General features: G+C 42.5%; 45 protein-coding genes (1 of these 45 only partly in view). 38 read left to right on the top strand and 7 right to left on the bottom strand.

Features of this window, described 5'->3' with window-relative positions:
• The first annotated feature begins 145 nt into the window (after positions 1–145).
• Genes prmA through thiI form a run of 4 tightly spaced genes read left to right on the top strand, consistent with a single transcriptional unit; the run spans position 146 to position 4,266 of the window.
• Positions 146–1,102 carry a 50S ribosomal protein L11 methyltransferase gene (gene prmA / locus LKD48_RS02160; protein ID WP_066563060.1) on the top strand — a complete coding sequence of 319 codons (957 nt, stop codon included), beginning with the start codon at positions 146–148 and terminating at the stop codon, positions 1,100–1,102.
• A 4-nt stretch (positions 1,103–1,106) separates the two neighbouring features.
• Entirely contained in the window at positions 1,107–1,841 is a 735-nt protein-coding gene (locus LKD48_RS02155) for a 16S rRNA (uracil(1498)-N(3))-methyltransferase (protein ID WP_308731032.1), read from the top strand.
• A 3-nt stretch (positions 1,842–1,844) separates the two neighbouring features.
• Entirely contained in the window at positions 1,845–3,023 is a 1,179-nt protein-coding gene (locus tag LKD48_RS02150) for a cysteine desulfurase family protein (RefSeq protein ID WP_308731031.1), read from the top strand.
• Positions 3,024–3,078: 55 nt separating this feature from the next.
• On the top strand, positions 3,079–4,266 hold the full coding sequence (thiI, locus tag LKD48_RS02145) for a tRNA uracil 4-sulfurtransferase ThiI (protein ID WP_308731030.1): 1,188 nt from the start codon (positions 3,079–3,081) through the stop codon (positions 4,264–4,266).
• 74 nt (positions 4,267–4,340) lie between these two features.
• On the opposite strand, the gene LKD48_RS02140 is transcribed toward thiI, so the two are convergent.
• Positions 4,341–4,574 carry an HPr family phosphocarrier protein gene (locus LKD48_RS02140; RefSeq protein WP_066563071.1) on the bottom strand — a complete coding sequence of 78 codons (234 nt, stop codon included), beginning with the start codon at positions 4,572–4,574 and terminating at the stop codon, positions 4,341–4,343.
• Between the two features lie 172 nt (positions 4,575–4,746).
• On the opposite strand from LKD48_RS02140, the gene mtaB reads away from it, so the two are divergent.
• The 26 genes from mtaB to LKD48_RS02010 all read left to right on the top strand — a co-directional run bounded on the left by mtaB (position 4,747) and on the right by LKD48_RS02010 (position 33,746).
• The gene (gene mtaB / locus LKD48_RS02135) at positions 4,747–6,054 is read left to right on the top strand and encodes a tRNA (N(6)-L-threonylcarbamoyladenosine(37)-C(2))-methylthiotransferase MtaB (RefSeq protein WP_227100316.1); all 1,308 of its coding nucleotides are present in this window, start codon (positions 4,747–4,749) and stop codon (positions 6,052–6,054) included.
• A 113-nt stretch (positions 6,055–6,167) separates the two neighbouring features.
• Complete coding sequence (locus LKD48_RS02130) at positions 6,168–6,449, top strand: IreB family regulatory phosphoprotein (protein WP_066563075.1); 282 nt, start codon at positions 6,168–6,170, stop codon at positions 6,447–6,449.
• The gene (ruvX, locus tag LKD48_RS02125) at positions 6,446–6,952 is read left to right on the top strand and encodes a Holliday junction resolvase RuvX (protein ID WP_118613451.1); all 507 of its coding nucleotides are present in this window, start codon (positions 6,446–6,448) and stop codon (positions 6,950–6,952) included. The genes LKD48_RS02130 and ruvX overlap by 4 nt, the downstream gene beginning before the upstream one ends.
• A gap of 26 nt (positions 6,953–6,978) precedes the next feature.
• Complete coding sequence (locus LKD48_RS02120) at positions 6,979–7,242, top strand: DUF1292 domain-containing protein (protein WP_227100317.1); 264 nt, start codon at positions 6,979–6,981, stop codon at positions 7,240–7,242.
• A 138-nt stretch (positions 7,243–7,380) separates the two neighbouring features.
• Positions 7,381–9,045 carry a ribonuclease J gene (locus LKD48_RS02115; protein WP_227100318.1) on the top strand — a complete coding sequence of 555 codons (1,665 nt, stop codon included), beginning with the start codon at positions 7,381–7,383 and terminating at the stop codon, positions 9,043–9,045.
• A 4-nt stretch (positions 9,046–9,049) separates the two neighbouring features.
• A complete protein-coding gene (locus LKD48_RS02110; RefSeq protein ID WP_262536703.1) occupies positions 9,050–9,706 on the top strand; it encodes an O-methyltransferase in 657 nt (218 codons plus the stop codon).
• Between the two features lies 1 nt (position 9,707).
• Entirely contained in the window at positions 9,708–10,955 is a 1,248-nt protein-coding gene (locus LKD48_RS02105; RefSeq protein WP_308731029.1) for a peptidase U32 family protein, read from the top strand.
• A 15-nt stretch (positions 10,956–10,970) separates the two neighbouring features.
• Positions 10,971–13,874, top strand: coding sequence for an insulinase family protein (locus tag LKD48_RS02100; protein ID WP_308731028.1), 2,904 nt, complete (start codon positions 10,971–10,973; stop codon positions 13,872–13,874).
• 27 nt (positions 13,875–13,901) lie between these two features.
• Entirely contained in the window at positions 13,902–14,807 is a 906-nt protein-coding gene (era, locus tag LKD48_RS02095; RefSeq protein ID WP_066563085.1) for a GTPase Era, read from the top strand.
• A 20-nt stretch (positions 14,808–14,827) separates the two neighbouring features.
• Positions 14,828–15,601 carry a DNA repair protein RecO gene (gene recO, locus LKD48_RS02090; protein WP_308731027.1) on the top strand — a complete coding sequence of 258 codons (774 nt, stop codon included), beginning with the start codon at positions 14,828–14,830 and terminating at the stop codon, positions 15,599–15,601.
• Between the two features lie 168 nt (positions 15,602–15,769).
• Entirely contained in the window at positions 15,770–16,453 is a 684-nt protein-coding gene (locus LKD48_RS02085) for a hypothetical protein (RefSeq protein WP_227100323.1), read from the top strand.
• A gap of 74 nt (positions 16,454–16,527) precedes the next feature.
• Positions 16,528–17,916 (top strand): glycine--tRNA ligase, encoded by a 1,389-nt coding sequence (locus tag LKD48_RS02080; protein ID WP_308731026.1) that lies wholly within the window; start codon positions 16,528–16,530, stop codon positions 17,914–17,916.
• A gap of 397 nt (positions 17,917–18,313) precedes the next feature.
• Positions 18,314–19,648 carry an NADP-specific glutamate dehydrogenase gene (gene gdhA / locus LKD48_RS02075; RefSeq protein ID WP_227100325.1) on the top strand — a complete coding sequence of 445 codons (1,335 nt, stop codon included), beginning with the start codon at positions 18,314–18,316 and terminating at the stop codon, positions 19,646–19,648.
• Positions 19,649–19,795: 147 nt separating this feature from the next.
• Positions 19,796–20,887: a heat-inducible transcriptional repressor HrcA gene (gene hrcA, locus LKD48_RS02070; protein ID WP_262536716.1), complete on the top strand. Its 1,092-nt coding sequence runs from the start codon at positions 19,796–19,798 to the stop codon at positions 20,885–20,887.
• A 62-nt stretch (positions 20,888–20,949) separates the two neighbouring features.
• Positions 20,950–21,561, top strand: coding sequence for a nucleotide exchange factor GrpE (gene grpE, locus LKD48_RS02065; protein ID WP_308731037.1), 612 nt, complete (start codon positions 20,950–20,952; stop codon positions 21,559–21,561).
• Positions 21,562–21,655: 94 nt separating this feature from the next.
• Complete coding sequence (dnaK, locus tag LKD48_RS02060; protein WP_066563096.1) at positions 21,656–23,521, top strand: molecular chaperone DnaK; 1,866 nt, start codon at positions 21,656–21,658, stop codon at positions 23,519–23,521.
• 195 nt (positions 23,522–23,716) lie between these two features.
• Positions 23,717–24,871: a molecular chaperone DnaJ gene (gene dnaJ, locus LKD48_RS02055; RefSeq protein ID WP_308731025.1), complete on the top strand. Its 1,155-nt coding sequence runs from the start codon at positions 23,717–23,719 to the stop codon at positions 24,869–24,871.
• A gap of 106 nt (positions 24,872–24,977) precedes the next feature.
• Positions 24,978–25,472 carry an N-acetyltransferase gene (locus tag LKD48_RS02050; RefSeq protein WP_118613435.1) on the top strand — a complete coding sequence of 165 codons (495 nt, stop codon included), beginning with the start codon at positions 24,978–24,980 and terminating at the stop codon, positions 25,470–25,472.
• 39 nt (positions 25,473–25,511) lie between these two features.
• Positions 25,512–26,195 (top strand): response regulator transcription factor, encoded by a 684-nt coding sequence (locus tag LKD48_RS02045; protein ID WP_308731024.1) that lies wholly within the window; start codon positions 25,512–25,514, stop codon positions 26,193–26,195.
• A 16-nt stretch (positions 26,196–26,211) separates the two neighbouring features.
• Positions 26,212–27,210, top strand: a complete 999-nt coding sequence (locus LKD48_RS02040; RefSeq protein WP_308731023.1) for a sensor histidine kinase — start codon at positions 26,212–26,214, stop codon at positions 27,208–27,210.
• A gap of 291 nt (positions 27,211–27,501) precedes the next feature.
• Positions 27,502–28,182, top strand: coding sequence for an ABC transporter ATP-binding protein (locus LKD48_RS02035; protein ID WP_308731022.1), 681 nt, complete (start codon positions 27,502–27,504; stop codon positions 28,180–28,182).
• Positions 28,182–30,941, top strand: a complete 2,760-nt coding sequence (locus LKD48_RS02030) for an ABC transporter permease (protein WP_308731021.1) — start codon at positions 28,182–28,184, stop codon at positions 30,939–30,941. Before LKD48_RS02035 ends, LKD48_RS02030 begins: the two co-directional genes overlap by 1 nt.
• A 28-nt stretch (positions 30,942–30,969) precedes the next feature.
• Positions 30,970–31,152 (top strand): hypothetical protein, encoded by a 183-nt coding sequence (locus LKD48_RS02025; RefSeq protein WP_308731020.1) that lies wholly within the window; start codon positions 30,970–30,972, stop codon positions 31,150–31,152.
• Positions 31,153–31,188: 36 nt separating this feature from the next.
• A complete protein-coding gene (locus LKD48_RS02020; protein ID WP_308731019.1) occupies positions 31,189–32,034 on the top strand; it encodes a hypothetical protein in 846 nt (281 codons plus the stop codon).
• Entirely contained in the window at positions 32,012–32,872 is an 861-nt protein-coding gene (locus LKD48_RS02015; RefSeq protein ID WP_308731018.1) for a hypothetical protein, read from the top strand. Before LKD48_RS02020 ends, LKD48_RS02015 begins: the two co-directional genes overlap by 23 nt.
• Positions 32,859–33,746 (top strand): hypothetical protein, encoded by an 888-nt coding sequence (locus LKD48_RS02010; RefSeq protein ID WP_308731017.1) that lies wholly within the window; start codon positions 32,859–32,861, stop codon positions 33,744–33,746. The genes LKD48_RS02015 and LKD48_RS02010 overlap by 14 nt, the downstream gene beginning before the upstream one ends.
• A 173-nt stretch (positions 33,747–33,919) precedes the next feature.
• Here LKD48_RS02010 and LKD48_RS02005 read toward each other — a convergent pair whose 3' ends face one another.
• The 5 genes from LKD48_RS02005 to LKD48_RS01985 form a co-directional block, all read right to left on the bottom strand.
• Positions 33,920–34,375, bottom strand: coding sequence for a lipoprotein (locus LKD48_RS02005; RefSeq protein ID WP_308731016.1), 456 nt, complete (start codon positions 34,373–34,375; stop codon positions 33,920–33,922).
• Positions 34,376–34,390: 15 nt separating this feature from the next.
• Positions 34,391–34,522 (bottom strand): hypothetical protein, encoded by a 132-nt coding sequence (locus tag LKD48_RS02000; RefSeq protein ID WP_308731015.1) that lies wholly within the window; start codon positions 34,520–34,522, stop codon positions 34,391–34,393.
• Between the two features lie 303 nt (positions 34,523–34,825).
• Positions 34,826–35,590, bottom strand: coding sequence for an ABC transporter permease (locus LKD48_RS01995; RefSeq protein WP_308731036.1), 765 nt, complete (start codon positions 35,588–35,590; stop codon positions 34,826–34,828).
• 40 nt (positions 35,591–35,630) lie between these two features.
• A complete protein-coding gene (locus LKD48_RS01990) occupies positions 35,631–36,356 on the bottom strand; it encodes an ABC transporter permease (RefSeq protein ID WP_227100336.1) in 726 nt (241 codons plus the stop codon).
• Positions 36,353–37,153 (bottom strand): ABC transporter ATP-binding protein, encoded by an 801-nt coding sequence (locus LKD48_RS01985; RefSeq protein ID WP_066563112.1) that lies wholly within the window; start codon positions 37,151–37,153, stop codon positions 36,353–36,355. Before LKD48_RS01985 ends, LKD48_RS01990 begins: the two co-directional genes overlap by 4 nt.
• Before the next feature lie 281 nt (positions 37,154–37,434).
• On the opposite strand from LKD48_RS01985, the gene LKD48_RS01980 reads away from it, so the two are divergent.
• From LKD48_RS01980 to glpK, 7 genes are all read left to right on the top strand, one after another.
• The gene (locus LKD48_RS01980) at positions 37,435–38,136 is read left to right on the top strand and encodes a response regulator transcription factor (protein ID WP_308731035.1); all 702 of its coding nucleotides are present in this window, start codon (positions 37,435–37,437) and stop codon (positions 38,134–38,136) included.
• An 11-nt stretch (positions 38,137–38,147) separates the two neighbouring features.
• Positions 38,148–39,518, top strand: coding sequence for a sensor histidine kinase (locus tag LKD48_RS01975; RefSeq protein WP_308731014.1), 1,371 nt, complete (start codon positions 38,148–38,150; stop codon positions 39,516–39,518).
• A gap of 121 nt (positions 39,519–39,639) precedes the next feature.
• Complete coding sequence (locus LKD48_RS01970) at positions 39,640–41,130, top strand: AAA family ATPase (protein WP_308731013.1); 1,491 nt, start codon at positions 39,640–39,642, stop codon at positions 41,128–41,130.
• 87 nt (positions 41,131–41,217) lie between these two features.
• Positions 41,218–42,327 carry a stage V sporulation protein AD gene (gene spoVAD / locus LKD48_RS01965; protein ID WP_308731012.1) on the top strand — a complete coding sequence of 370 codons (1,110 nt, stop codon included), beginning with the start codon at positions 41,218–41,220 and terminating at the stop codon, positions 42,325–42,327.
• Complete coding sequence (spoVAE, locus tag LKD48_RS01960; protein ID WP_227100342.1) at positions 42,312–42,671, top strand: stage V sporulation protein AE; 360 nt, start codon at positions 42,312–42,314, stop codon at positions 42,669–42,671. The genes spoVAD and spoVAE overlap by 16 nt, the downstream gene beginning before the upstream one ends.
• A gap of 185 nt (positions 42,672–42,856) precedes the next feature.
• A complete protein-coding gene (locus LKD48_RS01955; protein ID WP_227100343.1) occupies positions 42,857–43,798 on the top strand; it encodes an Rpn family recombination-promoting nuclease/putative transposase in 942 nt (313 codons plus the stop codon).
• Between the two features lie 45 nt (positions 43,799–43,843).
• Entirely contained in the window at positions 43,844–45,346 is a 1,503-nt protein-coding gene (gene glpK / locus LKD48_RS01950) for a glycerol kinase GlpK (protein WP_308731034.1), read from the top strand.
• A 46-nt stretch (positions 45,347–45,392) separates the two neighbouring features.
• Here glpK and LKD48_RS01945 read toward each other — a convergent pair whose 3' ends face one another.
• Complete coding sequence (locus LKD48_RS01945) at positions 45,393–47,015, bottom strand: CTP synthase (RefSeq protein ID WP_308731011.1); 1,623 nt, start codon at positions 47,013–47,015, stop codon at positions 45,393–45,395.
• A 277-nt stretch (positions 47,016–47,292) separates the two neighbouring features.
• On the opposite strand from LKD48_RS01945, the gene ftsH reads away from it, so the two are divergent.
• A protein-coding gene (gene ftsH, locus LKD48_RS01940; protein ID WP_308731010.1) for an ATP-dependent zinc metalloprotease FtsH crosses the window boundary here: on the top strand, position 47,293 shows a 1-nt sliver of it. 1,889 nt of this gene lie beyond the right edge of the window; just 1 of its 1,890 coding nucleotides falls inside the window; only part of the start codon is in view: it crosses the right edge, with 1 base visible at position 47,293; its stop codon lies beyond the right edge, outside the window.

Here is a 47,293-nt window from a genome sequence, read left to right as displayed (position 1 = left end):
TTAAAGGAAAATCAGCGAATCCGAATGTTTTTAGAATTGCGAAAGTTGCATAGCAACGGAGCAATTCGTGGATATCAGTTGGGGCAAAATACCTTTTGCCCCCAGCATCATATTAATAGAACATTAATAGAAGAGGAATAACGTTATGAAGTGGAAGAAATTTACGATTCAGACAACAACAGCAGCAGAGGATTTCATCAGTGAGAAGCTAAGTGAGATTGGCATTGAGGGAATCGAGATTGAAGATAAGGTTGAGCTGACAGCAAATGATACAAAGGGCATGTTTATTGATGTACTACCAGATTTAGGACCAGATGACGGAGAGGCGCTTGTAAGCTTTTATCTTGATGATACGTATGATGTGCCTAAGACGCTTGCTGCCGTAAAGATGGCACTTGAGGAGGTTGCCTCTTTTGTAAATGCAGGATCATGCGAGATCACGGCATCTGAGACAGAGGACAAGGATTGGATGAATAACTGGAAGCAGTATTTTAAGCCATTCGTTGTTGATGACCTTTTGATTAAGCCAACATGGGAAGAAATTCCTGAGGGAATGGAAGGAAAGAAGCTGATTCAGATTGATCCTGGTATGGCATTTGGTACAGGAAAGCACGAGACTACTCAGCTTTGTATTGCAGGAATCCGCAAATATGTAAAGCCGGGTGATAATGTTCTTGATGTTGGAACAGGAAGCGGTATTTTGTCAATTTGTGCGCTGTTAAGCGGTGCCAGTCATGTAGTGGGAACAGATCTTGATGAGAATGCTATTGATGCTGCACATGAGAATGCACAGGTTAATGGCATTACGTCAGAGCAGTATAAGGTTCTGATTGGAAACTTAATTGATGATCAGGCAATCAAGGATGAGGTTGGCTATGAAGCATATGATGTTGTCGTTGCCAATATTCTGGCAGATGTTATTATCGCGCTGCAGGAAGTTGTCGCAGTTCATGTAAAGCATGGCGGTATCTTTATCACATCTGGAATCATTGATATGAAGGAGCAGGCCGTTATGGATGCATTTGCAAAAAATCCAGAGTTTGAAGTGATTGATGTGCTGCATCAGGGCGAGTGGGTTTCAATTGTAACTAGAAGGAAGTAAATATATGTATCATTTTTTTATAAAGCCAGAGCAGGTAGCTGCACACGAGGTAGCAATCATTGGAAGTGATGTAAATCACATCAAAAATGTGCTTAGAATGAAGGTTGGTGAACAGATTTGTGTTAACGATGGCAGTCATGAATATCTTTGCAGCATTGCACAGCTTGATGCAGAAGAAGTGACAGCAAAAATCGAGCAGGTCAGTGAAACTACAAGTGAGCTGCCTTCAAGAATAGTATTGTTTCAGGGATTGCCAAAGGCCGATAAGATGGAGACAATTATTCAAAAGTGTGTGGAGCTTGGCGTGCATGAGATTGTTCCGGTACAGATGAAGCGCTGTGTAGTCAAGCTTGATTGCAAAAAGGAAGAAGCAAAGAGAAAACGCTGGCAGGCGATTTCAGAGAGTGCAGCAAAACAGGCTGGACGCGGACTTATTCCTGATATCCATCCTCTTATGACATATAAAGAGGCGCTTTTGTATGCTTCTGATAAGGAACATATTCTTGTCCCATTTGAGCATGCAGAAAATATGCAGGCAACGCGCGATGCGCTTAGTGCAGTAAAACCGGGCGAGCAGGTAGCAATCTTTATAGGACCAGAGGGCGGCTTTGAGGACGAGGAGATTGCACAGGCAGAAAATTGCGGTGCACAGGCAATTACACTTGGAAGAAGAATTTTGAGGACGGAAACAGCTGGAATGGCAGTGCTTGCCATGCTTGGATACGTATTGGAGGAATAAAAAATGGAAGCATATCTGGATAATTCAGCAACGACCCGTGTGGATGCACAGGTGCAGGAGCTGATGAAAAAATTGATGGATGTCGATTTTGGAAATCCATCATCACGTCATCAAAAGGGTGTTGTGGCAGAGGGATATATCAAGGAAGCAAGACAGAAAATTGCTGCTACTTTAAAGGTTGATCCAAAGGAGCTTATCATTACCTCTGGCGGTACGGAGTCCAACAATATGGCACTTATTGGAACGGCACTTGCTGCAAAGAGAAAGGGAAACCATATCATTACAACAGCAGTCGAGCATCCAAGTGTCAAGGCAACGGCTTCTTTTTTGGAGGAGCAGGGCTTTCGCATCACATTTCTTTCAGTTGACAGCAGAGGACAGATCTCTTTAGAAGATTTAAAGGAAGCACTTACACCTGATACCATTCTTGTATCAATCATGTATGTAAATAATGAGATTGGAACAATTCAGCCTGTAGAGGAAGCTGCAAAGCTGGTTCATGCGACTGTTCCAGGTGCTGTATTTCATGTGGATGCCATTCAGGCATATGGCAAGGTGATGATTCGTCCAAAGCAGCAGGGAATTGATCTTTTGTCTGTCAGCTCACATAAATTCCATGGTCCAAAGGGAGCAGGCTTTTTATATTGCAGCAGCAAGGTTAATCTTCATCCAATCATATTTGGAGGCGGTCAGCAGTCTGGTATGCGTTCAGGAACTGAAAATGTACCTGGTGCAGCAGGTATGGGACTGGCAGCGCAGCTTGCCTACCAGAACTTTGAGCAGAAGAAAGCACATTTAAATGAGCTTCGCCGCTATTTTTTGGAGGGCATTCATAAGCTGGATGACGTTTCAATAAACGGTTGGGATGAGACGGCAGATGGTGAGGAATGTATAGAAAGACGAGCACCGCATATTGTAAGCGTAAGCTTCACAGGTGTAAGAAGCGAGGTGCTTTTAAATGCACTCAGCGACCGCGGCATTTATGTGTCATCTGGAAGTGCATGCTCATCTAACCATCCGGCACTTTCAAGTACTCTGCAGGCAATTGGGCTAGATAAAAAGCTTATTGAGGGAACGCTTCGTTTTTCCTTCTGTGAGAATACGACAAAGGAAGAGCTTGATCAGGCACTGAAGGCATTGCAGGAACTTCTTCCGATGCTTCGCCGCTACACAAGACGATAGAATGATACCAGGGTATCATTTCACATAAACATTAGATAGAATTGTGAGGAACAACATGAAATATCATGCATTTTTGATAAAGTATGCCGAGATTGGCATTAAGGGAAAAAACCGTTATTTGTTTGAGGATGCGCTTGTAAAGCATATCCGTCTTGCAATGGAGCGTGTTGAGGGTGAGTTTGAAGTAAAGAAGGAGTCTGGACGTATTTACGTGCAGGCACTTAGCGATTATGATTATGATGAGGCAGTAGATGCGTTAAAGCATGTATTTGGAATCGTGTGGATCTGTCCTGTTGTACAGCTTAAAGATGAAGGATATGATAAATTGGCAGAGCAGGTTGTGGAATATATGGGAAATGTATATCCGCAGGGTGATTATACATTTAAGGTACACAGCCGCCGTGCAAGAAAGAATTATCCAAAGGATTCTCAGCAATTAAATGCAGATCTTGGCGAGGCTATCTTAAACGCATACGAAAACGCGCGTGTAGATGTTCACAATCCGCAGGTTTTATTGTCTGTTGAGGTTCGTGACACTTGCATCAACGTATATTCTGTATCTATTCCGGGTGCAGGCGGAATGCCTGTTGGAACAGCTGGAAAGGCAATGCTTTTGTTGTCAGGCGGAATTGATTCACCAGTTGCAGGCTATATGATTGCAAAAAGAGGCGTTACGATTGAGGCTGTTTATTTCCATGCACCGCCGTATACTAGTGAGCGTGCAAAGCAAAAGGTTGTAGATCTGGCAAAGCTTGTGTCTAAATATGCAACACCGATCAAGCTTCATGTCATCAATTTTACTGATATTCAGCTTTATATTTACGATGCCTGCCCGCATGACGAGCTTACTATTATCATGCGCCGTTATATGATGCGTATCGCTGAGCGCATTGCCATAAAAGATGGATGCCATGGCTTAATTACTGGAGAGAGCATTGGTCAGGTAGCATCACAGACTATGCAAAGTTTAATGTCAACAAATGAGGTGTGCACACTTCCTGTATATCGTCCGGTAATCGGTTTTGACAAGCAGGAGATTGTTGATGTAGCAGAAAAGATTGATACCTTTGAAACATCTATTCAGCCGTATGAGGACTGCTGTACAATTTTTGTTGCAAAGCATCCTGTTACAAAGCCAAATGTAAAGGTAATCAGAAATTCCGAAAAGAAGCTTGAGGAAAAGATTGATGCGATGGTAGAAGAGGCAGTTAATAGCGCAGAGATTATCTGGTGTAAGGCTTAAAAAAAATAGGGCATCACGAATGTGATGCCCCGATTGGTCAGATAAAACGATCTCTGAAAGTTAAGTTAAAAAAATTACTGGATGATGTATGGTTCCAGAACCTTCATAACAGTATCAAGATTCTTTTCTTCATGAATGTTTAAATCGATTGGCTTGGAAAGATCCAGAGAAAAGATACCCATAATGGACTTTGCGTCGATAACGTATCTTCCGGAAACCAGGTCAAAATCAGAATCAAACTTGGTCAGGTCATTTACAAAAGACTTAACCTTATCGATAGAATTTAAAGAAATTTTTACTGTAACCATGATAATACCCTCCTGCGAATATGATGTTTGTGAGTTTTTATGTTTGCTTCTTGCGGAATTATCTGTTCTTTAATTTTAGATATACCGAAAAAACGAACATTCATCTTTAAGTTTATAGTACTTGTTTTGAGTAGAAAAGTCAAGGGAAAGTTAGAGAAAGGAAAATGAAAACATGGGAAGACGGGCAGCATTTCACACATTAGGCTGCAAGGTTAATGCATATGAAACGGAAGCAATGGAGGAGCTTTTGCAGACGGCAGGCTACGATATTGTTCCATTTACAGAGCAGGCAGATGTTTATGTTGTTAATACCTGCTCAGTTACAAATATGGCGGAGCGAAAATCAAGACAGATGCTGCACCGCGCAAAAAAATTAAATCCAGAGGCTGTTGTGGTGGCGACAGGCTGCTATGTGCAGGTAAGTGAAGAAGAAGCCAGAGCAGATGCTGCTGTTGATCTTGTTCTTGGAAATAATCAGAAGCGTCAGATTGTTACGGCACTAGATGCTTATTTTGAAGGAAGAACATTTGATGATGTGCTGGCAGATGTAGAGAAGGAGCAGTATGAGGAGCTTGAAGTCAGCACAGTATTAGAGCACACAAGAGCATTTGTAAAGGTTCAGGATGGATGTAATCAGTTCTGCAGTTACTGTATTATTCCATATGCCAGAGGACGTGTGCGAAGCCGTCGTATGGAAAACGTTATAGCTGAGATTAAAAGACTTGCAGAAGCCGGTATCCAGGAGGTTGTGCTGACTGGTATTCATCTAAGCTCTTATGGAAGGGAAATTGATGGGGAAAGTCATTTAATCGAGCTTATTGAAGCCATTCATCCAATTGATGGCATAAGCAGAATACGTCTTGGTTCACTTGAACCGCGTATTATTACAGAGGAATTTGTCGGCCGCTTAAAAAAGCTGCATAAAGTATGTCCTCATTTTCATTTGTCTCTGCAAAGCGGATGTGAGGAAACATTAAAGCGTATGAATAGACATTACACGCCAGAAGAATACTATGAAAAGTGTAAACTTCTTCGAGCTGCTTTTGAAAATCCAGCAATCACAACAGATGTGATTGTAGGATTTCCGGGAGAGACGGATGAAGAATTTGATAAGACACGTCAGTTTCTTGAGAAAGTGCATTTTTATGAGATGCATATTTTCCGCTATTCCAGAAGAAAAGGAACAAGAGCTGACAAGATGGAAAATCAGATCCCAGAAGAGACAAAGGCACAGCGAAGCGGTATACTTTCGTCACTTGAGTCACAGATGACAAAAGAGTTTAGAACAAAGTGGACAGGAGCGTGCGTCAAAGTTTTATTGGAGGAGCGTCAGGAAATTAATGGTGTCTCCTACATGGTCGGCCATACGCCAGAGTACATAAAATGTGCGGTAGAGACGGATGCGCCAGACAATACGATCATCGACGCAATAATCGAAGGTGAATTGACTGCGGATGTGATGAAGGCAAGACAGGGGTGAATGACAGTTCAGGGGACGCCTGAACTGGCAAAAAAAATACTTGCCGAATTAGACGAAATGTATTACAATATTATTGTTTAGCAGGTTTTGGACTGTAGGAAGGGCGTGAATCAATGGCAGATTTAAAAAATACTCAATTTATTGACATCAACCAGACGAAGCGAATTTCTGTATCAGAAGTAATTCTGAGAGTATATCAGGCGCTCGTAGAGAGGGGATACAATCCGGTCAACCAGATTGTCGGATATATTATGTCCGGTGATCCGACCTATATCACAAGCCACAATAATGCCAGAAGCCTCATCATGAAGGTTGAGCGAGATGAAATTCTCGAAGAACTGATGAGAAACTACGTAGAAACATGCATTGAAAGAAAAGGCAGAGAGAAAAAGTGAGATTATTAGGACTCGACTATGGTTCCAAGACAGTGGGAGTGGCGGTTACTGATCCGTTGGGTTACACTGCTCAGCCGTTAGAAACCATTACAAGAAAAGAGGAGAATAAATTGCGGCGTACACTTGCGCGCATTGAACAGCTGGTAGGAGAATACCAGATCGAAAAGATCGTTTTGGGTTATCCAGTCAATATGGACGGATCAGCAGGAGAGCGTGCAGAGCTTGCGCTTGCGTTTAAAGCAATGCTAGAGCGTAGAACCAAACTTGAGGTGATTATGCAGGATGAGAGGCTGACAACAGTGGCAGCTGATGAAATTCTGCAGGAGTGCGGTATGCCTAGGGAAAAACGAAAAACCGTGATCGATCAGGTAGCAGCAGGGCTTATTTTGCAGGACTTTATGGAAAACACAAAGAAGGGCAGTAAACTTGCTGATAGCGAATCGGACACAGAAGAAAAAAATAATAATAAAAACCTGGAAGTTATGAATAGCACAGCAGACTAGGAAAAAGAAAAGACTGGAGAAGGCGAATGGAAGATAAGATCATTTTGACAGCAGATGATGGAACAGATGTAACGTTTTATGTGATTGAGGAAACAAGACTCGGTGCAAGCAATTATCTGCTGGTGGCAGATTCGGATGATGAGGATGCAGAGTGTCTGATTTTAAAGGACACATCACGTGATGAGGATCCGGAGGCCGTGTATGAGCTCGTTGAAGATGAGACCGAGCTTGACGCTGTTTCGAAAGTATTTGAAGAACTCCTTTCTGATGAGGATATTACCATTGAGTGATGCACAGAAAATGTAAGTGCGCTATGGTAATAAAGTGAATGAAGACTCCAATCAGTTAATTGGATGAAACATTGGACAGAGAAGTTACGACAGAAAAAAGAGCTGTTTCATAAATGAACAGGAAAAAGGAGGTAAGATTTGAGTACAGTTGAAACAAGTGTCAAGGTCATACCATTAGGAGGTCTTGAGCAAATCGGAATGAATATGACGGTGTTTGAGTATGGAGAAAGCATCATCGTTGTAGACTGCGGTATGTCATTCCCGGGGGATGAGATGCTCGGTATTGATATGGTCATTCCAGATATCACGTATCTAAAACAAAACATTCACAAGGTAAAGGGCGTATTTATTACGCATGGTCATGAGGATCATATCGGTGCATTGCCGTTTTTCTTTAAAGAAATCAATGTTCCGCTTTACGGAACAAAGCTGACTCTTGGAATTATCGAGGGAAAGCTTGAGGAGCACGGCATTACAAAGAGTGTAAAGAGAAAGGTAGTAAAGTATGGCCAGACAATCTCAGCAGGTGATTTTAAAGTAGAGTTTATCCGCACAAATCACAGTATTGTTGATGCAGCAGCACTTGCCATTACTTCTCCGGCAGGAACCATTATTCATACTGGAGACTTTAAGATCGACTATACACCTGTATTTGGTGATATGGCAGACTTACAGCGCTTTGCAGAGCTTGGAAAGAAGGGCGTACTGGCACTTCTTTGCGATAGTACTAATGCACTGCGACCGGGCTTTACAGCGTCTGAGCGTACAGTTGGCCATACATTCGATACAATTTTCTCTGAGCACAGAAACCAGAGAATCATCGTTGCAACATTCGCATCTAATGTAGACCGTGTGCAGCAGATCATCAATACTGCCTACAAATATGACCGCAAGGTTGTTGTAGAAGGACGAAGCATGGTTAACATCATTGGAAAGGCAAGCGAGCTTGGCTATATTAATATTCCAGAGGGCACTTTAATTGATATTGAGCTGCTTCGCAATTACCCACCGGAGAAGACCGTTATTATCACAACAGGAAGCCAGGGCGAGTCTATGGCAGCACTGTCTCGTATGGCAGCAGCCATTCACAGAAAGGTCAGCATCTGCCCAGGTGATCTTGTCGTATTTTCCTCAAATCCGATTCCTGGAAATGAGAAATCTGTATCAAAGGTAATCAATGAATTATGCGTTTTAGGCGCAGAGGTTATTTATCAGGATACGCACGTATCTGGTCACGCATGTCAGGAAGAGATCAAGCTGATGTACTCACTTGTTCGCCCGAAGTATTCAATTCCTGTTCATGGTGAGTTCCGCCATAGAAAGGCACAGGCTGAGATAGCAGAATCTCTTGGAATTCCGAAGGATAATATCTTTATGATTCAGTCCGGCGATGTGCTTGAGTTAAGTGAAGAAAGTGCACTTGTTACCGGACAGGTAACGCACGGCGGTATTCTTGTGGATGGACTTGGTGTTGGTGACGTTGGAAACATAGTTCTTCGTGATCGTCAGAATTTGTCTCAGGATGGTATTATTATTGTTGTTCTGACATTGGAGCGTTACACCAACAACCTGCTTGCAGGTCCAGACATTGTATCAAGAGGATTTGTTTATATCCGTGAGTCTGAGAATCTGATGATTGAGGCACAGCAGGTCGTAGAGGATGCTGTATTTGATTGTCTTGATCACAAGATTTCTGATTGGTCAAAGATCAAAAATGAGATTCGCGACAGCTTAAGCAACTACCTGTGGAAGAAGATGAAGCGCAGTCCGATGATTCTTCCGATCATCATGGAAGTGGAGTAAGTGAATGTTTGATTTTGAGCGGGCAACCGATTATATTCGCTCCCTGGAATTACCAGGGAGCGCTCTGAGTGAAGAAATTCAAAAAGATGCGCTGGCAGGAGACGTGCCGATTATTCGGCCGGAGACTGCCAGTTTTCTGCTGTTTTTAATTAGTTTGAAAAAGCCGCTTTCTATTCTTGAAGTTGGGACAGCAGTGGGCTATTCGGCGATTCGCATGAGCGAGGTGATGCCAGCTGGTGCAACGATTACAACGATTGAGAAATATCCGCCGCGAATTGAGGAGGCAAAAAGAAATTTTGCAAGAGCACCGCGAGGCTGCGATATCACGCTTCTTGAGGGAGATGCAGCTGATATATTAAAGACGCTGGACAAACCGTATGACCTGATTTTTATGGATGCGGCGAAGGGACAGTATATTCATTTCCTTCCGGACGTACTAAGACTTTTAGCTCCGGACGGACTTTTATTTTCAGATAATGTACTTCAGGACGGAGATGTTTTGGAGTCAAGATTCGCGGTGACGAGACGCAACCGCACGATTCACAGCAGAATGCGAGAATACCTGACGATGCTGACACATACGCCAGAGCTTACCACATCGGTTATTCCGATTGGAGACGGCGTCTCACTGACAATGAAGAAAAACACGGAGGAAATGTAATATGGCAGCGAGAAAAAAGCCAGAGCTTTTGATCCCGGCAAGCAGTCTTGACGTATTAAAGACTGCCGTTACCTATGGAGCAGATGCAGTGTATATCGGCGGTGAGGCATTTGGTCTTAGGGCAAAGGCAAAAAATTTCAGCAAAGAGGATATGGCAGAGGGAATCGTCTTTGCGCATGCACATGGTGTAAAGGTTTATGTGACAGCTAATATTTTAGCTCATAATGATGACCTTGACGGTGTGCGCACTTATTTTCGCGAATTAAAGACTATTGGACCAGATGCACTTATCATTTCTGATCCGGGCGTTTTTATGATTGCAAAGAGTGAGCTTCCAGAAATGGAGCTTCATATCAGTACCCAGGCTAACAATTGCAATTATGGAACATTTAATTTCTGGCATCAGCTTGGCGCAAAGCGTGTCGTTTCCGCAAGAGAGCTTTCACTTTATGAATTAAAGCAGATTCGTGCGCATATCTCAGACGATCTTGAGATCGAGACGTTTGTTCATGGCGCAATGTGTATTTCTTACTCAGGACGCTGTCTTTTAAGCAACTATATGGTAGGACGCGATGCCAATCAGGGTGCATGCACACATCCGTGCCGCTGGAAATATTCCATCGTAGAGGAGACACGTCCGGGTGAATATTATCCTGTTTACGAGAATGAGAGAGGAACATACATCTTTAATTCAAAGGATCTTTGCATGATCGAACACATTCCGGATTTGGCAGAAAGCGGTATCGACAGCTTAAAGGTAGAGGGACGCATGAAGACAGCTCTTTATGTGGCAACTGTAGCGCGCACTTATCGAAAAGCACTTGACGATTATTTTGAGGATCCGAAAAAATATGAAGCAAACATGGAATGGTACAAGGAAGAAATTGGAAAGTGCACATACCGTGAGTTCACAACAGGATTTTTCTATGGAAAGCCTTCTAGTGATGCGCAGATTTACAACAGCAATACCTATGTTAAGAATTACACATATCTGGGAACAGTAGAGTCTATTGACGAGAATGGACGAAGTGTATTTGAACAGAAGAATAAATTTACTGTTGGCGAGACGATTGAGCGCATGAAGCCAGACGGAACTAATGTTTCTCTTAAGGTAATCGGAATTTTTGATGAGGATGGAAATGCGCAGGAGAGCGCACCTCATCCAAAGCAGATGCTTCATGTTGTATTTGATGGCGAGACAGAGCCGCAGGATATTCTGCGAAGACAAGAGCCAGACGAAAAACAGTGATGGAAGGGCATAAAAATGGATATAACGAAAATACCGCAGTATGAGCTGCTTGAACATCATTATGTCAGGGAGCTTGAAAGTGAGGGATATCTGATGCGCCACAAAAAGACAGGCGCACGTGTCTTTATACTGGAAAATGATGACAACAATAAAGTATTTAACATTGCATTTAGAACTGTTCCGACAGATAGCACAGGTGTGGCTCATATTATTGAGCACACTGTGCTTTGCGGATCTGACCGCTACCCGGTCAAGGATCCGTTTGTTGAGCTGGCAAAGGGATCTTTAAATACATTTTTAAATGCAATGACATATTCAGATAAGACAATGTATCCTCTTGCAAGCACAAATGATAAGGATTTCTTTAATTTGATGTCTGTCTATATGGACGGTGTCTTTCATCCAAATATCACAAAAGAGAGAAAGATTTTCGAGCAGGAGGGCTGGCACTATGAGATGGACAGTCCGGATGGTGAGCTGACATACAACGGTGTTGTGTATAATGAGATGAAGGGCGCCTTCTCAAGTGCAGACGAGATTCTTGGCCGTCAGGTGAAGGCTGCACTTTATCCTGACACGACATATGCATATGAGTCAGGCGGAGATCCAGAATTTATCACAGATCTGACATATGAGTCATATCTGGAGTTTTATCATACTTATTATCATCCTTCAAACAGCTATATTTATTTGTATGGTGATCTTGATATGGAAAAAGCACTCAATTGGATGGATCATGAGTACTTAAGTCATTACGAGAAAAAAGAGATTGACTCAGCAGTTACACTTCAAAAGCCGTTCAACAAGATGAAGGAGATTTCGCTGTGTTATGCAGCTTCTGAGGATGACGATGAGGGTACTTATTTTACATGGTCAAAGGTTGTGTCAAATGCACTTGATCTTGAAAAGTATCTTGCATTTCAGGTTTTAGAGTATGTTCTTCTTGATGCACCTGGTGCGCCTCTTAAACAGGCACTTCTTGATGCTGGAATCGGTGTAGATATTTATGGAGGCTTCGAGGATGGTATTTTGCAGCCATCATTTGAGGTTACTACAAAAGGTGCCAGACAAGAGCAAAGAGAAGTCTTTGTGGAGACAATTGAGGCAACGTTAAGAAAGCTTGCAGAGGAAGGCTTACAGAAGCGTTCACTTCTTGCTGGTTTAAACAGCTTACAGTTTCGCTTAAAAGAAGGCGATTTTGGCCGTTGGCCGAAAGGTCTTATGTATGGACTGGATCTTTTTGACAGCTGGCTTTATGATGACAATGCTGCATTTTTGCTTTTAGAGACGCAGGATGCGATGGATGAACTCTACAAAAAGGCAGAGGGAAGCTATTTTGAGCAGCTGATAAAAGAGTGTCTGATTGACAATTCATTTGGTGTTGTGGCAATGGCTGTGCCAAAGGTTGGTCTTGATGCTGAAAATGAAGAAAAGACAGCAGAGAAGCTTCGTGTTTATAAAGATTCTCTCTCAAAAGAAGAGATTGAAGAAATTGTGCGTCACACAAAGGAGTTAAAGGAATATCAGGAAACTCCAAGCACGAAAGAAGAACTTGAGACTATTCCTATGCTGACACGCGCAGATATTAAGCGTGATGTGCTGCCGCTTTATAATGAAGAGCGAAGCATGGATGGAGTGAAGGTATTATTTCACGAGATGTCAACAAAAAAGATCGGCTATTTGGAGCTTGTATTTGATGCTGATTTTGCAGATCTTTCAGAGCTTCCATATCTGTCTTTATTAAAACAGATTTTAGGTGTTGTAGCAGCAGGAGAATACAGCTATACAGAGCTGATGGATGAGGTTAATATTCATACGGGTGGCATTGATCCGGGCTTTGTTGTGCTGCAGCCAGAGACAGGAAGACCAACTGTGCGTTTCTCCTTCCGCATAAAGGCATTTTATCATGAGCTTGAGACAGCAGTTAACCTTACAGCTAAGATGATGTATCAGTCTGATCTTGCAAATGAGAAGCGTCTGTTAGAGATAATCGGTGAGACGCGTTCACAGCTGTATGAGCGCCTAAAGAGTGCTGGACATAATACGTCAATCAAGAGGGCATCCTCCTATCACAGTGAGTCAGGCTACTTAAATGAGATTATGACGGGTATTTCGTTCTATGAATTTTTAAATGATTTGTATGATCACTTCGAAGAACGAAAGGGTATGATAATTGAGAAGCTGCGCGCTGTCAGCCATCAACTGTTTAATAAAAGAGCGCTTCTTGTCAGCTTTACCGCAGATAAGGAAGGCTATGATGTTTTAGAAAAGGCAATGGATACGCTTATCAGGCAGATGCCAGATGAGCCTTTTGTAAAGGCAGATTGGAATATGCCGCTTGAAAAGAAAAATGAGGGCATATGCTGTGCATCACAGATTCAATTTGTGGGAAGAACAGGCAATTATAAGGATGCCGGGCTGCCATTTAGAGGATCACTTCTTGTGCTGCAAAACATCTTAAATTATGATTATCTTTGGATACGTCTGCGCGTCAAGGGCGGTGCTTATGGCTGTATGTCCGGTTTTGGACGTGATGGTGACTGTTATATGGTATCTTATCTTGATCCTAAGCTTGCCGAAACAAATGAAGTATATGATAAGCTTCCAGAATATCTTGAGCAGTTTGATCAGGATGAGAGAAGTATGGACCGATATGTTATAGGTGCAATTAGTGAGATGGACATTCCGAAAAATCCAGCAGCGCTTGGTGTGCGTGGTCTTACTGCGTATTTAAGTGGAATCACAAGAGAGCAGCTTCAAAAGGAGCGAGATGAAGTGATTGATACAGATGCCAAGGAAATTCGTGCACTTGTGCCGTATGCGAAAGCGGTACTTTCTAATAATTGCCTTTGCGTAGTTGGAAATGAAAACAAGATAAAAGAAAACAGCTCACTTTTTACAACGGTACGATCATTGTAGTTTGCTACACTGGAAAGGAAATAAAATATGGAAAAACAGAAAAAATCAGGCTTTATTGCACTGGTCGGACGTCCAAACGTGGGAAAGTCCACGTTGATGAATCATCTGATTGGACAAAAGATTGCGATCACATCAAGAAAGCCTCAGACAACGAGAAATCAGATCCGCACCGTCTATACAGATGAGCGCGGTCAGGCCGTTTTTCTGGATACGCCGGGCATCCATAAGGCACAGAATCGTCTGGGCACATATATGGTAGAGGTTGCGCAGAAAACATTTTCACAGGCTGACATTGTCATGTGGCTTGTTGAGCCGACCACCTTTATCGGAAGAGGCGAACAGGAGATTGCAAAGAAGCTTCGCCAGCTCAAGTGTCCTGTCTTTTTGATCGTCAACAAGACTGATACAGTAAAGAAGGAAGCAGTGGCAGAGTGCATCAAGGCATACCGTCAAATTGCAGACTTTAATGAGGTGGTAGCCGTTTCTGCACTTAGAAGTGTCAATACAGATACACTGCTTGATACTGTATTTCGTTATCTGCCGTATGGCCCAATGTATTATGATGAGGATACTGTCACTGATCAGCCAATGCGTCAGATTGCAGCAGAGATGATTCGAGAGAAGGCACTTAGACGTCTTCAGGAAGAAATTCCGCACGGCATTGCAGTTACAATCGAGCAGATGAAAGAGCGCCCGGATGGCTCTGTGATGGATATCGAAGCATCCATTATATGTGAGCGTGAGTCTCATAAGGGAATCATTATCGGCAAGGGCGGCTCGATGCTAAAAGCAATCGGAAGTGATGCACGTCGTGACATCGAAGACATGCTTGAGATGAAGGTTAATTTAAAGCTGTTTGTCAAGGTGCGTAAGGACTGGCGCGACAGCGACCTTTACATGAAGAACTTTGGATATCACGAGGACGAGAAGTAAGCTTATAGAAAGGAAAACAAATGGATACCGTAACAGTGAACGGAATGGTTCTGTCTGCCATGCCAATAGGTGAATATGACAGGCGAATTGTGCTTTTGACAACAGATCTTGGGCGAATCAGCGCATTTGTGCGTGGGGCAAGACGGCCAAATAGTTCGCTGTTAGCTGCGGCACGTCCATTTTCCATGGGTATATTTACACTGCATGCCGGACGAGATTCGTACACAGTACAGGCTGCTTCAATAAAGGAGTATTTTGAGGCAGTCAGTTCTGACGTGACTAAGATGGCATATGGCTGCTATTTCCTTGAGGCAGCAGGTTTTGCCTCAGAGGAAAATGATGATGGAAGAGAATTGCTGAATCTTCTTTATTTCTCATTAAAGGCATTGGAGAATCAGGCTATTCCAGATGAGCTTGTGCGTCTTGTTTATGAGCTTCGTCTGTTTTTAGTGATGGGTGTTTATCCGCAGGTATTTGAGTGCAGTGTATGTAAAAGCAAACTCACAAAAGGCTGGCTGTCTGTCGAGCGGGGAAATTGTGTCTGTGAAGAATGTGCAAAAAGAAAAAATGAGGCACATACATCGGCGCGTCTTTATCTGGATGAATCAGCTATGTATACGCTTCAGTATATTCTGACGGCTCCAATCGGCAGACTTTACACATTCTGTCTTGAAGAGCCAGTTAAGCGTACACTTTATGATCTGACAGTGAAATGGCGCAGACGATACTTTTCAAGAGAGTTTAAATCATTGCAGGTTCTTGAGGAGATGGTGCACTTTATGGGCACTTTGTAAGCCATTTTGCCTGCTTTTTATGTGATTAGAGCAGATTGCTGACACATTTGTAAAGAAATGTTAAAGAAATAGGAAGATTTTATACTTGAAATATTCGCCAAGATACCATAGAATGTATAAAAGATAAGTCTCTGCCGAAAAGAGGCAGTAATGAGAGGAAAGAAAAGTATGAGAAACAGGATGATACGGATAAAAATAGCCAGTCTTATGGCAGGGCTTGTGGCGGCGGTCAGTTTAGAAGGCTGTGGATTGTTTACGAAGTCATATGACTTCACAGAAGCCGAAAACAGCATTTACGTGGAAGACAATGCTACAATCCGTGCTGCCATGATTTCTGACTTTGATAAGGATTACTACAGTATCGACGAGCTTGCAGGTGTGGCACAGCAGGAGGCGCTGTCTTTCAACAAAAATGTGTATGACTGCTCCTATTATAGCTATGATCAGATGACAAAGGAAGAAAAAGAAAGTATTCTTCTTCCAGTGTGCTACGAAAAGGCAGTAGTGAAGGACAAAAAAGCAAGCGTCGTATTTACGTATGCAAATGGTGATACCTATACAGGCTTTAATTCTGCTGAGATTCAAAATGCCGGTGGAAGCAAGCTTTACACATCACAGCTTGGCAGCAGTACCATGGCACTTAGCGGCGATTTTGTCACAAGCGATGGTCAAAAGCATATCAGCAGTGAAGATTTGATGAAAAAGACAGATTATTGTCTTGTGTACGCAGATTACCCTGTAACTGTATTTGGTGAGCATGATATTGCATATGTTTCCCCCAATGTTACAGTTCTGGCATCAAACTGTGCCCAGATCACTGGCAATGACGGTGGGTATATCATTTTCAAGTAGTCACAGTGAGCAAAGCGCAATCTTTCGTTTTGCGAACAGTAACTTTATAAAACATTTTTGGAGGAAGAACGATTATGGAAAAGACATTAGAGAAAATTGTAGCTCTTGCAAAGTCCAGAGGCTTTGTATATCCAGGATCTGAGATTTACGGCGGTCTGGCAAATACATGGGATTATGGTAATCTCGGTGTTGAACTTAAGAATAATGTAAAAAAGGCATGGTGGCAGAAGTTTGTTACTGGCAATCCTTATAATGTAGGTGTAGACTGTGCAATCCTGATGAACCCACAGACATGGGTAGCTTCAGGTCATCTGGGCGGTTTCTCTGATCCGTTAATGGACTGTAAGTGCTGCCATGAGCGTTTCCGTGCTGATAAGCTGATTGAGGATTACTATGCTGAGCAGGGACAGGAGCCGGAAAAGCCAATTGACGGCTGGACAACACAGGAGATGAAGGAGTTCATCGATGAGAAGAATATTTGCTGTCCGACATGCGGAAAGCATGATTTCACTGATATTCGTCAGTTTAATTTGATGTTTAAGACATTCCAGGGTGTTACTGAGGATGCAAAGAATACCGTATATCTTCGTCCGGAGACTGCACAAGGTATCTTCGTAAACTTCAAAAATGTACAGAGAACATCACGTAAGAAGCTTCCATTTGGTATTGGCCAGATCGGAAAGTCCTTCCGTAACGAGATTACACCAGGAAACTTTACATTCCGTACAAGAGAGTTCGAGCAGATGGAGTTAGAGTTCTTCTGTGAGCCAGGTACTGATCTTGAGTGGTTCCAGTATTGGCGCCAGTACTGCATCGACTGGTTAAAGAGCCTTGGCATCAAGGAAGACGAGATGCGTGCAAGAGATCATTCTCCTGAGGAGCTGTGCTTCTATTCTAAGAGAACAACTGATATCGAGTTCTTATTCCCGTTTGGATGGGGTGAGCTTTGGGGTATCGCAGACCGTACCGATTACGATTTAACTCAGCATCAGAACACATCTGGTGAGGATATGACCTACTTTGATGATGAGAAGAAGGAGCGTTACATTCCATATGTTATCGAGCCATCTCTTGGAGCTGACCGTGTAACACTGGCATTCCTTTGTGCAGCATATGACGAGGAAGAGTTAGAGGGCGGCGATGTTCGTACTGTTCTTCATTTCCATCCGGCACTGGCACCAGTAAAGATCGGTGTGCTTCCGCTTTCTAAGAAGCTCAATGATGGTGCTATGAAGGTATATGAGCAGCTTATCAAAAAGTACAACTGTGAGTTTGATGACCGCGGTGCAATTGGAAAGCGTTACAGAAGACAGGATGAGATCGGAACACCGTTCTGCATCACCTATGACTTTGATTCTGAGACTGATGGTTGCGTAACTGTTCGTGATCGTGATACCATGAAGCAGGAGCGTGTTGCTATTGCAGATCTTAAGGCATATTTCGAAGAAAAGTTTGATTTCTAAATAGTTTTGCAACTAAACCCAAAGGCGGGTACCGGAGAAATCCGGCCTGTCTTTGGGCTTTTTTTATATGTGCAATATGAACGGAAGAGAAAGAAAAAAATCGGAACTTTGCCACTTTACCATAGCGCATTGTATAAATACACAAAAACACGCTAAAAAATTTATTTTATTTTTAAAAAACACATATTGACGTAATTTAATTCATGTAGTACCATATACATGTCGGTTTTCAAAGCCGGTAACAAAAATCCACCCGATCGACATCAGTGCATTTGACATCTCTAGGTTTCGGGTGGGCAGGTAGAGTAGAGTGAAAATCAGCATTCACTCCGATGTCCGAAAAATAGAGTTGGATATTGTAAGAGGTCGCTCCAGAGCGGCAGATTGAGAGGTCATAATGTCTTACGTAGATGAAGTGCTGCAGAAGGTTGCAGAGAAGAATCCAGGCGAGAAAGAGTTTCAGCAGGCAGTTAAGGAAGTTCTTGATTCCCTTCGTCCGGTAATTGAGGCAAATGAGGAGCAGTACCGCAAAGATGCTTTGCTTGAAAGAATGACAGAGCCAGAGCGTATTATTACATTCCGTGTACCGTGGGTAGATGACAACGGACAGGCTCATGTAAATAGAGGTTTCCGTGTACAGTTTAACAGTGCAATCGGACCGTACAAGGGTGGACTTCGTCTTCACCCATCTGTAAATCTTGGTATTATCAAGTTCCTTGGTTTTGAGCAGACCTTTAAGAACTCACTGACAGGACTTCCAATCGGAGGCGGCAAGGGTGGTTCTGATTTTGACCCGAAGGGCAAGTCAGACCGTGAAATTATGAAATTCTGCCAGAGCTTTATGACAGAGCTGTATCGTCACATTGGCGCAGATACAGATGTACCGGCTGGTGACATTGGTGTAGGCGGAAGAGAGATTGGCTATCTGTATGGACAGTATAAGAGACTGACTGGTCTGTACGAGGGCGTTTTAACTGGTAAGGGTCTGACATACGGTGGTTCTCTTGCAAGAACAGAGGCTACTGGTTATGGTCTTGTATATATGGTTCGCGAGATGCTGTTAAATGCAGGTATGACCATGGAAGGAAAGACAGTTGCTGTTTCCGGTTCAGGAAATGTTGCAATTTACACAACTGAGAAGGCTCAGCAGTATGGCATGAAGGTTGTTACATTAAGTGATTCTAACGGTTGGATTTATGATCCAAACGGCATTGATCTTGACCTTGTAAAGCAGATCAAGGAAGTTCGCCGCGGAAGAATCAAAGAGTACGCAGAAGCAAAACCGGGTGTTGAGTATCATGAAGGCAAGGGTGTATGGAGTGTTAAGTGTGATATCGCACTTCCATGCGCAACTCAGAATGAGTTAGACCTTGAGGATGCAAAGCAGTTAAAGGCAAATGGATGCTTCCTTGTAGCAGAGGGTGCAAACATGCCATCCACCAGAGAGGCAACAGACTTCTTCTTAGAGAGTGGAATGATGTTCATGCCAGGAAAGGCTGCAAACGCAGGCGGTGTTGCAACATCTGCACTTGAAATGAGCCAGAATAGCGAGAGACTTTCTTGGACATTCGAGGAAGTAGACGAGAAGCTGCACAACATCATGATCAATATCTTCAAGAAGGTAGACGAAGCAGCAAAGAAATACGGCTACGAAGGAAACTATGTAATGGGTGCAAACATCGCAGGTTTCGAGAAGGTCGTAGAAGCTATGAACGCACAGGGTATTGTATAATCCTCTCAACATAATAAATATATTAATAAGAGCCGGGCAGTGCTGCCCGGCTCTTATTGTTCCCAAAATTTTCACAATTTTTTTCCCCAAATGTATTGACAATACGTCCCGATAGTGCTATTTTATAATCGTTAGCACTCAGGGATGATGAGTGCTAATAGAAACAAAGGAAAAGGAAGTGAGCTTGTGGAACTAGATGACAGAAAATGGAAGATTTTTACAGCAATCATTAAAAATTATCTGGAGACTGGTGAACCGGTAGGCTCACGGACGATTTCTAAGTACACGGACTTAAACTTAAGTTCAGCCACGATTAGAAATGAGATGGCAGATCTTGAGGAAATGGGGCTTATCATTCAGCCACATACATCTGCCGGACGAATCCCGTCGGATAAGGGCTATCGCCTGTATGTGGATCATCTGATGAAGACACGTGAAAAGGAAAACAATGAGCTTCAGGAAGTTGTAGTCAAGAGAGTAGACCGGCTTGAGCTTTTGCTAAAGCAGATGGTTAAGGTTCTTGCAGCAAATACCAATTATGCGACGATGATTACAGGACCGCAGGTTGGTACAAATAAGCTTAAGTTTTTACAGCTTTCACGAATGGAGGAAGGAAAGCTTTTAGCTGTTATCGTAGTCGAAGGAAATCTTGTAAAGAACACGATTTTAAATATCGAAAGCGACATCAGCGAGGAAGAGCTTCTTAAATTAAATGTCCTCATTAACAGCGCCTTGAATGGGTTGACGATAGACCAGATTAATCTGGGAATCATCACACAGCTAAAGGAGCAGGCAGGAGATTACAGCTGTGTTGTAGGAAGTGTGCTTGAGGCGGTCGCAGAGGCGATCAAACATGAATCGGCACCGGTAATTTATACAAGCGGTGCAAATAATATATTCCGTTACCCAGAACTTTCGGATGAGAAAAATGCACAGCGTCTGATTTCCACATTTGAGGAAAAGGAAGAGCTTGCAAAGCTGCTTGAGGATAATTTAGATAAGAACTCGGAGAGCGGTTCACAGAGCAATTCGGGCATTCAGGTTTATATCGGTGAGGAGAACGGCATGCAGGACATGAAAGACTGCAGCGTAGTAACCGCAAGATATGATTTGGGTGATGGCGTTCAGGGAACTCTTGGTGTGGTAGGACCAAAGCGTATGGATTACGAAAAGGTTGTAGGCACATTGAAGAATTTAAGAGATCAGCTGGATGCAATTTATAAAAAAAATGAACCTTAGGTCAGGCCTGAGGAAAGATCCTGAAAAACAGGAGATAGAAAGGCGGATGTATCGTGACAGACATGGAAAAAGAAACAGTTACTGATGAGATTCTTGAAGAGACCGAGCAGGAGGCTGCTGAAGATATGAGTCAGGAGCAGACAGATGCACAGGCTGCCGAGAATCAGCCGGATGACAAGGATGTGCAGACAGATGATAAGAAGCGCTTCTTTGGCAAGAAAAAAGATAAGAAAGATAAGCAGATCGAAGATCTGACAGCGCAGCTTGATGATTTGAGAAAACGTAATCTTGCAGAGTTTGAGAATTTCCGCAAGAGAACTGAAAAAGAAAAATCAACCATGTTCGACATGGGAGCAAAGTCAGTTGTAGAGAAGCTTCTTCCAATTATAGATAACTTCGAGCGTGGATTCGCAGGTCTTAGCGAGGAGCAGATGAGCGATCCATTTGTAAGCGGTATGGATATGGTTTACAAGCAGCTTGTAAAAGCACTTGCAGATATGGGTGTTGAGCCTATTGAAGCAGTTGGCAAGCCATTTGATCCAAACCTGCACAACGCTGTGATGCATGTTGAGGATGAGAACCTTGGCGAAAACACAGTTGCTCAGGAGTTCCAGAAAGGCTATTTATATCATGGAAGTGTTGTAAGACATTCTATGGTACAGGTTGCAAATTAAAGTTAGCATATTAGACGCAGCAAAAGCTGCATATTTGATAAAGAAAGATTTGATTACAAAACATTAAAAGATCAATCTAGGAGGAAATTAGATTATGGGAAAGATTATTGGTATTGACTTAGGTACTACAAACTCTTGTGTAGCAGTTATGGAAGGTGGAAAGCCAGTTGTTATCACAAATACAGAGGGTGTTCGTACAACACCATCCGTTGTTGCATTTACAAAGACTGGTGAGCGTCTTGTAGGTGAGCCGGCAAAGCGTCAGGCTGTTACAAATGCAGACCATACTATTTCTTCTATTAAGAGACATATGGGTACTGATTATAAAGTAACAATTGATGATAAGAGATATACTCCTCAGGAGATCTCCGCAATGATCCTTCAGAAGTTAAAGGCAGATGCAGAGGCTTATCTGGGTGAGAAGGTAACTGAGGCAGTCATCACTGTTCCGGCATATTTCAACGATGCACAGCGTCAGGCAACAAAGGATGCTGGTAAGATTGCAGGTCTTGATGTAAAGCGTATCATCAACGAGCCTACAGCAGCAGCTTTAGCATATGGTCTTGATAACGAGCATGAGCAGAAGATCATGGTATACGACCTTGGTGGTGGTACATTCGATGTTTCTATCATTGAGATTGGTGATGGCGTTATCGAAGTATTAGCAACTGCTGGTGACAACCACTTAGGTGGAGATGACTTTGATAACAAGGTTACTCAGTGGATGTTAGACGAGTTCAAGAAGACTGAGGGTGTTGATCTGTCTAACGATAAGATGGCACTTCAGAGATTAAAGGAAGCAGCAGAGAAGGCAAAGAAAGAGCTGTCTACCGCTACTACCACAAATATCAACCTTCCGTTCATCACCGCTACTGCTGAGGGACCGAAGCACTTAGATATGACACTGACAAGAGCAAAATTCGATGAGCTGACTGCAGATCTGATCGCTCGTACTGAGAGACCAGTAAGAGAGGCTCTTGAGGGTGCTGGACTGACAGCAGCAGAGCTTGATAAGGTTCTTCTTGTAGGTGGTTCAACACGTATGATTTCCGCACAGGATAAGGTTCGTGCACTGACTGGTAAGGAGCCGTCTAAGACACTGAACCCAGATGAGTGTGTAGCAATCGGTGCTTCCATTCAGGGTGGTAAGTTAGCAGGTGATTCAGGTGCAGGTGATATCCTTCTGCTTGATGTTACTCCGTTAACTCTTTCAATCGAGACTATGGGTGGTGTTGCTACTCATCTGATCGAGAGAAATACTACAATCCCGACAAAGAAGAGCCAGATCTTCTCTACCGCAGCTGATAATCAGACAGCAGTAGATATCAACGTTGTACAGGGTGAGAGACAGTTTGCACGTGACAACAAGTCCTTAGGACAGTTCCGTCTGGACGGTATCGCACCAGCAAGAAGAGGTGTTCCGCAGATCGAAGTTACTTTCGATATCGATGCAAACGGTATTGTAAATGTATCTGCTAAGGATCTTGGAACTGGTAAGGAGCAGCACATCACCATCACTGCAGGCTCCAACATGTCTGATTCTGATATCGAGAAGGCTGTTAAGGAAGCAGCTGAGTTCGAGGCACAGGATAAGGCTCGTAAGGAAGGCGTAGATGCTCGTAATGAGGCAGATTCCTTCGTATTCCAGACTGAGAATGCAATGAAGGAAGTTGGCGATAAGCTGGATCCGACCTTAAAGGGTCAGGTAGAGAGCGACCTTCAGGCACTGAAGGATCTGGTAGCTTCTACCGATATCAACAACGTAACACCAGATCAGACTGAGCAGTTAAAGGCAAAGACTGAGACATTAAAGAACAGTGCACAGCAGCTGTTCTCCAAGATGTATGAGCAGGCACAGGCAGCTCAGGGTGGCGCACAGGCAGGCCCAGACATGAACGCAGGTGCAGGTTCCTCATCTTCTTCTGACGATGTTGTTGATGGAGACTACAAGGAAGTTTAATAAAAAAACGCTTAATTAGAAAGTTTGAAAAAAATATCAACTGTGGGTTGAAATAATTAAGAAGTTTTAGTAAGATAAAAAATGGCATTGCTCTTGGGGACTTCTCCAGGAGTTTTGCCATGTTAAGAGTAAGAAAAGTATTGGTAGCCCTTTTGGCCGAAGCGGCTTTGAGCGGTTGCCCAGATGGGAGTATTTATGGCAGAGAAGAGAGATTACTACGAAGTCCTTGGTGTAGCGAAGGACGCTGATGATGCCGCCATAAAAAAGGCATACAGAGAGATTGCCAAGAAGTATCATCCGGATATTAACCCGAGCGCAGAAGCTGCAGAAATTTTTAAGGAGGCCTCAGAGGCTTACAGTGTATTAAGTGATAAGGAAAAGCGTGCACAGTATGATCAGTTTGGTCATGCAGCATTTGATGGCAGCGGCGGAGGCTACGGCGGTGGTTTTAGTGGCTTTAGCGGCGATATGGGAGACATCTTTGGAGATATCTTTGGAGATTTATTTGGCGGCGGACGAAGCAGAAGAAATGACGGTCCTATGAAGGGCGCAAATCTTCGAACAGCAGTACGCATTACTTTTGATGAGTCTGTAAAGGGCTGTGAGAAGGAGCTTAAGTTAAATCTTAAGGATCCTTGTCAAACTTGTCATGGCTCAGGTGCAAAGCCAGGAACTTCTCCTATTACTTGTCCGAAATGTCAGGGACGCGGCCAGATTACAATCACACAGCAGTCAATGTTTGGTATGGTTCGTAACGTTCAGGTCTGCCCGGATTGTCATGGAAGCGGTAAGATCATAAAGGACAAGTGTACGGATTGTCGTGGTACCGGATATCAGACAAAGTTAAAGACCATTCAGGTTACGATTCCAGCTGGTATTGACAATGGTCAGAGTATTCGCATCCGCGGAAAGGGTGAGCCTGGTATTAACGGCGGCGAGTGGGGTGATCTTCTTGTTGAGGTTGCAGTATCACAGCATCCGATCTTTAGACGTCAGGACTACGATATTTTCTCAACAGTGCCAGTATCTTTTGTACAGGCTGCGCTTGGTGCAACGATTAGAATTGATACAATTGACGGTCAGGTGGAGTATGAGCTTAAAGCAGGAACTCAGACTGATACGCAGGTACGTTTAAGAGGCAAGGGTGTTCCGAGTCTTCGCAACAAAAATGTACGTGGTGATCATTATGTTACTTTTGTAGTACAGGTACCAACCAGTATGACAAAGGAGCAAAAAGAGGCACTGCAGGCATTTGGTGAGGCGATGAATGGCAAGACGACTGCCAATACAACGACAACTAAGAAAAAGCATCCAATCAAAGATTTCTTTGAAAAAGATAAGGATAAATAAATAGTTTTTAGCAGGGAGAGCTGCTGCAAAATGGATGTCATCATCCGTGGAGCGGCAGCTCTTTTTGGGCTATTGTCTTTTAATAGCAGAAGGGAGAAGCGTGGACATGATAACAATACGAAAAGCCAAGCTGACTGATCTTGATCGCATGATGGAAATTTATGCTAGGGCAAAGCGATTTATGGATAGTACTGGAAACACAACGCAGTGGGAGATTGGTTATCCAACACGAAAAATGATACAGGATGATATTGAAAATGGATACAGCTTTGTCTGCATGGGAGAGGATAACATTCCCCATGCAGCATTTAAGTTCTTTGTGGGAGAAGATCCAACGTATCGCGTGATCGAGCAGGGCAGCTGGAAAAATGACAATACATACGGAACAATTCATCGTGTTGCAAGTGACGGTACAATCAAGGGAGTATTTTCACAGATAGTTTCCTTTTGCGAAGTGATTTGCCCAGAGCTTCGCGCCGATACCCATAAGGATAACAATGTCATGCAGCATTTGTTTGAAAAGAATGGATTTGAGCGCTGTGGTGTTATATATGTAGAGAATGGAACACCGCGATTTGCTTATCAGCGCTGTGCGCGATAAAATAACGTGGCATTAAAGTTACGGGAGGCAAAGAAGAAAATGACAAAAATACTACTGGTAGAGGACGATGGCCAAATCGCTGCGTATCTAGGTGAACTGCTTCGCGCAGAGGGTTTTGATACGCAAATTGCAGGCTCTAAAAAAGAGGCGGGCGAATGTCTTTTGGCACAAGCTTTTGATCTGGTGCTCCTTGATGTAAGTCTGCCGGATGGAAATGGCTTTTCTATCTGTGCAGAAATAAAAAAAGAATACGAGATTCCGGTGATCTTTCTGACTGCATCAGGTGATGAGTACAGCGTAGTCGCAGGCCTTGATATGGGTGCAGATGACTACATAGCTAAACCGTTTCGCCCTCGTGAGCTGATCTCAAGAATCCGCTCAGTTCTTCGCCGCTGCAAAAAAGAACAGCGCATTTTAAGCTGTGGCGATCTTAGGGTCAATGTGTCATCAGCAACAGTGACAAAAGGCGAAAAAGAGCTGTTCTTATCAGCACTTGAGTATCGTCTGCTGCTTCTTTTACTGCAGAATAAAGGTCAGATTTTGACGAGAAATCAGCTACTTGAGGAGATATGGGATGCATCTGGCGAATATGTAAATGACAATACGCTGTCTGTGTATATGAAGCGTCTGCGTGAGAAGATTGAGGAAAATCCACAAAGTCCACGCCTGCTTCATACGATTCGAGGTATTGGATATCGCATGGAAGATCGGGCAGAGCAATAAAAAGGGGAAAAATTATATGAGACCAGAATACCATAAATTAATCATGGCAGACAGTATGCTTGCAGCCGCCGCACTTATCGTTTTCATTGTGTGGGGTTGGCAGGCTGCTGTCTGCATTCTTTTTTCAGCACTTGTGTTGTCGAGTGTGTTTGTATCAGAGATTCGCAGGCGTGAGGCGCAGGCATCTAGTCTGTCAGACGAGATCGACCGTATTCTTTATGGGGAAGAACACTGGAATCTGGACGAATACAGCGAGGGAGAGCTTGCCATTTTGCAGGATAAAGTACGAAAACTTGTCATAAGACTGCGTGAGCAGGCAGATCAGCTTCAAAAAGAAAAGAATTTTCAGGCAGAGATGATGGCTGATATTTCTCATCAATTAAAAACACCGCTTACTGCAATGCGTCTGATGATCAGCAGCATTAGAAAGCTTGAGGGAAGCGGAGAGGACGAAGTGCGCCAGCGTGCAAGACGTCTTACCGAGATGCAGCAGCTTGTAGATCGTGTAGATTCGCTTGTTGTAGTGCTTCTTAAGATGGCAAAGCTTGATTCAGGAACTGCTATTCTTCAGAAGGAGAAGATTTTTATTAAGGAGCTTATTTTACATAGTGCAGAGCCGCTTGCGATTTCCATGGACTTGCATGGTGTGAAGCTTTGTCTGAATGGAAATGACACAGACAGCTTTTTTGGTGATTTTGGCTGGAGTGCAGAGGCAATTACTAATATCTTGAAAAATGGCATCGAGCATATGGAAAACGGTGGCAATCTTTATGTTAGCTGGTCTGAAAAGTCTGTATACAGCGAAATTGAGATTGAGGATGAGGGAAACGGCATAAGCGATGAGGAACTGCCACATATTTTTGAGCGATTTTACAGAGGGAAAACGGCGCGCCACAGCGGATTTGGAATTGGTATGGCAATGGCACAGAGTATCTTTGCAAAACAAAATGGAACAATTAAGGCGCAAAACAGAGAGGAGGGCGGCGCAAAATTTGTCATTCATGTGCGCAAGTGAGGCGTTGCCTCCCGGGAGGTTATGAAAAGCCCATCGGCGTAATGGTTTCGTCGACGTCTCTTTTCCGCGGGCACCTGTTACCATATTTATTATTGTATATTATTTTGAAAGTCCCGCTACAACGTTCCGTCTCGTGAAAGCCATTCGCCTCAGGGCTTTGCCATGAAGTATTGGCTTGCCTTGCAAACTGCAATAGTGACAAAATTGTCACCGAAAAGTAAGTGAGTTGTCACTTACAGCGTGTACCATAATAATTGAAAACGAAAGATCATAAGATCAGGAGGGATGAGAATGGAAATTTTGCGGGCATCACATTTGTGTAAGACATATGGAAAGGGCGAGAATGAAGTAAGAGCGCTCGATGATGTCTCTTTTTCAATCGAAAAGGGAGAGTTTGTTGCAATTGTTGGTACATCTGGTTCTGGAAAGTCTACGCTGATGCACATATTAGGCGGAGTGGATCGTCCAGACAGCGGAAGTGTGTACATGGACGGACAGGATATATATAAGCAAAATGATGAGCAGCTGGCAATTTTTCGCCGCAGGCAGGTGGGACTGATTTATCAGTTTTATAACTTAATTCCTGTGCTTGATGCTGTTGAAAATATGACACTTCCGGCGCTTCTTGACGGTCGAAAGGTGGAAAAATCGCGCATCAATCAGATGATAAATGATCTTGGCTTAAAAGGGCGTGAGCATCATCTTCCAAATCAGCTATCTGGTGGTCAGCAGCAGCGTGTTTCAATTGGACGGGCGTTAATCAATTCGCCAACTGTGATTTTAGCCGATGAGCCGACTGGAAATCTTGATTCGAAGAACAGTCAGGAAATCATGAATCTTCTTCGATTGTCGAATGAAAAATATCATCAGACCTTGATTATTATCACGCACGACGAGGAGATTGCAAACCAGGCGAAGCACTTAATCCGCATCGAGGATGGGCGGATTTGCAGAGATGAGGTGATCCGCTGATGAAGATTTTATTTTTGTATACAAAGAGGATGTTAGCAGCGAATAAGGCGAGAACGGCAGTCACATTTGCGGGAATTGTTTTGTCATTTGCATTGCTGACAGCAGTACTTACGGGAACCTCAAGTCTGTTTCATTTTTTCAGCGAATATATGAAAATGCGCGATGGCGATTATTATGGCGTGATTTATAATTGTGACGAAGAAGATGAGGCGCGCTTGGCACAGTCTGGGGAAGTGATGCAGATCTGTCGCATGGGCATTGTCGGCGTTGCCGAGAAGAATTTTGGTATTGAACATGAAGTTTCGCTGTCGAATAGAGTTTATGTGGCGATCGGAAGCGTAAATGCAGACTTTTTTGCTACGATGGGCGTAAGGTTGATTGAAGGGCGTTTGCCGGAAAATGACAGCGAAGTCATTATCCCACAAATGATGACAACAGCTGGAAAAGAATTTCATATTGGAGATACAATCACCTGGCAGATTGGCGAGCGTATTGGGTCAGATGGCAGAGTCATACAGCATCAGGAACAAAGAATCGAGGATCGAAGCAGTGCGGATTTTTGCGAGGAAGAGACGATACAGGTAGAACAGACAAAGACCTATACGATTGTCGGAGTTAGCACAAATCCCGGTTATCAAAAGTTTGCGGAGCCTTGTTATCTTGTGCTGACAACAGGGGTGCAGACAACGATTTCTGATATTTATTTAAAAACGAAAAGCATTGATGATACCAGCGACTTTATTGCAAAAAATTTTGGCGATCACCAGTCAAAGATCAATGAGACGCTTTTGCGTTATTTTGGGCAAGGTGTCTCCGATATCCGCTATATGTTATTTGGTATGTGTGCAGTGTTAATGGTGGTGGTTGCGATTGCGAGCATTGCACTGATTTATAATTCGTTTTCGATATCTCTGACTGAGCGAACACGTCAGTTTGGGCTGTTTAAATCTATTGGTGCTACGCGCTTTCAGGTTATCGTGAGTGTCTTTCTGGAAGCGGGCTTTCTGGCAGTATCAGCGATTCCGGCAGGATTGCTAATTGGCTGTGTTGGTGTAAGCTGTGTATTTCGGCTTTTAAAGAACAGTTTTGATGCGATGATCAATTCAAATGGAGTCGCATATGTGGGAAGCATTTCGATGACCTTTTATACGCAAGTCTGGTATCTTGTGGTTGCAGCTGTGACAGGGCTCATCACCATTTTGATCTCTGCGATGGTGCCAGCCATGCGTGCTGGACGGATTTCTCCGATCGAGGCGATTCGCCAGACAAATGATATTAAGGATCATAAGTTTGCAAGGAATATACGTGGACGCGGTATCTTAGGAATGGTGTTTGGCGTGGGCGGTCTGATTGCACACCGCAATGCAAAGCGCAATAAAAAATCATACCGTGCGATTAGTTTTTCTCTGGCGATCTGTCTGTTTTTGTTTCTTGGTGGAAGCGGATTTATCTACTACATGCGTCTGAGTATGAAGGGACTGAATGTTCCGTATTATTATAATTATCATATTCAGTTTAACAGTATTTATAATGATACATTTGATCAAGAATATCTCACACAGGAATTTCGAGAGAAGCTTGTTGGTCAGCTAAGAACGTCATCGAGTATTATAGAGGCGGTCTATATTCGCAAGGCCAATTTGCATATTGTGGTGGATGAGAGTAATTTGACAAATGTAGGAAAACTTGCTGTAGGGGAATATATTGTGGATGGTCAGATGCATTATCGCGATCAAATTTATTTTGTGGAAGACACACAATATGAGGCTTATTTAAAACAGCTCGGACTAAATCCAGAGGAATATTTGAGGTCTGAAAATCCAAAGCTTTTGATTTTAAATGCCGTAAAGGGCGCAGCTGATTTTGATGATGGACGAAGACGGTTTTATGAGGGATCTATGTTTCAGGATAGCAGCAAGCTGACTGAAATCTCAATCATGGAACAAAAGAAGATTGGAGATGCCTCATATGCTTATCCAGATCCTGAGGATCCAAGCATGATGATTTATTTGGTGGGAGATGGCAGGACTGCACAGTCAGACGATGATTTTAAAAAGTTTAAGGTTCCAGTGGAAGAGTCCATGGAAAAGCTTTCCTTTGAAATCGGAGAGACTGTAAAAGCAGAGGATTATCCATACTGGGCATGGGCAGGAGACTGGGGCTTTGTGCTGCCGCTTAGCGCCTATAATGAAGACCTGTTTATTACGCCGAATATTCAGGACTATGCGTATTTGAAAACAATTGATTCCGAGCGCGCATTAGAACTAATGTTAGAATTGAGAAATGAGTACGATGAATCATTTGATATTGGAATGCCGCCGCAAACTGATCAGTATGAAGCAAATATGATGCGCATTCTCAATGTGTGCTTGATGTGTTTTCTGATTCTAATTGTTCTTATTTCGCTGGCGAATATTGCCAATACAATCACGACAGCAGTGCGGCTTCGCACGAGGGAATATGCGATGATAAAAGCAGCAGGCTGCAGCAAGCACACATTTTTAAGAATGATTTTTGCGGAGAATTTAAGCTATACGCTTCGAGGCTTTGTGATAGGAGGGCTGATGGGCGCTCTGGCAAACTATAAGTCATATTCCTATTTGAAGTATTCTATCTACACAAATAAAATCATCCCAATTGGGCTGTATGCAGTCGGCGCCGCGGCATTTATACTTGTAATGATTTTTTCCACGGTGTATACGTGGCAAAAAGTAAGGAAAGGAAATATTTGCGAAGAGCTGCGGCAGGAGACAGTGTAGGGGAGTTGAAATCTCAGAAAGGAGATTTATGAAAAAACAAGCATTTGGAATTAGTATAGTATCAGTTGTAATCATAGGGATAGGAAGTCTGCTGTCAAGCTGTGATTTTCGGATGTCGGTAAAAGACCGTACTGGTGAGACACAAGAGTATACGGCTGAAAGCGCGGCCGCTGAAAATACACTGCCATTGGAGGTTGTGAAATATCAGTAGCTGGATATCAATCAGATTGGAAAAGTGCTGTATGATATGTCAGAAGAGCAGGTAGAGGACTATTTGCGGAACCAAGGGAAGGATCCGTACTTCTATTTGGGTGTTAGTACAAATGGCGAAGGCTTTTATTCGATCAATAGCGAATTGGGCGATTATTATACAACCGTATTAAGTACATTCTCAGATGACAGAACACTGGATTCCTATTTCTCAGCTGTCGACATTGGTGACACTTCTATTGATGCAATCGGGGCACAAATCGAGCAGTGCTTAAAAGATGCGGGCTTTTTGATTGCTTTTTGCGAAAAGTATGCGTTATGTGCAGAGGGATTAAATCAGCTGCAAAAGGATCTTTACGACGAAGAGGAATTTAAACTATATGCACCTGGTGCCGAAGTGGATGAAAATGGAATGCAGACGGGCGAGTTAAATAGCTGGGGAGAAGCTGATGAAGCCTATCTATTTTATTATTATATGGCGTATCATAATACTTATGTAGCTTCTGTTTCGGGAAGAAATCGAATTCAGATTGTATATAGTCCATCAAAGCATCAAGTTGTTTATGGAAATGGCAATCTGTGTCCAATTCTTACACAGGAGGTTGTTTCATCAAAAGAGGTGTACAGTCTTGATGAAAATGAGGCGATTGCGCTGGCAAAAAAAGCGTTGAGAGAGGCTGGAATAAAAGATGCCAGATTTGTGTCGGCAAAGCCTGTATATGTGAATAATTTTGGCGATATTTCGTTTGAGGATCAGACAATGACATTGATACCAGCGTGGAGAGTGGAATATACCGTTGAAAAGAATGGAAAAACTATCCGAAATTGGCTTCATTTGAATGCGGAAACGGGGGAAGTCTATGACAATACAATCAAATTATAGGCAAACAAATTACAAGCAGACGCGACGAAAGAATCTAAGAGGTCTTTTAAAAAGCGAAACATTCCGCTGCTTTTGTTCTTGGCATTTTTTACTAACGGTGTTTGGCGTCGTATGTGTGTGCATGTTAGGAATCTTCCAGACGCTTACGCAAGCGGTAAAGAATCAGCAGGTACGCGAACTTTTCAGCAGTGTGCAGGCAATTGAGCAAAGTCTGGTATTTGATCAGTATAAGTCATTGCTAGTTGCTGTATTGGCAGGACTTTATAGTTATACGTTTGCAAGAGATTATAATTATCACAATATAAGAAATTTGTTGGTACGTGTCTCGTATAAGGACTATGTCACTACAAAAGTGCTTGTAAACATTGGAGGAACAATTGCGTCTGTAATCATAGGTTTTTTGCTGACCAGTTTTTTGACGATTCCGGTTATGCCGCTTGAATCTAGCGCAGATATTTCATATAATTCGGATGCATTTCGCATACTAATGACAAATCCAAGCGGTGCAGTTTTGTACCTTGTTTTGCTTGGAACGAATTTTGGTCTTGCAGCCGCTGCGCTTACGACAGCAGGGATGGCGCTCTCTGTTTGGAGTCCGAATAGTTATGTTGCGATCGGCGGTTCCGTGCTTCTCTTTTATTTTCTGTATTCGGTTTCGTTATTGCTGCCAGACCGAGTTTCTTTTGAGTGGATTAGTTCTGGATTGCAAAGTCTTCCATCGGAAAATCCAATATGGGTAGCGGTATATCATCTTGGCTTTTTGCTCATATGCAATGTTTTTTCGGGACTATTTTTTTATTATGCCGTGAGAAAGAGGTATCAAAATGGAGATTTATAGAATTGCATGTTTGGTCGCAAAAAGCAATTTTATGCGCTGGAAAAAAGATGGCAGAATTTTGCTTACGTTTCTTTTAATGATTGTGTTAATGATACGCTATTTCAGCGGATTAAGCAGTTTTGGAATTAAGTATCATACAAAGATTACGCCATTTCTATTGTCCGTGGTATTTGCTGATTGCGATATCACGAATGGACTGCTAAAAATATTAGTTTGCTTTGGATGGGTTTGCTTGCTATGTGATGTTCCGGTACGTGATCCATTTTTGACCTATATCGTTCTTCGATCCGGCAGAAAGGGCTGGTGGCTGGGAGAAAATATTTACATTTGTGCATCAGCCTTTGGTTACACCGTCTTTTTATCGGTAATTCCAGCGTTGATTCTACTTCCGAGCGTAAGCTTACATGAGTTTTGGGGAAGTACCATTACGCAAATTCTAAAGTCAGATGAATATCAGGTTCTTTATCTGGGAAATCTAGTGCTTCCGCGAAGAGTAATTTCCATCATTTATCCGTATGGCGCACAGATATTGGGCTTTCTGGCGGTATGGCTGCAATTTTGGTTTCTTGGAATGGTGATGTACAGCATCAACTTTTGCTGTAAGAGCAATACGTTGGGGATTGCAGCAGCTGTTTTTCTGATATTGCTAGATCCGGTTGTCGTATATTGCGGAGCATCCATGACAACGAAATGGATGTACCGTTTTTCACCGGTGAACTGGAGCAGTATAGAAAACTGGACGATTGTAGGCCAAACACAGCCTGTCAGCATGACATATGCGTATGGAATGTACGCAATCATGATCGGAATTGGGATGTTCTGGACAAGGTGGAGATGCATCAAGGAAGATATTCGAGTCGATGAAAGATTGTAATGAGGTGGGAATCGAGTCACAGTATAGGGGCAGTGTAGAGGTTAGTAAAAAATGGCTTTTTGAGTTTATGCTATGGCTCAATTTAAGTCGCCCTCAAGAGTTAGAACAAGAATCTAACTCTTGAGGGCATATTGAAAAAGTTATTTTGACTTAGATGAACAAAGTCTTTGATTTTACAAAAAATATTCCACTACATACAACTGATTTGTATCTTCATCAAAAAACATAATAAGATGATCTCTGTTGTATTCCTTTCTAAGTAAAGTCGTATGTTTCCATTCGTTCTGTTTTGGACGATCTTCTAATGGTACGTCTATGCTATCCAGCCATTCCTCCATTTTATCAGCTAATTCGCTGTCTAGCTCACCAGCTTCCCAATCGAAGCTTTTTAAAATGATATCTGCACTTTCTTCGTCATATTGGAGAATGTGGTATCGGATACCGTCACCAGTAAAACTGACGCCAGAATTTTTCACATATATTTCAACATCCGTTTCAGGTAAATTTAAGTGCCAGTTTGTATTCATGCAATCGGCATATCTGCGTATTGAAGTAAATCCGATTCCTTCACAGCCACACAAGCCAAAACAAATGATGAGTGCCAGTAGACATAGTTTTAATCGTTTCATTTGGAAAATTCCTTTCTATGAAATTAAAATTGGAAATTGTAGTTCATATTTTTCTTTTAGGCGTTCTTCTTTTTCAATGTCTAAGTCGTAATCTTCCTTTAAAATTTCAGTAAGAGAACCCGTTAAATCGGAAACAGCAATAGTCATGAGAATCCCTTCTTTAAATTAGTTTAACTATAGCATATACTAAATTAGATAGTTTGACAAGAAGTAGTGCCAGGGTCAGTAAAAATAGCTTTTTTAGTGGGTACAATGGATCAATTCGCGCCAGTGGTAAAGAGAAGTGCAGAAAAGTGTTAGAAAAAAAGGTAGAAGAAGCTGATGAAAGCTGGGAAAGCTGAAATGCCATGTTTAAGACTGTAAATTGAATTAATAACTAACCTCGATATTGTGCGAATCCACCGAAGATGCGAGAAATAGCTTAATTTGCATCCTCGACGGATTTTCTGGTCAGTGCCTCTCTTTTTTGCCAAATTGTGTGATCGCCAGCGAAAACACCAGGCAAAAGACAAGAATCGCGCAAGGCAAAAACGGAAATAAAGAAAATGAAGTATCAGAAGCTTCTGCTGTAAAATCGCGCAGCGAGCAGGAAACCAAATAGCCGCTGTAGCAATAAGGGTAAGCAATCCAAAGAGGCGTATTTGCAACCAAAACACCTGGAATGACAAGAAGCAGATTAAGGCCCACCGATAGCAGTGGTTTTTCAAAAAGGACAGTAATGGCCCACATTGTCCCAATACAAGGAAGCATTGTAAGAAAAAGGGAGAAGCACCATTTCAATAAATAAAAAATAGGCAAAGTTTCGGTTACGCCCATTGTCTTAGTTGCAATCAATCCGCCAATGACAAACACAGCAAGAAAGACAACCATTTCCATAAAAAGATAAAAAATTAGTACACAAAATTTGACTGCGGAAAGCGCATAGCGGCTAACAGGCAGCGCAAGCATTTTAAGAATCCCATTATTTCCAGTTTCACGGCTTGCAATCATGACGCAGACGACGATCATGCTAAAGGGCAACAGATAATATGCGTAAACAAGTGCGCTTTGAATGAACATAGCGGACCATGCATTTGTATATTCTGGTGTGAAATAGCTGCTTAAATTTGCAATTCCAGAAGAAACCACAAGCAAAGGGGCAATAAAAATCAGGGGTACGATTTTGGAACGCTTGCATTTCATAAATTCAATTTTGAGCAATTCTGAAAAGCTCATTTTACTTATTTTATTTATTTCACTCATTTCAACATCCTCCTTATTCGTAGTGCGTATAGTTTGCCAGTCCCAAACCGATGGCAAGAAACAGAACGGTTTCTGTGAGAGCAACAAGAGCAATTGATTTGTCAGGTTGGGCGCTCATCGCAACCGCAGGTTTTAACATGACAACAAAAGGATGAAACATCAAAATGGCAAGATCGGAATTTGCCAGTGCCATTCCGCTTAAAAAGCCAGCGACACCGATGCCAAGAGGAATCCACATATTTTCAAAGCGCGAGGAAATCAGCAGCAAGAAAGATAATACCGGCATAGAGGTGATAAACGAATAGGCGGCGAACAGAATAAGTGTCGGCAACTCAAATGTACCCTGCGGCAAATCGGTCATGCCAATTTTTATAAGTGCAAGATTTTGCAAAGTGATTGCAATCAAAAGCAGAATTGTTAGAATCAAAAATTTGTACAGGTACATTTTGGGGACGCTTACAGGCAGCATATATAATTTTTTTACGGCATTTCCTTTAAATTCCATATTGTAAATCATACAGGTGGCAACGATGATGCCAAACATATTTAAAATCAGAAGCGTACCATAAAGCTGGGTCAGTAAAACATCCATCGGGGCAAGCGGCAGAGATAAAAGTGTGTTTTTCCTCACAAAGAAATTGACAAGGGCATAAGCGGCACCTAAAATGCCAACGACAATCAGTACGGGAATCACACCGGTTCGTTTTTCTTTTTGAAGTTCGATTGTAAGAAGACTCATAGCTTTGCCCTCTGCTTTCTGGTGGTATTGTCATTGTCAATCATTGAGAGGAACATTTCTTCTAGATTGTCAGCTGCAAATCCAGCCTGCAAGGCGTTTCGCCGCAGTTCATCTAGGCTGCCTTCAAATAATAGTCGGCCATGATTGAGAATGCCAATGTCATTTGCCATCAACTCAATCTCGGATAACATATGTGATGAGATTAAGACGGTACAATCATAAAGCGTGGGCAGAGATTTTACGAGATTGCGAATTTCATGGATACCGGATGGGTCAAGACCATTGGTCGGCTCATCTAAAATCAGAATAGGCGGTCGGCCAAGCAAAGCACCAGCAAGACCAAGACGCTGCTTCATACCAAGTGAATATTTTTTTGCCAGTCGGTCACCAAATTCAGTTAGACCAACTAATTCTAAAGCCTCGTCCACAGTACTTTTCGGCAGTTTTAAAATTCTACGAATAATATCAAGATTTTCTCGTCCTGTCAGATTGGAATAAAACGAAGGCGATTCGATAAAGGAACCAATCTCCTTTAAGATTGCAAGGCGATCAGCTGGGAAGTGTTTTCCGTCAATGGTAAAGCTGCCAGCTGTCGGCTTGGTCAGACCCAAAAGCATTTTCATCGTGGTAGATTTTCCAGCCCCATTTGGACCGAGAAAACCATAGATACTGCCTTTGCGGATGTGAAGCGAAACATTGTTGACAGAAGTGAAGTTTTTGTATTTCTTTGTCAACTGTTCGGTGGTGATAATGCAGTCTGTAGTATGATCGGTAGCGCGATCTGTAATATAGTTCATAAGAACATCTCCTCCTGATAGATAAGTGTGGGTTTTTCGATACTTTTATCGTACAACGTGAACCTGACAATAATCTTCTCGCGTCCTTACTTTTACCTTACTTTTTTGAGATATGCCCCTCAGATGAGATTCTCTGTGATATACTATCGCTGGTTGTGGTTGTGGTTGTGGTTGTGGTTGTGGTTGTGGTTGTGGTTGCAGTCATAACTATAATTGTGATTATGATTGTAGCTGTAATGATAGCGATAACGATACATATGGTTGTAGTTGGAGGAAACACGATGGACAATTCATTTTTATACATAAAAACACTTTTGCTTGTGGATGACGAGCCGGATTTGCTGAAAATGCTATCCGATATTTTAAAAGATGCTGGTTTTCAAAAAATTCTTATGGCTGCTACGGGGAAAGAAGCGGTTGCAGAGGCAAAAAAAGGAAAACCGGATCTGATCATTTTGGATGTGATGCTGCCAGATAAAGATGGTTTTTCTTTGATGGAGCAGCTTCGCTCATTTACTGATGTGCCGATCATCTTTTTGACTGCGAAGGATGAGGCAGCGGACAAACTTGCCGGGCTGGGGCTTGGAGCAGATGATTATATTGTAAAACCATTTTTGCCGCAGGAATTGATACTTCGCATTTATGCAGTACTGCGTCGCTCTTATAAGGAAGACAATCCACTGGTTGTGCTGGATGGATGCACGGTAGATTTTGATAGAGCAGAAGTCTACAAAGGAAACGAGATTTTCTTTTTAACGGCAAAGGAACACATGCTGTTAAAAACACTTGCCCGCAATGAAGGAAAAATTATCACCGTTGATGCGCTTTGCGAAGCACTATGGGGCGACAATCCATTTGGCTATGAAAATAGTTTGAATGCCCATGTGCGGCGTGTACGAGAAAAGATCGAAACGGATCCGTCAAATCCCAAGTCATTGATCACAATTAAGGGTTTGGGCTACAAATTGATTATGCGAAAGTGAGGTCAGAGATCATGAAATCATTTGGCGCATATATTTCAAAATATCTGGCATCGTTTGCCGCATTTATTCTACTTCTATTATTTATCAATGTAATAATTTTTGTTGTCGCATTTCATAAAACTGTGACAGAAGATTATGGAGCCGCGTCTCCTCGAACAATGTTGGAGCGAACTGCCGCTTCGGTAACTCATGATGCCTTATCAGAGGAGGCAGCACAAAGATTGCGTGAGCAAAATATTTGGGCGCTGTATCTGACGCCTGATGGCAATTGCTTTTGGGCATTTGACTTGCCTGCTGAGATTCCGCAAAGCTATACGATTCAGGATGTTGCATTATTTTCCAAGGGGTATTTGGCTGATTATCCTGTTTTTGTCTGGAATACGGCCGATGGTCTTTTGGTACTAGGCTATCCGAAAAACAGCTATATGAAGTTAACCAGTAATTATTATTCAATCGCGGCAATTCAGAGACTTCCGCTTTTTCTTATGGGAATGCTGGGAACGGATCTTATATGCTTGTTTATTGCGTATTATTACTCAAGGCGCAAGATCATTCGAAATACGGAACCGATTGTAGCGGCAGTGGAAAAACTATCGGATGGCAAGGCAATTTCCCTTCATGTGGATGGAGAACTGGCTGAAATTGCAGAAAGTGTAAATAAGGCATCAAACATTTTAAGTAAACAAAATGAGGCGAGAGCCAACTGGATTAGCGGTGTTTCTCATGATATTCGCACACCGCTTTCCATGATTATGGGATATGCAGAGCGTATTGCACAGAGCAAAGAGGCTAGTGCATCAATCAAGGAGCAAGCCGAGATTGTGCGAAATCAAAGCGTGAAGATCAAAGAGCTTGTACAGGACTTAAATTTGGTATCGCAGTTAGAATATGAAATGCAGCCGCTTCATCTGGAAGTCATTCGCTTATCAAAGCTTATCCGTTCTTACGCAGCGGAACTACTTAATTCTGGCATTTCAGATACCTATACGATCGAAATTGAAATTGCAGAGAATGCTGAAAATGCAGTTTTGGAAGGGGATGCTCGTTTAATTCTGCGTGCAATCAGTAATCTTGTGCAAAACAGTATCAAGCATAATCCAGATGGCTGCAAAATTTATCTTGCGCTGGAGTGCACAAAAAAATATGCGAAGAATTGTCTTATCCTCTCTGTTACAGACGATGGCATCGGGATCTCACCTGAGAAACGATGCGAGTTAGAAAAAAAGCCACATTATATGGAAAGCACAGACGAGCGTCTGGATTTGCGGCATGGATTAGGACTTTTGATCGTACAGCAAATCGTGAGTGCTCATAAAGGCACGATGCAAATTGTAGACGCAGTGCCACATGGGTGCAAAACGAGTTTGACTTTTGTTTTGTAATTGACCGAAGCGTGCAGATGCGCTATACTGAAACCATGACGAAGCCAATAGGTAGCCTGCTGTTAAGATATGGCTGTAGATTGGAATCATCAACAACGACATCAAATAAGCGAGGAAGAAAATGAGAGTTTTTGATTTCAGTAACCAGACAGAAGAAAAGGTTAATCCGGAGTGTACATATACGACATTTCGTTCTAACGAAGAGATCTCTACACCAGAGCATCCAATTTTTGTTCTAGATAATAAAGAAAAAGAGCATGCGCATCATTCCACTGGATTTTTTACAAATCCGACAAAGAGAACAGCATTTGAATTTAAAGAGGAAAATTCAAAAGAATCCTATACCGCTGATATTTTGAAGGTAGATTCACGTTTTGTCGGACTTGTGCGTTGGCTTGGCGACAACCATATTAATGTGCGTTTGTCAGGAGAAAATACAGCAGAAGGATATGCAGTTTATAAGATTCGCGAGATCGCATTTGGCGGCGGTACAAAGCTTTCAGCAGAGGATGGTTTCTTACAGTTTATGATTGACCGTCTGCTTGCAAGTGATGCACCGGAAGAAGAGGCTGAAGATGAAGATAAAGAAGAGCTTGGCGATGACATGAAGATCACTAGCCTTCAGAGCATTACAGACTTTTTGACATGTGCTGGAAAGACACTTCCAGACAATATTCGTCTGTGGGCGAGACGAAATCTGGCTGTAGCGCGTTCTCACGAGGTTTCCCCAGAGGAGAAGCGTCATGCGCAGCGTGCGCTTTCTATTATGATGAATATCCAGTGGAAGAGCAATTATTTTGAGGCAATTGATCCAGAGTATGCCCGTCAGGTGCTTGACGAAGAACTTTACGGCATGGAGCGCGTAAAGCAAAGAATTATAGAGACTATCATTCAGATTAACCGTACACACACACTTCCGGCATATGGTCTTTTACTTGTCGGACCAGCTGGTACTGGAAAATCTCAGATTGCCTATGCAGTTGCCAGAATCCTGAAGCTGCCGTGGACTACACTCGATATGAGTTCCATCAACGACCCAGAGCAGTTAACTGGAAGCTCACGTATCTACGCAAATGCAAAACCAGGTATTATCATGGAAGCTTTCTCAGCAGCGCGTGAATCAAATCTTGTATTCATCATCAACGAGCTTGACAAAGCAGCATCAAGTAAGGGCAGCGGCAACCCAGCCGATGTACTTTTGACACTTCTTGATAATCTTGGATTTACTGATAACTATATGGAGTGTATGGTTCCGACTGGCGGCGTTTACCCTATTGCAACTGCCAATAATAAGGATCAGATCAGTGCTCCACTTATGTCTCGTTTTGCCGTGATCGACATTCCAGACTACACAAAGGAAGAGAAGATGATTATTTTCACAAAATTCTCCTTGCCTAAGGTGCTGCGTCGCATGGGTCTTCGTGAGGGTGAGTGCATCGTCACACCAGAAGCAGTTGAAGCAGTTGTTGATCTTTACGCACATACAACAGGTATCCGTGATTTAGAGCAGGCAGCAGAGCATATCGCTGCAAATGCACTGTATCGCATCGAGGTCAACAAAGTGGAAAATGTTACTTTCGATGTCGCAATGGTGAAAGAATTGTTTGAATAAATAGTTAAATGTGAAATCTGCATAAAATATTTCCTTTTGGGCAAAGTAGTTTTGAAATGAAAACTATATCCATAACAAGGAGTGATTATGCAGACAGGAACAGCAAGTATACGTTTTGAGAGGCCGCCCCGCATTCTGCAGGCGGCCTCTGTTGTTGGCCCAAAAGAGGCAGAGGGGCCATTTGGTGCACTATTTGATGAAATTGATCCTGACGGAAAGTGTGGACAGGATAATTGGGAACAGGCAGAGAGTGAGCTTCAAAAGCGAGCCGTAAAGAAAGTAATTGAGAAGGCACATCTTTTGCCGAAGCAGATTCGCTATGTATTTGCAGGTGATTTGCTTGGCCAGTGTATCGCAAGCAGTTTTGGAATTAGTGAACTAAACTGCCCGACAATTGGCATGTATGGTGCTTGTTCTACAATGGGGCTTACACTTTCAACGGGTGCTATGTTTGTGAATGCAGGATATGCAGATCATGTACTTTGTGTGACAAGCAGCCATTATGCCTCTGCAGAGAGGCAGTTTCGCTTCCCATCTGATTATGGAAACCAGAGACCACTCAGTGCAGAATGGACTGTAACAGGTTCAGGAGCTGTTGTACTTGAAAGTGTTCAGACACACACTACAACCCAACTCGACATTCCACTTGCCAAAATCACAGGAGTAACGACAGGAAAAATCGTAGACTATGGAATAACAGATTCAATGAATATGGGTGCGGCGATGGCTCCTGCCGCATGTGATACGATTGTGCAGCATTTTGAAGATTTTAAGACAAAACCAAGCGATTACGACAAGATCATTACAGGCGATCTTAGCCAGATAGGTAGTAAACTATTAATTGATTTGCTTCGCGAAAAAAAGATTGATATTTCTGATCGTCATATGGACTGTGGACTGGAAATCTTTAAACGAAAAGAGCAGGATGTTCACGCAGGTGGAAGCGGATGTGGCTGCAGTGCTGTGATATTGGCTGCGTATATCTTGCCTCAGATTCAAAAAAAGATCTGGAAACGTGTGCTTTTTGTTCCAACAGGCGCGCTTTTGTCAAAGATTTCATTTAATGAAGGTGCAAGCATTCCAGGCATTGCACATGCAGTAGTCATCGAAGCGCTTGACTCATTCGATGAACGTTTTGAGAAGAAACAAAAGACTATGTCATTAGCAGAAGGAGGCAAATCATGCAGGAATATCTAATTGCATTTGCAGTCGGTGGCACGATCTGTGCGCTTTCACAGCTTCTGATGGACAAGACAAAGCTGATGCCAGGTCGAATTATGGTTATTCTTGTGGTTACAGGAGTAGTTTTAGGTGCATTCGGCATTTATGAGCCATTTAAAGAGTGGGCAGGAGCAGGGGCAAGTGTGCCGCTTCTTGGTTTTGGCAATACGCTCTGGAAAGGTGTCAAAAAAGCAGTCGATGAGGAAGGATTGCTTGGCATCTTTAAGGGCGGACTGACCGCCAGCTCAGCGGGTATCTGTGCAGCGATTGTATTTGGATATATTGCATCGTTAGTCAGCCATCCAAAACTAAAAAAATAAAATAGAAAGAGATTACCACATCGTATAAAGGTAATCTCTTTTTTATAAGCTTTGAAAATTGACTTGCTTCTATGAAAGAACTCATTTATAATAATGCTATACGATAATATATAAAATATTTGTAGGAAAATATAAATGAGAAGAATATGGTTTTGGTGATGAGAGAGAAATAGAAAGGAGACGATTTGAATACGGAAGTAAAGAATGTAATAATAGCAACAGATGGAAAAGCACAGTATGATACTAGTGCAAAACGTTTGTTGGCGCAGAAAAATATATTGGCACATATATTAGTCAGGACTGTTGATGAGTTTAAGGAGATGAAGCCAGAAGAAGTTGTATCATATATAGAAGGAGAACCAAAGATAGGAACTGTTCCGATAGAGCCTGGAATGACAAATATGATGAAATCTAGTCAATCAGGTCAGAAAATAAAGGAAATGAATACAGAAGACGTTGAGATAAATGAAGGGATGATTCGATTTGATATTATTTTTTATGTACGCATGAAGGATGGAATTTCGCAAATTATTGTAAACATAGAAGCTCAAAAAGCAGAACCTATTGCGTATAAAATAATAAATAGATCAGTTTTTTATGTCAGTCGTCTTATATCATCCCAAAAGGAAAGGGATTTTGTTAAGTCGAATTATGATGATATAAAAAGGGTTTTTAGTATTTGGATTTGCATGAATATGTCAGGTAATACCATGAGTCATATTCATCTTGTAAAAGATGATATGCTGGGAGAGTATAATTGGAAGGGAAATATTAATCTAATAAATATTATATTAATTGGAATAACAAATGAACTTCCAGCGGTTGATAAAAAATACGAGTTACATCGATTAATTAGCACATTGCTGTCTAATCAGTTAAAACCAAATGAAAAATTTGAAATCATTGAAAAAGAATATGGAATTCCACTTACGGAAGATTTAAGAAAGGATGTGAATGTTATGTGTAATCTGAGTCAGGGAATTGTAGACGATACTGAAATGAAGATTGTAATAAATATGTATAAAAATAATTTTACTTTAGAACAGATTTCATTGGCAACGAAAAAAAGTATTGCGGAAATTGAAAGAATAATTAATGAAAATAGTATAGCATTACCACAAAAATAGACGGTAAATCTATGAAAGATTTAACTAGGAGGATATACAATGGCAATGGAAAAATACATGATGGCGCTGGATCAGGGAACAACTAGCTCTCGTTGCATTTTATTTGACCGAAAGGGAAATATCTGCAGTGTTGCTCAAAAGGAATTTGAGCAGCATTATCCAAAGCCAGGCTGGGTAGAGCATGACCCGATGGAAATTTGGGCATCACAGGTGAGTGTATTATCAGAGGCAATGAATAAAATAGCAGCGCTTCCTGAGCAGATTCATGCAATCGGCATTACGAATCAGCGAGAGACTACGATCATTTGGGATAAAAAGACAGGTCGTCCAATTTATCCGGCAATTGTATGGCAGTGCCGCCGTACAAGTGAGCGAATTGATCGTCTAAGAGCAGATGGTATGACGCAAAAGGTTCGTGAAAAAACAGGATTAGTTCCAGATGCTTATTTTTCAGCAACAAAAATTGAATGGATCTTAGATCAGGTGCCAGGAGCCAGAAAGCGTGCACAGGAGGGCGAGCTTCTTTTTGGAACGGTTGATTGCTGGCTTGTATGGAAACTGACAGGCGGCGCTGTACATGCAACAGATTACACAAACGCATCAAGAACAATGTTGTTTAACATTCATACGCTGGAGTGGGATAAGGAACTTTTGGAATACTTTAATATTCCGCAATCTATGCTTCCAAAGGTTCTTCCGAGCAGCTGCATTTACGGAAAAACAGATCCAGAGGTTACAGGTGGTGCTATTCCGATTGCGGGAATTGCGGGAGACCAGCAGGCAGCACTTTTTGGTCAGTGCTGTTTTGAGCCTGGTGATGTGAAAAATACATATGGAACAGGATGCTTTCTTTTGATGAATACAGGTTCAGAGCCGGTAAGCTCTGATCATGGACTTGTCACAACAATCGCAGCAGGTTCGCCGGGTGAAGTGCAGTATGCGCTTGAGGGAAGTGTGTTTGTGGCAGGAGCGACAATTCAATGGCTTCGTGATGAGCTTTGGATGATTCGAAACGCTTCTGAGACAGAAAGCTTATGTCAGTCTGTTGAGGATACGGCAGGTTCTTATCTGGTGCCGGCATTCACAGGACTTGGTGCACCATATTGGAATCAATATGCAAGAGGTACGTTTGTAGGACTGACAAGAGGTGTAAGCCGTGCTCATTTTGTGCGCGCAGCCGTTGAATCACTTGCGTATCAGGTACATGATGTGCTTGAAGCAATGGAGCAGGACAGCGGTTATACAATTGAGATATTAAAGGCAGATGGCGGTGCAAGTGCAAATAATTTCCTTTTGCAGTTTCAGGCAGATATTCTTGATGCACAGGTAGATCGCCCAGGATGTATCGAGACAACAGCACTAGGTGCAGCTTACCTGGCAGGCCTTGCAACAGGATATTGGAAGGATAAAGAGGAGATTCGTGCAAATTGGCAGCTGCAGCGTTCATTTATACCGTCAATAGGAGAGACAAAGCGAAAGCAAAAGCTAAAGGGCTGGAAAAAAGCAATTCGCTGTGCACTTTTCTGGGCAAATGATGAGGAAGAATAAAAAAGAAGGCAGTCCCGATAAGGATTGCCTCTTTTTAGTTTAAAAATTAATTCTGTTCGCTTTGATTTTTCTGATACTCCAGTGCAGCACCGATGAAGCCCTTAAACAGTGGATGTGGGCGATTTGGTCTTGACTTTAATTCTGGATGAGCCTGAGTACCAATAAACCAAGGATGATTTGGAAGCTCGATCATCTCTACAATACGGCCGTCTGGTGAGATACCAGAAAGAGTCATGCCGTGAGCAGTGAGGGCAGCACGGTAATCGTTGTTGACCTCATAACGGTGACGATGACGCTCTGCGATTTTCTCAGTGCCGTAAAGCTGATAAGCCTTTGTGTCCTTTCCTAAGATACATGGATAAGAGCCAAGACGTAATGTTCCACCGATGTCAGTGACACCATTTTGATCTGGCATCAGATGGATAACTGGATGAGCGGTTTGCGGATCAAGCTCAATGCTGTGTGCATCGCGAATGTCAAGAACATGACGGGCAAACTCAACGATTGCCATCTGCATGCCAAGGCACAAGCCAAGGAATGGAATGTTATTTTCACGCGCATAGCGGATAGAGGTAATCATGCCCTCAATACCACGATCACCAAAGCCGCCAGGAACGATAACACCGGATACATCCTTTAATTGTTCAGCTACATTCTCAGTTGTTACCTGCTCAGAATCAACCCATTTGATAGTTACACTTGCATGATGAGCAACACCGCCGTGCTTAAGTGCCTCAACAACACTGATATATGCATCGTGAAGTGCGGTATACTTTCCGACAAGAGCAACGGTTACAGAGCTTGTCGGATTCTTCCATGCATCCACCATAGCTTTCCACTCGTCAAGATCAGGTTTTGGACTATCAAGACCAAGGCATTCGCAGGCAACGTCTGCTAAATGTTCTTCCTCAAGCATAAGCGGAACCTCATATAATACGTCACAGTTCAAATTTTCTAATACGTGGCTGACTGGAACATTACAGAACAGACCGATCTTAGCCTTCATCTGGTCGCCCATTGGGTAATCGCTGCGGCACATGATAACATCTGGCTGAAGTCCCATTCCCTGAAGTTCTTTAACGCTTGCCTGTGTAGGCTTTGTTTTCAGTTCCTGAGAAGCAGACAGATACGGGATCAGGGTAACATGAATCAGCATAGAATTGTTGCGGCCAACCTCATGCTGGAACTGACGGATAGACTCTAAAAATGGCTGACTCTCGATATCACCGACAGTACCGCCAACCTCGATAATGGCAATTTCTGTCTTATCAGTTGTAAAATTGCGGTAGAAACGATCCTTAATTTCATTTGTGATGTGAGGGATTACCTGCACGGTACCGCCGCCGTAATCGCCACGGCGCTCGCGCTGCAGTACGCTCCAGTAAACCTTTCCAGTGGTAACATTGGAATTGCGGGTGAGGCTTTCATCGATAAAGCGCTCATAGTGACCAAGATCAAGATCAGTCTCAGCGCCGTCATCAGTGACAAACACCTCTCCGTGCTGAACCGGGTTCATAGTTCCTGGGTCAATGTTGATATAAGGGTCGAATTTTTGCATGGTAACGGTGTAGCCGCGCGCCTTTAACAGACGGCCAAGTGATGCGGCAGTGATTCCTTTACCAAGTCCGGATACGACGCCTCCGGTGACAAATACGTACTTAACAGGCATAATTACCTCCTTTGAAGAAAAAATAAAAGTGTCAATAGTAAATAATGCATGGATAAATTGGGTGACTATTCAGAACCCTATTCACAAAAACAGAGTTATTATACAACCATTTTTTTTTCTGCGCCACTATTATTTCACAGAAATTTTATTGCAATATTGGATGTTCAATTATATAATAGTTACAGTTTACTTCTCATGTATGTTTCTTAGACTTTGCTAAAGCAGCTTTATAAGGCACGCATGATAGGTACTGAAAATGAAGAAAGGTGAGGAACGAA

Origin of the sequence: Anthropogastromicrobium aceti, from assembly GCF_020687335.1 — a bacterium.
GTDB lineage: Bacteria > Bacillota > Clostridia > Lachnospirales > Lachnospiraceae > Anthropogastromicrobium > Anthropogastromicrobium aceti.
This window is presented reverse-complemented; position numbering and strand designations above follow the sequence as displayed.

Bases quoted from the DNA above. Each gene is read 5' to 3' on its own strand.
- prmA (WP_066563060.1), top strand. From the start codon at position 146: ATGAAGTGGAAGAAATTTACGATTCAGACAACAACAGCAGCAGAGGAT.
- LKD48_RS02155 (WP_308731032.1), top strand. From the start codon at position 1,107: ATGTATCATTTTTTTATAAAGCCAGAGCAGGTAGCTGCACACGAGGTA.
- LKD48_RS02150 (WP_308731031.1), top strand. From the start codon at position 1,845: ATGGAAGCATATCTGGATAATTCAGCAACGACCCGTGTGGATGCACAG.
- thiI (WP_308731030.1), top strand. From the start codon at position 3,079: ATGAAATATCATGCATTTTTGATAAAGTATGCCGAGATTGGCATTAAG.
- LKD48_RS02140 (WP_066563071.1), bottom strand. From the start codon at position 4,574: ATGGTTACAGTAAAAATTTCTTTAAATTCTATCGATAAGGTTAAGTCT.
- mtaB (WP_227100316.1), top strand. From the start codon at position 4,747: ATGGGAAGACGGGCAGCATTTCACACATTAGGCTGCAAGGTTAATGCA.
- LKD48_RS02130 (WP_066563075.1), top strand. From the start codon at position 6,168: ATGGCAGATTTAAAAAATACTCAATTTATTGACATCAACCAGACGAAG.
- LKD48_RS02120 (WP_227100317.1), top strand. From the start codon at position 6,979: ATGGAAGATAAGATCATTTTGACAGCAGATGATGGAACAGATGTAACG.
- LKD48_RS02110 (WP_262536703.1), top strand. From the start codon at position 9,050: ATGTTTGATTTTGAGCGGGCAACCGATTATATTCGCTCCCTGGAATTA.
- LKD48_RS02105 (WP_308731029.1), top strand. From the start codon at position 9,708: ATGGCAGCGAGAAAAAAGCCAGAGCTTTTGATCCCGGCAAGCAGTCTT.
- LKD48_RS02100 (WP_308731028.1), top strand. From the start codon at position 10,971: ATGGATATAACGAAAATACCGCAGTATGAGCTGCTTGAACATCATTAT.
- era (WP_066563085.1), top strand. From the start codon at position 13,902: ATGGAAAAACAGAAAAAATCAGGCTTTATTGCACTGGTCGGACGTCCA.
- recO (WP_308731027.1), top strand. From the start codon at position 14,828: ATGGATACCGTAACAGTGAACGGAATGGTTCTGTCTGCCATGCCAATA.
- LKD48_RS02085 (WP_227100323.1), top strand. From the start codon at position 15,770: ATGAGAAACAGGATGATACGGATAAAAATAGCCAGTCTTATGGCAGGG.
- LKD48_RS02080 (WP_308731026.1), top strand. From the start codon at position 16,528: ATGGAAAAGACATTAGAGAAAATTGTAGCTCTTGCAAAGTCCAGAGGC.
- gdhA (WP_227100325.1), top strand. From the start codon at position 18,314: ATGTCTTACGTAGATGAAGTGCTGCAGAAGGTTGCAGAGAAGAATCCA.
- hrcA (WP_262536716.1), top strand. From the start codon at position 19,796: ATGAGTGCTAATAGAAACAAAGGAAAAGGAAGTGAGCTTGTGGAACTA.
- grpE (WP_308731037.1), top strand. From the start codon at position 20,950: ATGGAAAAAGAAACAGTTACTGATGAGATTCTTGAAGAGACCGAGCAG.
- dnaK (WP_066563096.1), top strand. From the start codon at position 21,656: ATGGGAAAGATTATTGGTATTGACTTAGGTACTACAAACTCTTGTGTA.
- dnaJ (WP_308731025.1), top strand. From the start codon at position 23,717: ATGGCAGAGAAGAGAGATTACTACGAAGTCCTTGGTGTAGCGAAGGAC.
- LKD48_RS02050 (WP_118613435.1), top strand. From the start codon at position 24,978: ATGATAACAATACGAAAAGCCAAGCTGACTGATCTTGATCGCATGATG.
- LKD48_RS02045 (WP_308731024.1), top strand. From the start codon at position 25,512: ATGACAAAAATACTACTGGTAGAGGACGATGGCCAAATCGCTGCGTAT.
- LKD48_RS02040 (WP_308731023.1), top strand. From the start codon at position 26,212: ATGAGACCAGAATACCATAAATTAATCATGGCAGACAGTATGCTTGCA.
- LKD48_RS02035 (WP_308731022.1), top strand. From the start codon at position 27,502: ATGGAAATTTTGCGGGCATCACATTTGTGTAAGACATATGGAAAGGGC.
- LKD48_RS02030 (WP_308731021.1), top strand. From the start codon at position 28,182: ATGAAGATTTTATTTTTGTATACAAAGAGGATGTTAGCAGCGAATAAG.
- LKD48_RS02025 (WP_308731020.1), top strand. From the start codon at position 30,970: ATGAAAAAACAAGCATTTGGAATTAGTATAGTATCAGTTGTAATCATA.
- LKD48_RS02020 (WP_308731019.1), top strand. From the start codon at position 31,189: ATGTCAGAAGAGCAGGTAGAGGACTATTTGCGGAACCAAGGGAAGGAT.
- LKD48_RS02015 (WP_308731018.1), top strand. From the start codon at position 32,012: ATGACAATACAATCAAATTATAGGCAAACAAATTACAAGCAGACGCGA.
- LKD48_RS02010 (WP_308731017.1), top strand. From the start codon at position 32,859: ATGGAGATTTATAGAATTGCATGTTTGGTCGCAAAAAGCAATTTTATG.
- LKD48_RS02005 (WP_308731016.1), bottom strand. From the start codon at position 34,375: ATGAAACGATTAAAACTATGTCTACTGGCACTCATCATTTGTTTTGGC.
- LKD48_RS02000 (WP_308731015.1), bottom strand. From the start codon at position 34,522: ATGACTATTGCTGTTTCCGATTTAACGGGTTCTCTTACTGAAATTTTA.
- LKD48_RS01995 (WP_308731036.1), bottom strand. From the start codon at position 35,590: ATGAGCTTTTCAGAATTGCTCAAAATTGAATTTATGAAATGCAAGCGT.
- LKD48_RS01990 (WP_227100336.1), bottom strand. From the start codon at position 36,356: ATGAGTCTTCTTACAATCGAACTTCAAAAAGAAAAACGAACCGGTGTG.
- LKD48_RS01985 (WP_066563112.1), bottom strand. From the start codon at position 37,153: ATGAACTATATTACAGATCGCGCTACCGATCATACTACAGACTGCATT.
- LKD48_RS01980 (WP_308731035.1), top strand. From the start codon at position 37,435: ATGGACAATTCATTTTTATACATAAAAACACTTTTGCTTGTGGATGAC.
- LKD48_RS01975 (WP_308731014.1), top strand. From the start codon at position 38,148: ATGAAATCATTTGGCGCATATATTTCAAAATATCTGGCATCGTTTGCC.
- LKD48_RS01970 (WP_308731013.1), top strand. From the start codon at position 39,640: ATGAGAGTTTTTGATTTCAGTAACCAGACAGAAGAAAAGGTTAATCCG.
- spoVAD (WP_308731012.1), top strand. From the start codon at position 41,218: ATGCAGACAGGAACAGCAAGTATACGTTTTGAGAGGCCGCCCCGCATT.
- spoVAE (WP_227100342.1), top strand. From the start codon at position 42,312: ATGCAGGAATATCTAATTGCATTTGCAGTCGGTGGCACGATCTGTGCG.
- glpK (WP_308731034.1), top strand. From the start codon at position 43,844: ATGGAAAAATACATGATGGCGCTGGATCAGGGAACAACTAGCTCTCGT.
- LKD48_RS01945 (WP_308731011.1), bottom strand. From the start codon at position 47,015: ATGCCTGTTAAGTACGTATTTGTCACCGGAGGCGTCGTATCCGGACTT.